Consider the following 56,761-nt stretch of genomic DNA (forward strand, 5'->3'; position numbering starts at 1 on the left):
CGCCAAGAAAAACACGAAACTCAATATTTACAATGGTTTACATGGAAACAAAGTCAGCAGACCTGACCCGAAATCCCGCAGAAAACCGCCAGACCACATCCACAGAAACCCCCATAAGCCACTTACCCACAGACTCACCAAACATATCCACACCCCAAAACACCCAAAACCCGTGAATCACACCTAACACCGTCAAACTCAGACGGTCAGATATCCTTCATCAGGCGCAGGGCGTCATAGATCGCCGCGTGGGTGTTGCGGGCCGAAACCGCATCGCCGATCCGAAACAGCTGAAAGCCCCCCTGCCCCGCTGCTTCGTCCGCGCGCCCGTGCGGCTGCGGCCTCCCGGCGATCAGGGCGTCGTAATCGACCTGCCCGCCATTCAGACTATGCGGCTTCAGGTCGAAATAGAGATCGTCCAGCGGCAGCGTGCCGTAGTTGAGCACAACCTGATCATAGAGCTTGCTGGAGCGATGGCCGCTGTAATCCGTCCCCAGCACCGCCAGAAGCCGGTTGCCTTCCTTGCGGACCTCCAGCAGGCGCCGCGCCACGGTGAAGGTCACATCCAGGTCCTGCAGGCTGCGCATATAAGGGACAAGGTTCATCGCCATCACATTGGGGGCAAAGACCCGGTCCGGTGTCATCACCTCAACCGTCGCGCCCGCCTGGGCCGCAACCTCGGCCGCCTGAAGCGCGGGGTGATCGCCGCTTTCGTCATATATCAGCACCGAGCCGCCCGGCTTAACATCCCCCGAAATGATATCCCAGGCCGAGACAACATGCGCCGCCTCCTCGCCCGCCTCGAACAGCTGCATATTCGGCAGCCCGCCGGTGGCCACGATCACCACATCCGGCGCAAGCCCGGTCACATCCTGCGCCTCGGCCCAGGTGTTGAATCGAAACTGCACATCCCGTGCGGCACATTGCGCCATGCGCCAGTCGATGATGCCCATCATCTCGCGGCGGCGCGGGTTCTGTGCGGTCAGGCGAATTTGACCGCCGGGATCGGAGGCAGCCTCAAATACGGTGACCGCATGGCCGCGCTCTGCCGCAACACGCGCGGCCTCCAGCCCGCCGGGGCCAGCGCCGACAATCACCACCTGTTTGGGCTCTGCCGCGCGGGTGATCACATGTGGCATCGTCAGCTCACGCCCGGTTGCGGCGTTGTGAATGCACAGCGCCTCTCCCGCCTGATAGATCCTGTCCAGACAATAGGTCGCGCCTACACAGGGGCGGATGTCCTCCTCGCGCCCCTTCCTGATCTTCTGCACGATATGGGGATCGGCCATATGGGCGCGGGTCATCCCCACCATATCAAGAAGCCCCCCGGCAATCGCATGGCGGGCGGTGGCCACATCGGGGATGCGGGCGGCATGAAAGGTGGGCAGGCCCGTCGCCTGCCGGACCGCACCGGCAAAATCCAGATGCGGCGCAGACGGCATCCCCTGCACCGGGATCACATCGGTCATTGCCGGATCCGTATGGATGCGGCCCCGGATCACATTCAGGAAATCCACCATGCCGCTGGCGGCCAAGCGTCTGGACATCTCCAGCCCCTCGTCGGGCGAGATGCCGCCTGCCGCCGCCTCATCCGCCGTATACCGCAGACCAACGATGAACTCATCCCCCACCCGCTCGCGGACCGCCCCCAGCACCGCCATCGGCAGCGCCATCCGACTGTCGAGCGTCTGGCCGCCATATGGCCCGTCCAGATCATTGGTCAGCGGCGACCAGAACTGATCCAGAAGATGGCCATAGACCTGTAGCTCGATCCCATCCATGCCCCCGGCCTGCATCCGCTCCGCAGCATCGGCGAAATCGGCGATGACGCGGGTGATGTCCCAATCCTCCGCCAGCTTCGGAAAGGCGCGGTGTGCAGGTTCGCGGTGGCGCGACGAGCTGATCGAGGGCAGCCAGTCGCCCTTGTCCCAACCGGTGCGGCGTCCAAGATGGGTCAGCTGGATCATCGCCGCGCAACCATGCTCATGCAGCTGGTCGGTCAGATTGCGGATCCAGGGCACCACCTCATCCTTATAGGCGAGGATATTGTTGAACACCGGCGGGCTGTCACGGGATACCGCCGCGGAGCCTGCCGTCATCGCCAATGCCACGCCCGCCTTGGCCCGTTCGGCGTGATAGGCCGCATAGCGCTCCTTTGGCATGCCGTCCTCGGGGTAAGCCGGTTCATGACTGGTGGTCATGATCCGATTGCGCAGTGTCAGATGTTTCAGCTGATAGGGCTGCAACAAGGGATCGTTGGACATGACAGGCTCCTGCAAATGGCGCGGACCACCAAAGCGAGGGCGCGCGGGATCCGCCGACAAGATCACAGCTCTGGACATATGTGTCAGGTCAATTTCCGACCCTGTCAAGAGCCCCGCACGACACGGCAGCGCCGATGGTGACCGGTCAGGGGTGACCGGCGGGTCTCGTGACCGAGAGAGAGCCGCCACCCGGCGCCTGCGCTAAAAGGCAGTGAACTCCCCGGCACGGCTGCGGAAGAAGCCTTTTAGCGCGGTCTTGAACGCGCGCACCTTGGCAGAGGTCAGCAGGTCCGGATGGCTCAGCACCCAGATCGGCGCATAATCCTGCGGCGCAACCCCCGGCAGCGGCTCCAGATCCGGATCACTGCGCGCCAGATAGATCGGCATCCTGACCGCGCCCAGCCCCGCCTTTGCCGCCGCGATCAGCGAAGTCATATCGTCAAACCGCGCCCGGATCCGATGGTTCGGATAATGTTGCAGCGCGGCCTTTGGCGGCGCGTCATAGCCGCTGTAGATCACCCAGTCCAAGGGCGCAGCGGGATCCGCCAAAGCCCGCGCCACCAGATCCCGCCGCGCGACGCAGGCGGTTTTCTGATCGGCCAGATGCAGCCCCACCAGGCTGTCGCCCGGCGCCCGGCTGATCCGGATCGCCAGATCCGCCTCGCGCCGGGTCAGGTCCAGCACATCATTGGTCGCGCGAACCGTCAGCTCGACCTCCGAGTGGTCCGCGCAGAACTGCGCCAGAAATGGCGCGAGATGGCTTTGGATCAGCAGCTGTGGCGCCGTCAGCACCAGCTCACCCGAAAGGCTCTGATCGCGGCCCGACAGGTTGCGCAGGGCCGATTGCTCGGCCTGCTCCATCCGCCGCGCTGCCGCGGCCAGCTCTTCCGCCTCGGCGGTGGCCAGATAGCCTTCGGGCCGACGCTCGAACAGCGGCCGCCCCAGCATGTCCTCGGCCCGCTGCACACGGCGCGCCACGGTGGTATAGCTGACGGACAGCGCCTGCGCGGCCCCGGCCAGGGATCCGGCCCGCACCAGCGCCAGAATGGTCCGCATGTCATCCCAGTTGATCTGCATACATGCGTTTTCGCATGGGCAGCACACAATTGCATGTGTTTTCTCGCGGCACGCTTCCCGGCATCAAGACGCCATCAACAGTGAAAGGACAACAGATGGCCTATGTCTACGTAAACCTCCTCCTGCACGACCCCGAGACTATGGCGGCATATCGTGAAAAAGCAGGCGCCGCCTTGCAGAAACACGGCGCCAAAGTGCTGGTCTCAACCCCGCAGCAGACCGTGATCGAAGGCACGCGCGATGCCACCGGCATCGGGGTGATCCTCCAGTTTGCCAGTCCAGAGGTCGCCAAGGACTGGATCAACGATCCCGAGCTGCAGGACGTCCACGCGCTGCGACAAGCCGCCGGCAAGAGCGCGATCACGCTTTTGGCCTGACCGCTACTCCTCTGTCACAAACGCTCCCGCCCGTCGGCTGGCGGCGGAGCCCCCACCGCCCGTTGGGTCAGGCGCCGCGCCCATTGGGCCCGGCGCAGGTCGCACCCGGCCGCATCTCATGCGCCCGACACGGTTCGTCTTTGTTTCCAACGCTGCAACGGGCCGCGCCCGCGCCGGGCGCCAGCGCAGCGCCACCGAAGACAACGGGCGCGGAACCCTTAGGTTCCGCGCCCGCTTTGATCTTCGCCAGACGACCTGCCGGATCACTCGGCTGCGATCTGTCCTTCGATCTTTTCGACCTTCACCGCCGAGAACTTGAACTCGGGGATTTTGCCATAGGGGTCCAGCGCCGGGTTGGTCAGGATATTGGCAGCCGCCTCCACATAGGCGAACGGCACAAACACCATATCCTCGGCAATCGCCCGGTCGGCCCGCGCCATGATCTCGATCGAACCGCGGCGGGTCGTGAGGCGGACCATCTCGCCCGGCTCGACGCCCATCAGCTTCAGCGTGCGCGGGTTGAGCGAGCAGTTCGCCTCCGGCTCCACCGCATCCAGCACCTTGGAACGACGGGTCATCGACCCGGTATGCCAATGCTCCAGCTGGCGGCCGGTGGTCATGATCATCGGGTACTCCGCATCCGGCGCCTCATCCGGCGGGATCACCGATGCCGGGGTAAAGCGGGCGCGGCCCTCGGGGCGCGGGAAGCCATCGCCGAACACAATCGCCTGACCGGGATCGGTCTCATGCAGCGACGGATAGGTGATGGTCTCGGTCTCCAGACGCTCCCAGGTGATGTTGTTGAGTGACTTCATGTTCAGCTTCATCTCGGCAAAGACTTCGCTGACATCCTTGTAGTCCCATGGCAGCCCGATGCGCTGCGCCAGCTCAACAGTGACCTGCCAGTCCTCACGCGCCTCACCCGGCGGCGGCACCGCAGGCCGCACACGCTGCACCTGGCGGTTGGTGTTCGACACGGTGCCGTTCTTCTCATAAAGCGCCGAGGCCGGCAGGATGATGTCAGCATAGTTCGCCGTCTCGGTCAGGAAGATATCCTGAACGATCATCAGCTCCAGCTTGGCAAAGGCCTCGCGCGCGTGATCGGCATCCGGGTCGGACATCGCCGGGTTTTCACCCTGGATGTACATGCCCTTGATATTTCCGGCATAGGCCTCGTCCACGATCTCGGTCACGGTCAGGCCCTTCTCGTTCGAGAAGTCGCCGCCGCCCCAGACATCGGTGAAGCTCTTGCGCACATCATCCGACGTCACGGTCTGATAGTCCGGCAGGAACATCGGGATCAGGCCCGCGTCCGACGCCCCCTGCACGTTGTTCTGGCCGCGCAGCGGGTGCAGACCTGCGCCCGGTTTGCCCACGTTGCCAGTCATCAGCGCCAGCGAGATCAGGCAGCGCGAGTTATCCGTCCCGTGGATGTGCTGGGAAATCCCCATACCCCAGAAAATCAGACCCGCATTCCCACCGGCAAAGATCCGGGCAACACGGCGCAGCTGATCGGGGCTGATGCCGCAGATCTCCGACATTTTCTCGGGCGTGAACTGCTTCAGATGCTCTTTCTCGGCCTCCCAGTTCTCCGTCCAGCGGTGGATGTACTGACTGTCGTAGAGCTCTTCCTCGACGATCACGTTCATGATCGCGTTCAGCATCGACACATCCGCGCCGGGGCGAAACTGCACCATTTCGGTTGCAAACCGGCGCAGGCCGACGCCGCGCGGATCCATCACGATCAGCTTGCCGCCGCGCTTGGTGAACTGCTTGAAGTAGGTCGCAGCAACCGGGTGGTTCTCGATCGGGTTGGAGCCGATCACAATGGCCACGTCGGCGTTCTCAATCTCGTTGAAGGTCGCGGTCACAGCACCGGAGCCGACGTTTTCGATCAGCGCCGCAACCGAGGATGCGTGGCACAGACGGGTGCAGTGGTCGACGTTGTTGTGCTTGAAGCCCTGACGGATGAACTTCTGGAAGAGATAGGCCTCTTCATTGGTGCATTTCGCCGAGCCGAAGCCCGCAACCGATTTCGGGTTCTCATCGCGCAGGCGCATCAGGCCCTTGGCGGCCAGATCCATCGCCTCTTCCCAGGAGGCTTCGCGGAAATGGGTCGAGAGATTGCCGGGATCGACGTTCAGGCCCTTGGCCGGCGCGTCGTCACGGCGGATCAGCGGCTTGGTCAGGCGGTGCGGGTGGTGGATGTAGTCGAAACCAAAGCGGCCCTTGACGCACAGGCGGCCTTCGTTTGCGGGGCCATTGATGCCATCGACATATTTGACCTTGCCGTCCTTGACCTTGAGCGAGACCTTGCAGCCGACACCGCAGAACGGGCAGACGCTTTCGGTCTCGGTATCATAATCCTTGCTATCGCCGACCTGCTGGTCATCCATCACGGTCGCGGGCATCAGCGCGCCGGTCGGGCAGGCCTGCACACATTCGCCGCAGGCCACGCAGGAGGACTGCCCCATCGGATCCGCCAGATCGAACACCGGGTAGGCGTCATGACCGCGGCCGGCCATGCCGATCACGTCATTGACCTGCACCTCGCGGCAGGCCCGCACACATAGGTTACAGGAAATACAGGCGTCCAGATTGACCTTCATCGCCACATGGCTGTCATCCAGCAGCGGGATGCGGTTCTTTTCCAGCTTGGGGAAACGCGACTCTGAAACCCCGTTCAGCTCTGCCATATCCCACAGATGCGAGGACTTATCGCGCGCCTCTTCCTGCTTCGGCTGGTCCGCGATCAGCAGTTCCATCACCATCTTGCGGGCGTTTTCAGCGCGCGCGTTGTTGGTGGTGACCACCATGCCCTCGGCAGGTTCGCGGATACAGGAGGCGGCCAGCGTGCGCTCGCCCTCGATCTCGACCATACAGGCACGGCAGTTGCCGTCCGGGCGGTAGCCGGGCTGCGGCTTGTGGCACAGATGCGGGATCTTCAGCCCGCGGCCGTTGGCGACTTCCCAGATGGTCAGGCCCTTCTCTGCCGTGACCTGCTCGCCATCGAGTGTGAAAGTGACTTTATCGCTCATGGCTCAAACCTCATCCATCTGAAGTGTCACGCGGAGGGCAGCGCCCGTCCCGGGGTGGGCGTGAAGCGCCCGCCCATGGGGGCGGGTCGGGCGCTGCCCGGCGGTACCCGCCGGGTGGAGGATCTCAATAGCGCCGTACATCTCAGACCTCATCCGGAAAATGTTTCATGGTCAGGCGGATCGGGTTGGGTGCGGCCTGACCCAGACCGCAGATCGAAGCATCGACCATTGCGGTGCTCAGCTCTTCCAAGAGGCCCTGATCCCATTTCTTCTCGCTCATCAGCTTGACGGCTTTCTCACAGCCCACCCGGCAGGGGGTGCACTGGCCGCAGCTTTCATCCTCGAAAAAGCGCAGCATGTTCAGCGCCGCGTCACGAGCCGAGTCCTGATCGGACAGCACCACCACAGCGGCGGAACCGATGAAGGTGCCATGCGGCTGCAACGTGTCGAAATCGAGCGGGATATCATTCATCGACGCAGGCAGCAGGCCCGAGGAGGGGCCGCCCGGCTGATACGCCTTGAAGACGTGGCCATCCAGCATGCCGCCGCAGGCCTCGATGATGTCGGTGATGGTGGAACCGGCAGGCAGCAGATGCACGCCCGGGCTCTTCACCCGGCCCGAGACCGAATAGCTGCGCAGCCCCTTGCGACCGTTCTTCTCAATTGAGTTCAGGCATTCCGGGCCTTCGCGGTTGATCTTGGCGACCCAGTAGAGGGTTTCCACGTTGTGCACGAGGGTCGGACGACCAAAGACACCCACCTGCGCCACAAACGGCGGACGGTGGCGCGGCTCGCCGCGCTTGCCTTCGATCGATTCAATCATCGCGCTTTCTTCGCCGCAGATATAGGCCCCTGCCCCGCGGCGCAGGTCGATGTAACCTGCCTCGACGATACCGGCCTCTTCCAGCGCGGCGATCTCACGACGCAGAATTTCCAGCACCGCCGGGTATTCGTCGCGCATGTAGATAAAGGCTTTCTCGGCCTCGACCGCCCAGGCGGCAATCAGCATCCCCTCAAGGAAGACATGCGGCGTGCGCTCTAGGTAGTAGCGGTCCTTGAAGGTGCCCGGCTCGCCCTCATCGCCGTTCACGGCCAGATAGCGCGGACCTTCGTTGGCGCGCACGAAACCCCATTTGGTGCCGGACGGGAAACCAGCGCCGCCCAGACCGCGCAGGCCGGCTTCTTTGACCTTGGCCTGAACCGCTTCCCAGTCGCCATTTGCGCGCAGGTCTTTCAACGTGGCATAGCCGCCATCCGCCTCATAAGCGGCAAAGGTTTCATACGCGGGGATATGCGCGTGGGTATCATCTGCCGCAATCGCCGCTTCTACCTTCTCAACCGTAGCGTGGTCGATGTGGTTGTGGCCGATTTCCAGCACCGGCGCCGTATCGCAGCGGCCCATGCAGGGTGCGCGCAGCACGCGGACCTGAGAGGCATCCAGCCCATCTTCCAGCGCCTTCTTCAGCGCTTCGGCCCCGGCCAGCTCGCAGGACAGCGAGTCACAGACCCGGATGGTCAGCGCCGGCGGCGGGGTCTCGCCTTCCTTCACCACATCGAAATGGGCGTAGAAAGTGGCGACCTCATAGATCTCGGCCTGACCGGTGCGCATCTCCTCGGCCAGCGCCCGGATATGCGCCGCGCTGAGGCAGCCGTATTTGTCCTGAATGAGATGCAGGAACTCGATCAGGAGATCCCGGTTGCGGGGCCGATCGCCAAGCAGGTCCAGAACCTCGCTATGCGCCTGATCATCCAGCTGCCGGCCCTTGGGCGTTTTGCGCCCCTTGCCTTTGCCAGATTTCCAAACGCCCTTGCTATTGTCCAAAGGTGCCACGATGACCTCCACTTCGCGATGCCAGATAAGGCGGCATTCCATTGAAGAAGCCTATCGTCAAATCGGAAAATTCAAAGGTACGATAACGAACGCTTATTGCTTGAAATCGTCAACCACGCCCTTCATCGCCTTCACCGTCGTCAGTTCGGGCTGGCGGTCCAATGTGACCATACAAATAGGTCTGCTCGGCGTCGGATCGACCAGCCGCAGCACCCTGGCGCCGGACAGCGGCCCCAGCGCATCCATCAGGGCTTCCGGTAGGATCGTGGCAACCGAGCCCGCCCGCGCCATCACAATCGCCGACATGAACCCGCTGGAATCCGAACGCACCTGCGGCCGCAGCCCCTGATCGGCGAAGATCCGGTCCAGAATCCGGCGATTCTGCATCTGCGGCTCCAGCAGGCTGAGTGGCAGCTCTGCTGCCTCGGCCCAGGAAATACTGTCCGCGCCATGTCCGCGATCCACCACCATCGCCTCGGGGGCGACCAGCACATAAGTCTCCTCATATAGCGGCTGGATGGTCACCTGATCGGGACCCAGGCTGTCGTGATAGGTGACGCCTGCATCAATTGTCCCGTCAAACAGGCGCTGCTGGATCACCAGCGAGCTCAGCACCTCGATCCGGGCCAGAACCCGTGGGTGGGTGAGATGCAGCCGGTCCACCATCTGCGCGGCATAGGCTGTTGCGGTGGGCACCACCCCCAGCACCAGCGTGCCGGTGACCTCGCCACGTGCGGCGGCCACCTCCTGCTCCAGCGCCTTGGCCTCATCCAGGATCGAGCGGGCCCGGCGCACGATCATCAGACCCTCTTCGGTCAGCCCCTGAAACCGATTGCCCCGGCGCACGATGGACACGCCCAGGCGCTCTTCCAGATTGCGGATCCGCATTGAAAACGCCGGCTGCGACATGCCGCAGTCCTGCGCGGCCTTGGCAAAATGGCGGTGACGCGCCAAAGCGCTCAGCAACCTGAGATCCTTGAGTTCGATCACCGCTCGTTTTCCTTGCTACTGCCGGGGCGCCGCTGTCGGTCATACACCATTCACAGCGGGTCGCGCCATCGGTTGCCAGCACGAGAGCGGCAGTTTTGGCGCAGGCCAGCAGGCTGGGCAGCCTGCACCATATATATTAGGGGGCGATGGAGGCCGCACTCATGCGCCCCGCTACCGCCCCCGATCAGAGCAGGCCTCAGGCCTGCCGCTGTGCCGTCGCCGACCGGGCAATGCCATCATAGATCCCGGTCAGAATATTCAGCACCCGCGTTGCCTCACCGATACGGTTTTCCACGCCCGGCACCTGCGACAGCGCCTGAAGCAACAGGTTGCGACGCTGCACATCATAGGCTGCGGTGATCCCCAGCCCCTCCTCCGTTGCGGAATAGGTCACCCCGCCACGCCCCGATCCGGTCTTGCGGATCAACCCGGCCGAAGCCAGCTTGCGCAGTGAATACTGGATATTCGGAATGTCATCCCGATTGGTGACCCGCGCAAGCTCCTTGATCGTCTTGGGCCTGTCGTTCATGCGGATAACGTTCATCAGAGTGATTTCGGGACCCGAGGCGGACAGATCCGACACAAGTCCAAGACATTCGGATTGCCAACGCGCAAACCCCTCGAATGTTCTCATCAGTGCAAACTCGAAATCGCTCAGATCATCTTCGGCACCATTATCAAAAGTCTGATCCACCGCATTCGCGGTCTCAGTCTTGGGTGATCCGGAATAGATATCCAACAAATAGTCTCCTTGGTTCAGCGGCATAAATAAGCCTCCGGTGGCGGCGAAACCTGCTGTCAAGGTGTTTCACGCGCATTCGTTCCCCAAACCCGTCACCACGCTCCTTAGTAAGTATCTGGCGTTAGGTTTCAACCCGTCCGTGCAGCAGAAAATGGGGCCAAACTCGGCGAATTTATCCAAGGGGTTGGAGAATCAGCGGAATTTAAAAAGCAAGATAAACTTTAGTTACGCATTATTTTTAAGAATATAGATAAAATTTCACGCCAAGGGCGCCCTGAATCATATTATTTCCGTGAAAACGCGCCCACAGGCCAGACTCATGCGGGGGCGCAGCCCGCCCGGCAGGCCACCCGCCTGTTCGCAATAAAATGGCAGCTTAATCATCACTTTGCGCAGCGGGCGCGGGCCCGCCTGCCCACCGATCGCGCCTGAAATTCGCCCGCCTCAGCCTGCGCTCATTGCGGATGTGCCTATTAATTCACCGGTAAGTCCTCAGGGCTATGCTACCCGCCGACGATGTGCACAGGCACATGTTGTGAGAAGGAGCAGAGCTTGGAACGACGGGCGGACCTCATGTTGGTTGTCGCGCAGGCATTGGCCGTGATGGTGACCATCACCGGTTGCGCTGCCGCACGCCTGATCGTTGCGTGGCGACCGGAGATTTCGACAGGGGCCAACTGCCGGCGCCCATATCGGTCGAAGACTCATGTCGCGGTACGCCCGCTGTTGCGGCACCCGCAGGCAATCAGACCTGCTCTTTCAGCTCGGTATCAAGATTGGGGCAGCGCAATCGCGCGCCTGCTGATGACCGGCGTCCGCCAATCTTTGGTCCGACGCCACAGTATGTTCACCATGTCACCGCCCCCAATCGGGCATGGTTCTCTCGGTTTGCCCGTTCCGGTCAACCAATTCGCGAAACGACGCAGCCGAAGCTTGCGGCTGTGTCCAGGGGGCTGTCGGTACTGAATCCGACACAAATTCCGCCAGCGCGTCCGTTCCGCGCAATGGCAATTGAAAGGTGCTGAAATGAAATTCCGAAATCCTGCGCGTTCCGTCATGAACAGGCTGTCTGTCTTTGCCAAATGCAGCCTTCTCATCGCGGCGTCCACCCTCGTGGTGACCTTGTTTCTGACTTGGGAAAACCAGAAAATCCTCGGTGAAGCTGTAGATAGTGGCGTACAGACACTGGCTGAAGGCGTGACCGTAACCGTGGCCGCGCGCAGCGGCGGTGCAATCCGCTTTGGTGATACCGAACGTCTTGAAAGCGACCTGCAATCCCTGATCGAGCTGTCGAACGGCCGGTCCAGCCACGGGATCGCCATCAATGGCAAAGGCAAGACGGTTGCCTCCACCGGCACCGCAACCGAGGCTGAAATTGCCGAACTGACCCTCGTCGCCCAAAAAGCGATGGAAAACAACCAGATGGAGTATAGCGAAAACGGCTATCTCGTCGCCGCACCCGCCACCGCCGGTGCCGAGGGGACGGTGGTCGTCGGCGCGGTCGGGATGGTCTGGAGCCCGGATGTCGCCTTTGCCGAGGTGGCGCCGAACCAGCTGCTGTCCTTCATTCTCGCCGGTGGCGCCTTTGTGGTGATGCTGGGCCTGTCGATGTTTGCCCTGCGCTCCATGATGTCGCGCCCGTTGGGCGATGTTGCCACCGCAATCAACCGCTTGGCCGAGGGCGATTATGATCACGACACCGAACATCAGGCACGGGGCGACGAAATCGGCCTGATCGCCCGCCATATCGAGGCGCTGAAATCGCAGCTGTCCGCCGCCAGAACCGTGGAAGATCAGCGCCGTGCCGACCAGGCGGCGCAACGGGTTGTGGTGGATCGCCTGAATGACGGGCTGCACGCGCTCTCGGAGGGGGATCTGTCGCAGACCATCGACGATGAATTCTCCGCCGATTACGAAAGCCTGCGCCAGAACTTCAACAAGACCGTCGACAAGATGGTCGGCATTATCGACGCGGTGATCGACAACTCATCGCGCATCCGTGCCAGCGCCGAAGAGATCAGCCAATCCTCCAGCGATCTCTCCCAGCGCACCGAGAGCCAGGCGGCCACGCTTGAGGAGACCGCCGCCGCCATGGAGCAGCTTACCGTCAGCGTGAAATCCGCAGCCGATGGCGCCCGCGAGGTGGAGGGCATCGTATCGGAGGCCAAGGAGACCGCCGTCAACAGCGGCCAGGTCGTCACCCGCGCCGTCGACGCCATGTCCAAGATCGAGCAATCATCGGAAAAGATCTCCCAGATCATCTCGGTCATCGACGATATCTCGTTCCAGACCAATCTGCTGGCGCTGAACGCAGGGGTCGAGGCCGCCCGTGCAGGCGAAGCCGGCCGTGGTTTTGCGGTTGTCGCCTCCGAAGTGCGCGCCCTGGCCCAGCGCTCCTCCGATGCCGCGCAGGAGATCAAGGCGCTGATCAGCGAAAGCACCGGCCACGTCGGCGAAGGTGTCGATCTGGTTGGCCGCGCGGGCGAGGAGCTGAAACAGATCATCGAACGCGTCGCCACCATCTCGGGCCATGTCAGCGGCATTGCAACTGGCGCGCAGGAGCAATCGACCACGCTGGGCGAAATCAACACCGGCGTGACACAGCTCGATCAGGTGACCCAGCACAATGCCGCCATGGTTGAGGAATCAACCGCCGCCAGCCAGATCCTGCGCAATGATGCCAATGAGCTGGCCCGCCAGGTCTCGGTGTTCAAGACCCGCAAAACGGACAATAACGTTGTCTCTGTGGCGCCCAGCGCACCAGCCCCGGCCCCGGCCCGGCCAGCCGCCGCGCCGAAACCCGCGGCTGAGCACAACCCGGCCCCATCGGCGCATGGCGATGATGACTTCTTCGATGCCAGCCCGACAAAGGCCGCCGTCGGCTGGGAAGATTTCTGATCTCCCCCGGCCACACCCAATAGCGAAAAGGCGCGCCAGATCCGGCGCGCCTTTTTCATATCTGCTTGCCCCCCCTGATACATGGCCCAGTCCCCTCCCCTGCGCGTCCCCGCCCCCGGATGACAGAACCCTGTCGCGAGTATCCGGGCAGCACCATCGCCACTCAGTTCTCTGGCAGGTCCAAGGCTCTGGCAGACCTGAGGCTCTGGCAGCTGATATCACCGCAGCCAAACCGGAGCCGAGCGGGGCGCGAAATCGACGACAATACAGGGAATCTCAAATCGGCCGCGAAACAGCGAGGCCACCGCGCTTTTACCGCCGCAGCAGATCCTGTGCGGTCGCCAGCCTTGGTGGCTGGCGACCGCACAGGATGGATGCGGCCCCGGCAGGCGCTGCCTGCTAGCCAAGTGCAGGGGCTGGTGCCGCAGGGGCGGCGGTCTGCACCGGTGCCCAGACCGGGTAGCCCTGCGGCAGCGCGGCCGCCTCACCCGCCCCGTGTTCATAACCCGCGCGCCAGCCCGGCTGTAGCCAGACCCGCGCGTGATCCGCGCTCGCCTCCATGTCGTGAACCGCGAGGCTCAGCGCCGCCGCATCATGCTGCGCCGTCAGTTGCAGATGATCGCCCGGAGAGACCGACCGTGGCCGATCCAGCAAAAAGGCCGTCCGCCCCCAATGCCCCTCGGAACCAAGATCATTGGTCAGCTGAATCCCCGGCGCCAGCTCCATCTCAAAGCTGACAAAAACCGCATGGACGATACCCGGATGGCTACAGATCAGCGTCTCGGTGGTCCGCCCCGGCCTGACATCCGGGCGCGTAAAATCGAACGCAAACAGCTCTGTACCGGCGCCCAGCGGTCGCAGCCCACAGGATCTGAAATCACTCGGCGTGATCTGCGCAACCCGCGCCAGATGGTGAAAGGCGCCCAGATCGAACCCCTCTGCCATCTGCGGCCGCCACTGCTCCAGAAGCGGCGCACTTTCGACAGGTTGCGCGACCAGCCTGCCGGTTTCGGGAACCGCACGGGCGCCCGGCTTGGCCAGCGCCGACATCGCATGTGACAGCGTATCCAGCGCGCCCTCCCCCAATAGAACGGTATCGACAATCTCCGAAATCACCACATCGGCCTGCTCCGGCATGTCGACACCGAGGATAATCTCATGCGACCACTTGGAAATGACGGTGATCCGGTCGCTCAGACCATTGTCGGCAATCACCCGCGTCGCCGCCTCCGCGATCAGCGGCTGCTGCTCACAGGTATAGACATGTTTCGCCCCGGCCCGCGCCGCCAGCATCGCCGTCAGACCGGCACCGCAGCCGATATCCAGCACGATATCCCCCGGTCTGACCTTCATCGCGATGGCCTCGGCATAGGCACGGTTGCGCGCCCGATCCGCCAGCATCGGAAAATGCCAGCGTGGCACAAACGTCTGGTGCAGCCGCTCCTGCAACACCTGCGCCTCATGGTGATGAGGATCCAGCCGCAGCGCTTCCGACAACAGCTGCGCGCTGCGCATACCGCCATCACCAAGGGGGGTGGATTTGGCAAGCTCCACCAGATGCCCGGCCTCCGCGCGCCCCGCTAGAAAGGGCATGGAGGCGGGTCTAGACGTTTGTGTTTTAAGCAATTTTTAGTTTTCCCTATTTGAGGCAAATGCAACTGATTGCGACTATTCACCACCCGGATCTAAGAATTGGTAAAGCTCACAGCCTATCGCGCACCGAATGTCGGCAGGCCATGCCCCGCCCCCTTGCCAAGGGTGCAAAAGTTTCTTAGCCTGATTTGAAACTCACATCGCACAACGGGAGGACAGCAGCTGAACATGCGTATCATCCGCCGACTTCAGCACGGTCCCCGTCTGGCCCTGTAAATCCGTTTGCAGGGCTGGCCAGAGGAAAATCTCGTCACTGGTCCGCCGATTGCCGCTTTTGCGGCCAAATCTCTTTGACCCGAGTTTTCCATGTCTATCATCAATCTCAATGCGTTGGGCGTCACCCTTGGCGACCCGCTGTTCCGCGACCTCTCCCTGACCCTTTCGAAACCCGACCGGCTCGGTCTCATCGCCGCCAACGGGCGGGGCAAATCGACCCTGCTTGCCTGTCTCGCCGATGAGCTGACGCCGACAACCGGCGAGATCACCCGCGCCCGTGGCCTGCGGATTGGCCACGTGAAACAGAGCCTGCCCGCCGAGGCGCTTGCCGTCACGCTCTATGACTGGGTGCTTGCCGCCCTGCCGGGCGAGCAGGCCGACTATGAAAGCTGGCGCGTCGATGTGGTTCTGGACGACCTTCAGGTGCCTTATGAGTTTCAGCACCAGCCGCTTGGCGCGCTCAGCGGGGGCTGGCAGCGCGCCGCGATGCTGGCGGCCGCCTGGATCACCACGCCGGACCTGCTGCTACTGGATGAGCCGACCAACCACTTGGATCTCAACCGAATAGCCTTTCTCGAAAACTGGCTGTCAGAGCGGCCGCGCGATCTGCCGATGGTGATCACCTCCCACGACCGCGCCTTTCTGGATGCCACGACCAACCGCACGCTGTTCCTGCGCGCCGAAGGCTCGCGGGTGTTCCAGCTGCCATTCTCCGCCGCCCGCGCCGCATTGGATGAGGTCGACGCCGCCGATGCGCGACGCCATGCCAATGATCTGAAAAAAGCCCAGCAGCTGCGCCAGCAGGCCGCAAAGCTGAAGAATGTCGGGATCAACTCCGGCTCCGATCTCTTGCTGACCAAGACCAAGCAGCTGGCCGAACGCGCCGACCGGCTGGAGGCCGCCGCCAAACCGGCCCACCGCGAGCATTCGGCCGGCGACATCAGGCTGACCAACAGCGGCACCCATGCCAAGGCCCTGATTACATTGGATGATCTGACCGTTCAGACGCCGGACGGGCAGCGGCTATACAGTACCGGCCAGAAATGGATCACCCCCGGGGACCGCATTGTCCTGCTGGGCGCAAATGGCACCGGCAAGACGCAGCTGGTCAGGATGATCCAGCAGGCACTGACCGGCGGGGCGGAGCAGATCAGATGTGCGTCCTCTGTCGTTCCGGCCTATTCGGACCAGCACCTCAGCCAGCTGGCCGATAATGACACGCCGCTGGCGCTGGTGACGGCGGCCTCCGACATCGGCGATCAGCCCGCGCGCAACCTTCTGGCGGGGGCAGGCATCAAATTCGCCTTGCAGGACACGGCGGTGAAAGCCCTGTCAGGCGGGCAGAAGGCACGGCTGGCAATGCTGCTCCTGCGGCTTCGCAACCCCAATTTCTATCTGCTGGACGAACCCACCAATCATCTCGACATCGAAGGTCAGGAAGCCCTTGAAGCAGAGCTGATCGGCCAGGATGCCGCCTGTCTGCTGGTGAGCCATGACCGCAGCTTTCTCAGGGCCGTCGGCAATCGCTTCTGGTGGATCCGTGGCCGTCGCCTGGAAGAGGTCGCCAGCGCCGATGCCTTCCTTAGCTCTGAAATGGGCGCGGGCTGAGGGCTATGGCGGCGGCCACCTGTGACCGCCGCCCCGCCAGACACGCCAGTTGCCGAAATATTGAGCAACACATCATCCGGGCCTCTGGCTGCGCCGGTGGCTGCGGCAGAACCGCTTGCGCCGCCACGTGGTTTTCGCAACTCTGCGACACAGAAACGGATACAGACACAACCCCCGGAACAGACCCCGCCCTGCCCAGCGACCGGGGATATACGACCCAAGGATCCAGCCGATGACGACCGATATTGCCATCACCCGCGCCAGCGCCTCCGAGCCCGAGGCTCAGGCGCTGATCAAACGCCATCTGGCACAGATGGCCGCGCAATCCCCCGCAGAAAGCTGCCACGCACTGGATGGCAGCGGCCTTGATGCCGCCGATGTCGCCTTCTTCCTGCTCCGCCGCGACGGGCGGGCCATCGCCATGGGCGCCCTGAAGTCCCTGCGAGACGGCGGCTGCGAACTGAAATCCATGCACACCCTCGCCGAGGCCCGCGGCAGCGGCGCCGGACGCCAGATGCTGGAGTTCCTGCTGGACCGCGCCCGATCCGACGGGGCCTCTGCGGTCTATCTCGAAACCGGCTCGACCGAGGATTTCACCCCAGCCAAACGGCTCTATGAAAGCTACGGCTTTGTCGAATGCCCACCCTTTGGCGACTACAGCAAGGACCCCTGGTCGCTGTTTATGCGCCTTGACCTGCGCGCCGCGGCTTGACCCTTCCCCGCGTCCTGTCATAACTGGCGCCAGCGGTCCCTTAGCTCAACTGGATAGAGCAGCTGACTTCTAATCAGCAGGTTGAGGGTTCGAGTCCTTCAGGGATCGCCAGCATTCCATCCATCAGGATCTGCCCGATAGCGGCGGCGTTTCCGGCGCGCAGACCGGGAGCTTGCCAGAAGGTTGCCAGAAGGTTGCCGGGGCGCTCTGGCGACAGACGCCGTTGCGGCAGCCTTTGCGCTTAACTTGACAAAAGAACTAGGGTTAAATAACTGACCCCGGGCGCAGCGGATGATGCGCCATCCAGCAAGACTCTGCACCTCAGCGGTGCAGGGCTCCAGCCATTCTCGATCACGACACCGATCAAAACGGCGGCACCCTGTGCCAATGGCTGGAGAGACATGTGACACAGGGCAATCCCCCACCCTCAAATGACAGCGCCCGCCGCCGCCCGCAGCGGATGCTGAACCGGCGAGCCTTGCGCCAGGTCGCCGCCCTTATGCGCTGCGCAAAGGATATGGCAGCGATCTCTCCCATGTCCGGTCATAGCGGCATAGCGCGCTGGAGCCTGACCGGATTGCCGCCCAGCCGACATGTGATCCCTGAATGGGAGAGGCCAATCATGACCGCTAACCCGTTGTTCCCCCTGCAAACCATGGCCAGCCCCCCGGCATCGTTCTTTGCCACGGTGCGCGCCGCCCCCGGACAAAGCTATATCGCCGCCAATTGGAGCCTATCATGACCACTCGCAGACCAGCGGCCCTTGCCGCGCTGTTGCTGATCCCCGCCTTCGTCGCCGCGCAGGAGGCGCCGGTGTCGCCAACCCCTCCCGCCCCGCCGGTGCCGCAGGTCGCAGCCGATGCCCCGGCATCGGTGATGCCGCAGATCCCCGCGACCACAGGCTCCGCCGCGCAAGCCCCAGCAGCAGCACCGGCACCGCAACCGGATGCGCCGCAGACCGCGGATGCCGCCGCCCCGGCGCAACAGCAGCGCCTTGCGCAGACCGCCAGCGATGCCACCGCGCAGGCCATGGCGCTCCTGCGTGATGGCGGCCCCTCGATCTGGGTGATTGCCGCTCTTTCGGTGATCACGCTGACGCTGATCCTGTGGAAGATCTGGCGGCTCGCGCTGATCGGCGCCTGGTCCCGGGGCAAGGCCGGCCGCGCTGTCGCCGCCTTTGAACGCGGCGAACCGGACATCGCCCGCGATATCGTCCGGGGCCGTCGCGGCATCCGCTCCAAAGTGGTCGCAACCGCGCTGGCCTCCGTCCACACCCTGCCCGAAGACCGCGCCCGCGAAGAAACCGCCCGCGTCGCCAAGCTGCATCTGGCCTCCGCCGGCTCTGGCCTTGGCGCGCTGGAGTTGATCGCCACCATCGCCCCGCTGCTTGGCCTTCTGGGTACGGTTCTGGGCATGATCGCGGCCTTTCAGGCCTTGCAGGCCGCCGGGTCCAAGGCCGATCCCGCCTTGCTGGCCGGCGGCATCTGGGAGGCGCTCCTGACCACTGCGGCCGGCATGGGTGTGGCCATTCCCGCCTCCGCCGCCCTCACCTGGTTCGAATCCGTGATCAGCCGCATTCGCCGAGACCTTGAGGACAGCGCCACCCGCATCTTTGTCGCCCACCAGCCGCCATCACTGAAACTGGCCGCCGAGTAAGCCGATGCACCTCACCCAAGCTCAGCGCCCCCGACGCAAACCCAGCCTGACGCCGATGATCGACGTGGTGTTCCTGCTCTTGGTGTTTTTCATGCTGGCCTCCCGCTTTGGCACCGATGCGGTGCTCGACCTGCCGCTTGCGGGTCAGGGCGGCAGCTACAACGGCCCGCCCCGGCTGATCGGCATCGGTGCCGGCAATCTCGATCTCAACGGCCAGCCGGTGGCCGAGAGCAACCTGCCAGCGGCGCTCGCCCTGCTGATGGACAGCCCCGGTGACATGCTGGTGCTGCGCGGGCGCGATCAGGCCGATGTGCAGCGGATCACCGATGTGACCACCCTGCTGCGGCAGGCCGGGTTCAGCAATTTTGTGCTGGTGGACTGAGGAGACCCCGTGGACCTGACCGATCCCCCCCGCCGGATGCGCGCGGAATCCATCGTGCCGATGATCAACGTCGTATTTCTGCTGCTGATCTTCTTCCTCATGACCTCGCGGCTCGCCCAGCCTGACCCGTTCGAGGTGACCCCGCCCGCCGCCGCGCTGGAGGGTGAGCCAACATCCGATGCCGTGCTTTTTATCGACGCTACAGGGCGGCTGAACTTCGACGGCCACGAAGGCACCGCCGCGCTCAGCCGACTTGCCGACGCCAGCGGCAAAACCATTCAGCTGCGCGCCGATGCCCGGTTGCCCGCAACCGAACTGGCGCGGATCCTGCGTCAGCTGGCCGCCGCCGGGCTTAGCCGCGCCGAACTGGTGGTGCGCCCGCAATGAAACGCGCCGCCGAACTCACTGTCTTTGCCGGGATCGCCACGGTGATTCACGTTGCCCTGTTTGCCAGCGCCCCCAGATCCGGCGCCCAGTCCAGCGGCGCCGACGGCGATGCTCTCGTCTCGGTTCAGGCCGCCAGCGCCACCGTGGTCGAGATGGTCGAAACCTGGGAGCGCCCGCCGCAGACCCAGCCCCGGATCGACACCGATCTGACCCCGCCACAGACCGCCCCTTCGGCCCCCGTGATACCGCAGTTCGACCTGGCGCAGGCGCCCAGCGCCGCACGGCAGCTCGCGATCAGCCCTCCGCCCCCCGCTGACAGGCTCGACGTCGACAGCGCACCACCGCCGCCGCCAGCGCCACCGCAGACCGTGCCGCGACCACAGCCCGATCCCGATCTGCGCCCCCGTGCAAAACCACGCGCCAAGCCGGAGCCGCAACCGCAAAACGCCCGCAAAGCCGAGCAGAGATCATCGGGGCGCGATGCCCAGCGCGCTGCCGGATCGGGCGGCGGCGCCGAGGCGGGTCAGGCGGGCAGCTCCGCAGCCGCCACCGCAGAGGCCGGTCGACAGGCCAAGCTTCAGGCGATCTGGGGGGCCAAGATCCGCGCCCGTATCGAACGGCGCAAACGCTACCCGTCAGGCGCGCGCGGCAACGGGCGGGTGGTGGTGCGTCTCACCGTTGCCCGCAGCGGTCAGCTGACCAGCCACCGGATCGCCAGATCCTCCGGCAATGCCGCGCTGGATCAGGCCGCGCTTCAGGCCGTCGCCCGCGCCGCAAATTTCCCCGCCGCCCCCCGGCAGCTGACGCTTAGCCAGATGACCTTCAGCCTGCCGATGGATTTTTCGAAGTAACGGCGCGACCGGCCAAGCGCGCCCTTGTGCAGGCGTGAAACCCTGTCCGCGCCCCGTCGCAGGATCACCGCGCCACCGATGCGCCCGCAGGCCGGCGCCAGTGTCGGTGTCGGCGCCTGTTCGCCTAATCTGTTCGCCTAATCTGGTTGCCCAGTCTGGTTGCCCAGTCTGGTCGCCCAGTCTTTTAACCTCACAGAAATATCCGTTGCGGTCTTACCAGATATCCGCGCCCGCACGCTCTGCAACGCGCAGAAAAAGTATCAGCCTGCCTGTCCGAATGTTTCGCGCGCGAAACAATTAGACAGGGACGCTGACCTTTTCCACAGTGCGAGCTGACAACCGGGCTGCCCCAGACACGGACCATGCCGCGCCACCTCGCACCCAAGGTTTACGCGGCAGGCCGCTGTGCCTCAGCCACCGCAAGCTCCGCCATCTCAAGGATCGCCGCGCGGGTGTCGGCCACCGCGATGAACCGGGCGTTGTGGCAGAATTTGGCCCCCTTGACCCCGCAGGCCGCCTCAAGCGCGGCATCGGTCAGCCCGGCCCAGGCCGCAGGCAGATCGGCGCGGCTTTCAAAGCTGTCGCCGCTCTTGCGGATGGTGGTCAGCGTCCAGTCGCTGCTGCGCGGATGGACCACGAACAAGAGATGGTCAGCCCCGGCCGCCTCGACCGCCGCGCGAAAGGGCATTCCCATCGGCAGCTCCAGCACCCGCGCCGCACCTGCGGCCTCGATCGCGCTCAGCACCATGACCTCGGCGCGCCGTTTCGCCGCCCTCCCCCGGACCGCCGCCTCGACAAAGGCGCGCGCCACCGGCAGTGCTGCCAGAAACGCCTGATCATCCGCGCCCTCGCGGCTGTCGTCAAACGCCGGCTTCAGCGTCTCCAGCAGCACCGGCAGCGTCATTCCCGCCAGCGGCCCCGCAACCGAAGGTTCAATCGCGCCATTGTCCAGCAGATCCACCGGCAGCACGAACCCCTGGTCAAAACTGTGGTGGATCGCCTCGATATCCGCCTCCGGCACCGCCAGACTGCGCAGGTAATCGCGGCCATAATGCCGCCAGATCAGCCCAAAGGAGCTATAGGGCTGGCCATCGTCGCGCAGCGGATTGGGGCGCTGGTGATGATCGAAAACCTGCGCCTCGGCATCATAGGCCCGGCCCACGTCATAGATGATCCGCCCCGCCTGCGGCGTGATCCAGGCCTCCTCCCGCGAGCGCAGCAGCGTGGCATCGGGAAACAGCCGCGTCAGAATGACCGAGGACAGCAGTTCATCGGCGTGAAACCCGCCGGAATGGGTCACAAGATGGGTGATGGTCATCAAAGGCGCTCCGCAAGGGCTAACAGGCGTCGGGCACCCGCAAGGCCACCCATCGGTATCAAAGGCGGCGTCGCCATGCGCGCATCATCACGCCCCCGGCGCCGCGCCAGGCTCTTCCCCCGGATAGCGCATCGTGCTGGCAAATTACAGGGGCGAAAAACACCCGCAGATCATTGGCTTGATACACCCAGTGGCAGGTCGGCTAGGCGGCGGGTTTGCGGACCTGAATGCGGGTCCATTTCTCGCCGCTCCACAGATCATGCAGCGCGCCGATCTGGCCCAGCAGCGCGCGCTGGGGGGCGGCCTCGGCATCGCGCAGGTCGAGGATGATCGCCCCATCGGGTTTGACGCTGTTCTTCCAGAAGGTCTCATAGGTGCTGACCGGATAGTGAAAACCGCAGCTGAGCAGCGACAGCGCCAGATCGACATCTCCGATCCGGTTCGGATCCTCGCGGCCCGGATTCACCGTCGTCACATCCGCCACGCCATTGGCGGTCAGAAACGCCCGCGCGGTGCTGAGACTACTATAGGCGGCCCCTTCGGCATCGAAGCCGAAATGGGTTGCCTCATTGTCTTCCAGGTCGATCAGGGTGATCGCGCAGGCAAACTCCCGCGCCAGAAACAGATCAATGAAACCATAGCCACATCCGATATCCGCGACATGTTTCGGCGCAAGTGTCTCCAGCGTGGGCTTCAGCGCCAGATACTCAAGGTAGAGCACGGAAATCGCGCGTTTCAGCAGCAGATCGCCGCGGCGCGCCACTTCGTCCTGCAACTCCTCCGGCTTGCCCTTGGACCAGCGCCGGATCGGTCGGCCGGGACGGTCCAGATCAAAGAGCACCTCGGACCGCTGAAGCACGGTGTTCAGAATATCGGCCTCGCTGAACATGGACAGATCCAGCGTTTCGACCACGCTGGACTGGGCAACCTCTGTGACACGATCTGCGTTGAACATCCTCGCGCTCCTTGCGTCTTCTGTGGCTCTGCGCTGCTGCCGGGCAGCACATCGGTCTGATACCATGAGACCGCAGATAGCGGTAGGAAAACATCCTTCGCAGGCTTGGACTTATCGCAGGTTCGGCATGCGGTCAGTACATCACCGTGTTGAGCGTGACCTCGGGCCGCTGGCCTGCGGCGAGCTTGGCGCTGCCACGGGCGATCAGCCAGCCATCTTCCCGTTCCAGCCGCGCCACAAGCCGCCGGGCGGTATGGTTCTGCGGCAGCTCTGTCTGCGGCAGGCTGAATGCGATCTGCCGGCTGGCGCCATCGCTGATGAGATCGACCCGCGCCGCAGTGTCATCGGGCGCATCTGCCTGCGACGGATCCGACAGGAAGACGGTGATCCGCCCCTTCGGGATCTTGCCCTCGCCGGCAAAGGTGACAATCCCCTGCACTGCTCCCGGCTGTGCCCGGCCGCGATCAGCGGTGACCACCAGCGCGGTTGCAGCCAGCCCGAGGATCAGCTGACGCCGGTGCAGCGGCCGGATATGGGACCGAGGTTGGGACTGTCTGATAGACTGCGGGGCAAGATAGCGGGGCATGGTGTTTCCTCTCCCGAAACATAGCTGACACAGGGGGCGCAAACGGCCCCCTGTGCCTGTTCGTATCAGATCAGATGATCACAAAATCATCTGATGTCAGCTGTAGCCCGGACTGCAACTGGGCGAACTGGATCGCATCGTCACCACCCCGACCGTCCGCGTCATAGGTCAGCGCACCGCTGGAGGTGTTGTAGACAATCCGGTCCGCCGCATCTAGCGCGGTACCCGAAGCGCTGCTGTGGAAGGCGCCAAAGTCCAGCACACCCTCTGCGCCCACTTCGGTGAAGATCGCGCTGTCCAGCAGGATGGTGTCACTGGCCACATCGAAGTCGCGGATCTCGTCGATATTGTCCGCACCCAGCTCGGTCGAGAATCGGAAGTAATCGTCTCCCTGACCACCAAAGAGCGTATCCGCCATCAGACCGCCATCCAGCATGTCATTGCCACGTCCGCCCCTGAGCACATCCTCGCCCGCCTCGCCCGGCTGCGCCGGTGCCGGTGGGAACTCGACCGAGACATTCAGCTCATAGGTGGAACCTTCAGGCACGCTCTCGGACCAGCCATCGGCGGTATCCGGCGACCAGCTGCCCTCAAGGATGTAGTAGGTACCGGTTTCCTCGACCACAAAGACAGTGCTGGAGTCGCGGTTGCTGGTGGAGCCGGGATCGCCGCCGCCATCATCGTTCTGGGTGACGATATTGCCCTCGCTGTCCAGCAGCCGAACCCAGCTGTCGTGAACATTGGGATCGGCAATCCCGTCGATGTCGATGGTCAGCACGGTGCCCGCCGCCAGATCAATGCGGTAGTAACCACCCGCCCCGTTGCCGGTGGCATTCACTGTGGTGTGCAGCACGCTGGTCGAGTCAAAGATATCCGGGTCCTCGGTCAGCGAGAAGTTATCCGAGATATCAAAGGCGGTTTCGATCGAGTTATTGGTCGCATCCGGACCCAGCGTGGCGTAGCCGGTGCCAAGACCGGGCTGCGGTATCGCATCCGCGGCATCGGCAAAATCCCCCAGCAGGGTGTCATCCCCGTTGCCGCCTTTCAGGGTGTCATTGCCCCCCTGCCCGGTCAGCACATTGTCGGAGCCGTCACCCTTGATCCGGTCATTGAAACCGGAGCCGGAGATATTCTCGATGGAAACATAGGTGTCGCCCGCGGTCTTGCCATTGGCCATGTTCAGCTTCACGCCACGGGTCGCATTGGCGTAGTCGGCCGTATCGCTGCCCGCGCCGCCATCAAGCAGGTCCGCCCCGCCACCGCCGGTCAGAACATCGTCGCCGGCACCGCCGCTCAGGGTGTTTTCGCCATCCGAGCCGATCAGGTGATCGTCATGGAGCGAGCCAACCGCGTTTTCCACATCCACGATGATGTCATGACGGATCGTGGTGCCGCGTCCGACGATCTGCACCGGTCCGTCAGCGTCGCCGCCACGGGCTGTGCCGTTTTCCAGATCGACAGTCACCCCGACCGAGCTGGTGGTATAAACCACGGTATCCACGCCTGCGCCGCCGTCGAGATAGTCCTGACCGCTGCCGCCGATCAGAACGTCATCGCCGTCCTCACCATAGAGCATGTCACCGTCGTTGCCGCCATCCAGCGTGTCGTCACCGCCGCCGCCATTGAAGACGTCGCCGCCGCCCTGACCCCAGAAATGGTTGTTGTCGGAGGTGCCGATAAACCGGTCGATCCGGTCATCCGAGCCGATCAGGTTTTCAATGCTGTAGAAGGTATCGCCCGAAGCGGTGCCCCCGCTGGCCACATTGGTTTCCAGGTTGACCAGCAGCTGGAACGGGCTTTCCTGGCTGAAATCAACGGTGTCGATCCCTGCCCCGCCGCGGAACACATCGGCCCCCGCCTGACCGCGCAGCAGGTCGTTGCCATCGCCGCCGTCCAGCAGGTCGTCGCCCGCTCCGCCGTTGATGGTATCATTGCCATCGCCGCCATAAAGCGCGTCATTGCCATCGTCGGTTTCGGTCTGATCCTCAAGGTCAGCAATATCAATGGTGTTGTTGATGTCGCGGCTGGCCAGCGTATCGCGCCCGCCAATGATCAGATCATCGCCACCAAGGCCAAAGATGGTGTTGCCACCAGCACCGCCATCCAGCGTCTCATTGCTGTCATCCCCGATGATCAGACTGTCCAGCGCGTCGGTTGGCCCTTCGTTCGGCGCATCCGGCGCGTCGCTGCCCGGTGTTCCCGGCGTGCCGCCCGCGTAGATGATGGTCTCCACATTGGCGATGTCGCCCAGATCCAGCCCATCAGCCACCACGATCACGGTGTCATTGCCGCCGTTTTCTTCCTCGCGAACGATATCATCAATGGAATCAACGAAATAGACGTCATCTCCGCCATTGCCGGCCATGCGGTCATTGCCCGCGCGCCCGTCCAGAACATTGTCGCCGTCATTGCCGATCAAGATATCGTCGTAGCTGCTGCCGATCCCTGTCTCGATGTAGTATTCAGTCTGATCCGCGTTGTGCCCGGCAAAGATCGACACATTGTTGTTGTGCCCGTTGACGCTGGAGAACTCACCGGCACGCAGGTCCAGAATGGTGCTGGCGGTGGAGCCGGAGAAGTCGATGGTGTCATCGCCGCCGGTGTCATGGATCACAAAACCGATATCGTGCTGCGGCCCGTCCTCGGTCAACAGGTAGCCGTATTCGCTGCTGTTGAAGCCATAGGTATTGTCATCGGTATTGAGGTTGATGGTCTGATAGGTCCGCACGCCCTCATCATCGACGGTGGAGAAATAGCGGCGAATGATCGCCTCGATATCACCCATAAGCGGGGTCACCGCTGACCAGCGCGTATCCTCGCCCACGTCGATGCCATCGAAATAGGACATGACGCTGTATTGCTGACGGTCATAGGTCCAGGTCGCATTGTTCAGATAGTTGATCTGCACGCCGCCGGGGCCGCTGTAGTTATACAGACCGGGGTGGTTCAGGCCGAATTCATGGCCGAACTCATGCACGAAGGTATCAAAGACATAGCCGCCAAGGTCGGTGATATTCGGCTCGGTATCGTGGAAGCGCTGGCCGACGCTGACATAGCGGTCGCTGGAAAAGGCGCTGCCGTCACTTTGTTCGCCGATTTCCGGGCTGACAACCTCCATCCAGTGCACATCGGCATCAAAGGGGGCGTCATCGACGATCTCAAATTGCAAAGGCGTGACTGCGGACCACATCTCCAGCGCTCCGATGGCCGCCTCTTTGTAGCTGGGGTGATCATTCAGCCCGGTCAGGTTGATCACCAGCGGTTCAGCGGCGATTTCCGGCGTCAGGCTGCGTCCCAGCGCACCCAGATAATCGAGAAACCCCTCGTAATCCTCGCTTTTGCCAAAGGGGTTCTCCGGCGTTTGATCATTGGTCCACCAGTCTGTGCTGGTCTCGGTTGATGTTGGCATGTTGGCCTCCCTGTCATTCAACCCAATCGTTCAACCCCGAGTAGTCAGATCTGATGGGCAAAATTCACCCGTAGCCCTCCGCAGGCATGTCGGAGCGCCCGGGCCGCCATCGGCTGACCTCGGAGATTATAGATATATTGGTTTCGTGCCCTGATCGTTTCCGAATTGAATGATCGTTCAACTCACTATTTTTGGTGAGTTTTTCGACACTCCTTGGTTTCGGCAAAAGCTGGCCCATTGACGTCGGGGCATGAGCGAAGTTGTGCGGACAGTTGCAAGGGCCGCAGAACCGCGCAGAACGGCGAATTGACAGGTGACCGCCGTTCCGCTGATCGAATCAATCAAAGGTTGCACAACTGACGCCCACAGCATGGCCCCGCCCCAGCCCTGCCGCGCCACGACCGGGCCGGCACGCCGGTAACCGGGCAGCAGGCCTCCTCTGCCATCGGGGGGGCTGATTTGGGCCGCCGGATAAGCTCTGTTGCACAAATCGTGTGAAGGGGGCGCTTCCCCTTTCCCCGGACGGACTTACCCTACGGGCACTGTGACGGGTATGCCAAGGGCGGTGTAGCTGTTTAGAACCGCGATCCGGATTTGGTGTCCAGCCACCTGTCGGTCGAAGTCTCGTGAGGCGATGCGTTCGCCGAAGGATTTCAGACATCGCATCTTTGCCTCGATCCGACTGCGGGCATGATAGCCGGTCCATCGCTTCCAGATGGCCCGCCCGAGGTGCCGGGTGGCCGGCAGGATCTCGTTGCGGGCCGTTGCGGTCGGACAGTCTTCCTTCCAAAGACGCTCGTTCTTGCGGATAGGGATGACGGCGGCGCCTCGATCCAGGATGGCCGTATGGCAGCGGCGCGTGTCGTAGGCACCATCCCTTGCCCGGCAGTGCATGTCTACATGCACGAGAAGGCGGTCACGGTGCAGATCTGTTCCTCTGGCGGCACTGGCTCAGCAGTTCGGGCAGGGCCGGACTGTCGCCTTTGTCGCTGGAAGGGTTTTGTTGCACAAATCATCTGAGGGACCAACTGCTCTTGCCCGTCAGCTACCACTCTGGATTCAAACAGTGAACCCCTCAGATGATTTGTGCAACAAAGCCGTGACAACCTCAAATCAATGCCTATTAAATGAAGGCAAAGTGACCCTGTTTTTTCTACTTTTCACCCTCTTGCAGAATGATATAAAGTAAATACACTGGACCACCCAGAAGCATGCTATTCACACCCAACCTCAATCCAACAAGCACGTCCCTATCCGGTAACCAAAATTTCAAAACAATACAAATTAAATAAAGACCCAGAAAAGGTTTGAATTTTTCACTTTTCACAGGGCACCTCTCGCCAATCTAAATTTTAAATACATCAATTTCTGCATGCCAATATTCAGAATTTCCTCAAGAACTAATTATATTAGAAAAACGACCTCAACTTCACCTGAGGAATTTTCCCCTAACTAACCGCCTAACAGGCCGACCCTCGACGCCAAAAATTTGATATACTCCAAAAAACACCCACATTTGTTCAGCTATTATAAAAGTGGAACCTAGTAAATACGGAGATATAGGTATGACACATATCGCAATTACAATCCTCGCCACATCATTATTTACCGAAACATACCCCGCAATAATTGACTCCACCACCATCAACATTAAGATTACCAGAGATGATATTAAGTGTATAAGGCCGGCGCCGACTATAACGTTTCCGTCATCAATTTTTGAGATGCAAAAACTATACAGCTTTTTCACCCGAGATCTCCTAAAAATGAGTAGTAACAAACCCTCAGCGCCAAAGAAAATTCAAACAAAACGCGCATAACTCCCCCCGGTCAATTCATACCCCAATCTTACCGCCAGCTTATGCGCCCGTGGCAGATCAACACCGGACGTTATATGCAGCGATACTTCGCGTGCGTTCTGGGCTTTGGCCCAGCGATGGAGACCTTGAATCAGCGCAAGTGCGATACGGCCTCCGCCGAGGGAGCTGCGGACACGGCGCGACACCGCGATGGTGTTGATGGACGCAATTCGGACATCTGTTCCGATATGAAATTCCCCAACGGTGCAAGCCGCCAACCCGACAGGTACTTCCCCTTTCAGGGCTAGCAGTACGATCTGCGGCGCCCCATCCACCAAAGCCCGCTGTACCAGCTTTCGCACTTTATCCTCGCTGAAAGGAATGTCCCGGTAGCGGCTCTCTTCATGCGCCTCTTGCGCGATCCTAGCGATCGCGGGGATATCATCATCACTGCTTACGACACGATAAGTAAGTTCTCGGGAGAATTTATTCATATCCGCTCAACCATTATGCATAAGCTTTTGCCACGGCTACCTTCCGTTATTGCATCTTTCAAGTAACCATCACCCAACCGCGATAAAAAACTGGCTCACGCCCCATAGCTGAGAAATGACGAGTGCTGCGAAGGCGATGGCTGAGAGGAAGACCTTGGGACAGCGATCATAGCGTGTCGCCACGCGCTGCCAGTCCTTAAGCCTGCCGAACATGATCTCGATGCGGTTGCGTCGTTTGTATCGGTGCTTGTCGTATTTGACCGGGATCTGCTGCCGCTTCCGGCCAGGGATGCAGGCGCGTATCCCTTTGTCTTACTACGCTTCTCGGAACCAGTCAGCGTCATAGCCGCGGTCCCCGAGCAGCCATTTGACGTTCGGCAGGGCGCGGAGCAACGCCCGCGCGCCGATGTAGTCGCTGACCTGCCCAGCGGTGACGAACAGGCTGAGCGGTCGCCCGTGGCTGTCACAGATGGCATGCAGTTTGGTATCCATGCCGCCCTTGGTGCGACCGATCAGGCGCCCACGCCCCCTTTCGTCGGGGAATTGATCCACTGGATCAATTCCTGACCCTCCTTAATTCGCGGCCATGCTGGTCGCTGTGCGGTGGGCTTTGAGATAGGTAGCGTCAATCATCACGGTCTGTTCTTCGCTGTGCCCGGCGGCCTGGCTCGCCATCATCCGCGCGAAGAGCCTTTCTCGCTCCAGCGCTTCCAGCGGCTGTAGAGAGTCTTATGCGGGCCATAGGCTGCAGGGGCATCGCGCCCCCTTAACCCATTGCGGTTGATGAAGATAATCCCGCTCAAACCCGCTTGTCATCAACCCGAGGCTTACCATGCGACTTCGGAAAGAAGGGTTTAAGACGCGCCATCTGCGCATCGGTCAGCCAGTAAACGTCGCTCATGTCACCGCTCCGTTTTCCGAGCCGTGAATCACGCAGCGCGTTGAAAATCAATGCATCCTGACCCTAGTGCGTCCAGGGGGCGCGGCGGTTGGTGGCGAAGTTTTCGCCGTAGCCGCCCGCCCGGATGTTGGCCTTGCGGGTCTTTGGTTCGGTCACGATGGCGTCGATGCCATTGGCCTCGGCGTATTCCAGCGCCGCTTCCTTGGTGTCGAACCGCAGGCGGACCTGGCTTTGGGTGTCATGTGAGGAGGTCCAGCCCATCAGCGGATCCACTTCCCGCGCGCTGGAGGGCACGAAATCCAGGACCCATTTGCGGGTCTTGGCCATACCGGAGGTCATGGCATTCTTGGCTGGCCGATAAATCCGCGCTCGCATGGGATATCTCCTCTCAGATCTCTGCCCCCTATATGCGCTGAACCCTGATCACGGGCAAGGTGGCAAATGCCGCAGATTGCACGGGTTTGGCAGGAAAAACCGGGATTTCCGCCCTCAGCGACCGGCATTTTGCGCCGCTGCGAAGCCATCGCCGGGCGCGGGGTGGAAAAAGCCCCTTGAATAAGAACAAAAACAGACCAATCTCTGCCCCTAGCAGGAGAGAGCCATATGCCATACGCCCATTCCGACAAATCCATGCCCATGATGGCCGACCGCGCGCCGCAGCAGCGTCCCAAGCTGGAAGGCGGGCGGAAATTTGTCATGCACACCGAGTTCGATCCCGCGGGCGACCAGCCCACCGCCATCAAGGAACTCTCCGAAGGTGTGCTGGAGGGCGAGCGCAATCAGGTGCTGCTGGGCGCCACCGGCACCGGCAAGACCTTTACCATGGCGAAGGTGATCGAAGAGACCCAGCGCCCGGCCATTATCCTTGCCCCCAACAAGACGCTGGCGGCGCAATTATACGGCGAATTCAAAGGTTTCTTTCCCGAAAACTCGGTCGAATACTTCGTCTCCTTCTACGACTATTACCAGCCGGAGGCCTATGTCGCGCGCTCTGACACCTATATCGAGAAGGAAAGCCAGATCAACGAACAGATCGACCGGATGCGCCACTCAGCGACCCGTGCGCTGCTGGAACGGGACGATGTGATCATCATCGCGTCGGTCTCCTGCATCTACGGCATCGGTTCGGTCGAGACCTATTCGGCGATGACGCAGGACCTGAAGGTCGGCGACGAATATGACCAGCGGCAGGTGATGGCCGATCTGGTTGCCCAGCAGTACAAGCGCAACGATCAGGCGTTTCAGCGCGGCTCCTTCCGGGTGCGCGGCGATTCGCTGGAGATTTTCCCGGCCCACCTTGAGGATCGCGCCTGGCGGCTGTCCTTCTTTGGCGAGGAGCTGGAAGGCATCACCGAGTTCGACCCGCTCACCGGGGAAAAGACCGGCAGCTTCGACCAGATCCGGGTCTATGCGAATTCGCATTACGTGACGCCGAAGCCAACGCTGAAACAGGCGGTGATCTCGATCAAGGAAGAGCTGAAAATGCGGCTCGACCAGCTGGTTGGTGAGGGCAAGCTGCTGGAGGCGCAGCGGCTGGAACAGCGCACCAATTTTGACATTGAAATGCTGGAGGCCACCGGCCATTGCAACGGGATCGAGAATTATTCGCGCTATCTGACGGGCCGCGCGCCGGGCGAGCCGCCGCCGACCCTGTTTGAATTCATTCCCGACAATGCCATTGTTTTTGCGGATGAATCCCATGTCTCCGTGCCGCAGATCGGCGGCATGTACAAAGGCGACCATAGGCGCAAATTCACCCTCGCGGAACATGGTTTCCGCCTGCCATCGTGCATGGACAACCGTCCCCTCAAATTCGAGGAATGGGACGCGATGCGCCCGCAGTCGGTGTTTGTTTCCGCCACGCCCTCGGCCTGGGAAATCGAACAGTCCGGCGGCGTCTTTGCCGAGCAGGTGATCCGCCCCACCGGCCTTCTGGATCCGCAGGTGGAGATCCGCCCGGTCTCGATGCAGGTGGATGATCTGCTGGACGAGGTGCGCCGTGTCACCGCCGATGGGTTCCGCACCCTTGTGACCACGCTGACCAAACGCATGGCCGAGGACCTGACCGAATACCTGCACGAACAGGGCATCAAGGTGCGCTACATGCACTCCGACATCGACACGCTGGAGCGGATCGAGATCCTGCGCGACCTGCGGCTTGGCGCTTTTGACGTGCTCATTGGCATCAACCTGTTGCGCGAAGGTCTGGATATCCCCGAATGCGGATTGGTCGCGATTCTCGATGCCGACAAGGAGGGTTTCCTGCGCTCGGAGACCTCGCTGATCCAGACCATTGGCCGCGCCGCGCGGAACGCCGAGGGCCGCGTCATCATGTATGCCGATCGGATTACCGGCTCGATGGAGCGCGCGCTTGGTGAGACCAACCGCCGCCGTGACAAGCAGATCGCCTATAACCTTGAACATGGCATCACGCCTGCGACGGTGAAAAAGAACGTCGAGGATGTGCTGGCCGGTCTTTATGCGGGCGATGTGGATATGAACCGCGTGACCGCAACCCTCGACAAACCGATGCACGGCGCCAATCTGGAGGCCCATCTGGCCGGGCTGCGCGAACAGATGCGCAAGGCGGCGGAGAACCTGGAGTTCGAGGAGGCAGCCCGGCTGCGCGACGAGGTCAAACGGCTGGAAGCGGTGGATCTGGCGATTTCCGACGATCCGCTGGCGCGGCAGTCCGCCGTCGAAGCCGCATCGGAGGCGGCGGTCAAATCACGGGGCCGGTCCACTGCGGGCAAGGCCGGGACACGGGCCTATCGCGGCAAATCGCAGAAGAAATTTTCATAGGCGCCCACCGCTGCGGCGCGGCCTCGGCCCGGTCCGCAGCACCGGCGACCGGATAGGGGTCCAAAACGAAAATACCCCCCGCAAATGCGGGGGGCAGTGAATGCCGGGTCACAGGCGGACTGGCATTAGTTGGATTCGGCGGCAACTTCGTCAGCAGCGTCTTCCGGCGGGGTCACTTTCAGACCGGGCACCGAGATTTCGGCTTCTTCCATGGTCACATCAACGTCGGGAACCTTTACGGTGGCGGTTTCCTCGGTGATGGAGACGGAACCGACTTCGGCATCAAATTTCGGCAGGTTGCCACCTTCGACGCTGACATCCACGTCAGGCAGGCTTGCCTCTTCGGTCTGGTCGACGTCGACCATGTAGATGCCGACCGCAATGGCGATTACAGCAACAATACCCATAATAATTCCGGTAGCGGTTTTCATAGCGTGGTTCCTTTCAGATTGCGATACATCTCAGTGATGGTTCGAGAAGCAAACAATCCACCTCACAAAAAGGTTCCCAAAAATTTTAGCGGAACCTTTCTGGCGTCTGAAAGGTTGAGCAGACAGAACAAAATTGATGGAGAGAGAAAATGGGTTACAGTCTTCTTGGTCTGCTTATTCTTATCGCTGACCTCTACGCGATCTACCAGGTCCTGACATCCGGCGCATCGACCGCAGCCAAGGTGATCTGGACACTTGTCATCCTGGTCCTGCCGGTGATCGGCCTGATCGCATGGCTGATCGCAGGCCCACGCGGCAGCAAAGCACATATCTAACAGGGCGTTAGACAATGCCCCGGCAGCCAGATCATGGCGCTGGGGCATTTTTTTATCTGCACTAACTGGTGCGGCAGGCTGCCCGCGCATCTCACCAGACAGCTATGAATAAACCGCCCTTATTTGCAAAAGGCGGTTTTCTGCATTTTTTAGATCAGAAATCAAACAGGTCCTCAAGAAAGCCACCCCGTTTTTTCTTGTAGCGTTTTTCCGAATAATGCCGGTCTGAATCGCGTTTTTCAGGGCGATAGCTGTCCTGCTGCCGGGGCTGCGGCTGCGGCGCTGGCTGGCTGGACCGTTCGATGATTTTATCCAATTCACCGCGATCAAGCCAGACACCCCGGCATTGCGGACAATAGTCGATTTCCACACCGGCCCGGTCGGTCATTACCAGCTGGGCGCCGTCAATTGGACATTGCATCGTTTTCTCCTCGCTAAACCTGATTGCAATCCAAGTGGGGTCGGCTGCCGCGCGGGACAAGCCTGTCGGCGACGAATTGCTGGCCTCGCGTCAAAAAACCGCAAGTCTCAGCGCACGACATGCACCGCACAGGCCGCGTGGCGCACCACCTGCGTGGCGGTCGATCCCAGCAGCAGGTCCTGCATCCCCGGCCGGTGCGAGGCGATGATGATCAGGTCGGGTGCGTTCTGTTCGGCCCAGTCCAGAATCGAGCGACCGGAATGGCCATCAATCAGCAGCCCGGTCGCGTTGGGCAATGTCTGGGCCAGACCGTCCAGCTCAGCCTGAAGCGCCTTGCGGGTGCCCTCCAGATAATCGATCGGCATATAGGAAATCGCATAGGCCGGCACCTGTTCAACCACATGCAGAAGGGTGATCCGGGCCTCTGGCGTGGCCAGCAGCCCCGCCAGCTTTAGCGGGGCGCTCACATCGCGGTCGGGATCAAACGAAATCGGGACAAGAATATTATGATACATTTGCGGTCTCCTCTGTCTGCGGCACCCCCATCATGAGGCCGCGCCCACCGGCCTGCCTTGATCGAGATCAGCCGCGTACAACAGGGAAACGCACCAGAGATCAAAAGGTTGCGGCAACCTCATACATCACCGGTTCAAAACTGCGACAAAGCTCGTTGATCTTGCGATTGCGGTTGCGCATCTCGGTGCTGCGCAGCATGGCCATAAAATCCTCCCGCCGCCGCCACTGCGAATAATTGGCGATCCGCGTCTGGGCGTCATTCACATGCAGCCCGGCAGAGATAAAGCCCGGCTGATGCGAAATGAACTCCGCATAGGCTTCGGTCAGAGCATCCAGCAGATCCTGACAGGTGCCCGGCGTCATCTCAAAGGTGGTGATCACGGTTTGGGTTTCGGTATTGGTCGCTATCGTCGGCATGGCTTCCTCCGTTGTCCATCTCCAGCCTACGCCGGTTTGAGGAAATCCGGCAGAGGTTTTTGCCCGTTCCGGCAGGATCGCCGATCCTTGTCCAACAGACGCATAAAAAGAGTGGTCAAAAATAAAATCAACTTTAAAGTGTTTTTATGCCGCACGGGTTCCTACGCTTACTGGCTGTCCTTGCCCTCTGCCTGATGCCGCTGGCCTCGGTTTCCGCCGGGGCGTGGTTACAGCAGGAGGGTCAGGGGTTCAGCGCGACCAGCCTGACGCTGCGCCGCGACCTTGCCGCGCTGAAAGGGCTGAGCGAGGGGCAGCGCCTGCCGGCAGAGATCGGATTTTACGGGGAATTTGGCCTGCATCCGCGCTGGACGCTCGGCGCCGATCTGAATGTCAGCCGCGGCAGCTCCGCCCATGCGCTGCTGTTTCTGCGCCACCCCCTACCCCGTCTGGGACAGGCAAATACCGCGGTGGAGCTGGCGCTGGGGGCCAATCAGAGCAGCGGGGTCTGGGCGCCGATGCAGCGGATCACCCTGTCCTATGGGCGCGGGTTCGACATCGCGCTGAAAGGCAGGCCGCTGTCGGGTTGGATCGCTCTGGATCTGGGTCATGAATGGCGCAGCAAGGGGCGGCAGCAGACCTGGAAACTGGATGCCACGCTGGGGCTGAACCGCCCCGGCAAGCTGGCGCCGCTGCTGCAGGTGGAAACCAGCAGGACAGCGGGCGCGCCGCTGTCCTTTTCCATCACCTCCAGCCTGCGGCTGCCACTGGCAAAGCGGTTCGGAAAGAGCGCGCCGGAGCTGGTGATCGGTCTCCAGCACAAGCGCGCCGAAACACGCGCGCTGGGGATCAAACTGGCGATCTGGCACCGGTTCTGACCCCCAGCGCTGCGGATCACCTGTCCACACGCACCGTTACCTGCACCGTGCCGCGCACCGCCTCCGGCCAGACCAGCTGGACCTGATCGCGACGGCTGCCGACGCGCAGCTTGGCATAGGGCATGGCATGGCGATCGGCGCCGCCGCCGAGCTCTACCGGGCCAATGGCGACGACGCTGTCGATGCCCCGTGCCTGACCGCGAAATGGCAGAGCATCCTGGGTGTCGACGGTCCAGGTCGTGGCCGCGCTGCCCTGCACATGTTCAATCCTGAGCGGGTTGGCCACCGCGGTTGAGACGTTGTGATAGGTGTTGCCCTCGTAGAAGATATCCCTGGTGCGGCTGAAATCGAGGTCGGAGAAGCTGGTATCGACCCGCTCTGCCCGGTCGATGGTGCCGTTGATGGAGCGGAATTTATTCCCCGACACGGTCATCCCGTTCAAAAAATGGCCGCTGCCATAAGGCTTTACCACGATGTAGCTGAACCAGGGGGCGACATCGCCGGACAGGAACACATTGTCGGTGATCGACAGGGCGCTGAAGGAGAAGCCGCTGGTGAAATCGGGGCGGGCATCGCGTTCATTGGTCCATTCGACAAAACAATTGTCGATGTAATTGTCCGACACGGTCGAGGCGCAATTGGTGCTGGTCAGGATTAGACCGGCGGTGCGGCTGCCATCGGCAACGGTATCGCCCTGAAAGAAGTGGTTGCCGGTCACCGTCTGGTTCTGGCCACCCAGCAATGCGAAATGGCGGAACTTGGTGGCGCGATTGTTGCGCAGCTTGGCATCATTGGCGTTAACGTTCAGCGCGATGGATTGCCGGGCGCCGACATTCAGCGGCTCTTCATCGGACAGGAACTGGCAATTGTCGATCAGGATACCCTGACAGCCGGATCCGATGGAGGTGATGCCGCGGTTTCGTGGCCGCGAAATAAAGCAGTGGTCCAGGCTGAACACGGTGCCGGCCGGGGCCAGACGAATGCCGCTACAGCGCCCGTCGCACTGAATCTCGACCTCGGTCATGCCGAATTTACTGAGCGCGCTGAAGCCGCTGAAATCCAACATGTATTTGAAGTCGCGAAAGGTGTATTGCTGGGTGCCCACCGCATCATAAAGCGGCGCGGTCAGGGTCAGTTCGCCCGCGCCCACGTTCTTGTCCCGGACGTAGATTTCGCGCCCGACGCCGCTGCCTTCGACAAGCGCGCCAACGGGAATATTGGCGATATTGGCGACATTTGTCAGCTTGCGGGATGCGCTGGTGCTATAGGTTGCCTGAGCGGTGATGGAATCGGTGTCCCAGGCGGCATTGGCAGCAGCCTCCAGCTGGCCGTTGCGGATCACCCGGCGGGTCGCGTAGCTGGTCTTGTTGGGGACCGCCGCCTGCATATCGACGGGTCCGCGCAGGGTCACCTTGCGCCCGCACAGATCCAGCGATTCATGATCGGCATTGTTCAACAGCGCCTGAAACGCCTTCTTGAAGCCCAGTTCCTCATCCCCGAAAGCCGCGGCATAGCTGGGGAAATCGAAATTGCGGGTCAGCAGCAGCATCCGGCTGGTGGGCATGCGGACGGTGCCTTCAAACTGGACCTCATGGTTCATCGACACGGTGCTGCCGAGGTAGAATTCCCCCGCAGGGACCAGCACACGACGGCCGGCGGCCGCGGCATCAGCCGCCTCAAAGGCGGCGGTATTGTCGGTGCTGCCATCACCGATTGCGCCATAGTCGGTCACATCCACCAGGCTGATCATATTGCGCAGGAAGACCCCGGTGACATCGCGTACCTCGATATCATCGACCCGCACCACGCCGCCATTTGGCCCGATCAGATCCAGCCCCACATGGGCAAAGCGCCCCTCAAGCCCCCAGGCCATATCGACGCCATTGCGGCTGCCGGTGCCGATAATGGCCGATATCTCAACCACTTTTCCGTAGGTCGACAGGCTGGTGCCCGCCCCGGTCTCGACCACGCCGCCCAGATGACCGCCGCCCGACTGCCCGGCCCAGGCCGCGATGCGAACGGTTGGCAGGGCACCGCTGACCGCCTTTACCCGCGCGGTGACCTGCAAATAGCAGCCCGGCGTCAGCATGGTGCGGGTCATATTGCGCAGTTTCTGCACCGAAGCGGTCTTTTGCAGTTCAAGACAGCCGCCGAAATCGGCATCCGCCGCGACAAAGGCCGCATTGGCCGCGCCCTGATAGGTGTCCGACCCCGGTGTGCCATTGCCGCTGGACCAGTTGTTGAGCCCCTCGGCAAAGGCCGGGGGCATCAGCTCTACGCCGTCAGTGATCGCTATGTTCATCAGTCACCCTTTCTAATACCGCCGTTTCCGGCTGATCAGGCCGCAGCCCGGTTCACTCAGGGAAAGGGTTGTAAAGGACGGGGTTTAACGCGCCCTCAGAGGGGCGTTCGCAGGGTATGCACCGGGGGGAAAGTCAGGCGATGGATCAGGTCGCGGGCGCATCCTCCGTCAGCAGCTGAACGGCGTTGATCTTCCAGCCGGCCGGGGTCTCAACCATCTGATAATCCAGAAGATGTACCCGCCCCTCGGGATCGGTGATCATCACCCGCTGCCACAGGCCACCGGCCACGGTGCGCAGCCCCAGATAGCGCACCTCATCCGGTTGCCAGACCATCGGGTAGCCCGACTGCACCATCTGTGCAAATCGCTCAGAATTGCCGAACAGCCCCTGAATCATCGGCGACGCATGGGCAAAGGCGGCCTCGGAATCACGCCTGAGAAAGGCGGCGATCTGATCTGCGATCACCCCGGTTATCGCGCTATCGCGCCCCTCGGCGGCACCCGGAACCGGCAGCGACAACAGGGCGACAGAAACACTCATCAACAAAAACTTGCGCATGGCAGATCTCCTCTGATGCCCCTGTCAGCTAGCCCCGGCGCGGGCGCGGTCAATCACCGCTGCCTGTTTTGCCGCGCCGCTGCGCCCTGCGCGAAACAAAAAGGGCGCCCGTTACAGGCGCCCTTCCGTTGACATATGGCTGCGGGGTCAGACCAGCTCACCCGCCAGCGCCTGATCAATCAGCGTGATGGTGTCCTCGACCCCGTAAAGGGCGATGAACCCGCCGAAACGCGGCCCCTGCGTGGCGCCCAGCAGCACCTCGTAGATGGCCGAGAACCAGGCGCGCAGCGGCTCGAACCCGTGGATCTTGCCGATGGCAAAGACAACGGATTGCAGGAATTCCTCATCCGCGAAATCGGCCTCGGGCAGCGGGTCGGTGCTGCCTGCGATCTCGTTCTTCTTGGCAATCGCGGCCAGCGCGGCTTCGGGCGATTTCAGCGCATCCGCCAGATCCTGAAGCGCCGCACGCTCCTGATCGGTGGGCAGGCGATAGGTCTTTGCCGGTTTCACGAAATCGTTGAAATAGGCCACCGCAAAGCCCGCCGCCTGATCCATGGTCGGATTGCTCTCTGGCGTCGCGTCGGGGGCGTATTTGTTGATGAAGCCCCACATGGTTGCCTTGTCCTCGGCGCTGGAGGCCGAAGCGAGGTTCAACAGCATCGAGAATGGCACCACCATATCCGACTGCGGCACATCGCCTGCGTGGATGTGCCAGACCGGGTTGTTCAGCTGTCCCTTCAAATCCTGGGTGTGATAGGCGCGCAGCTGCTGGTGGTATTCGTCCACCGCCTTGGGGATCACATCGAAGTGCATCCGCTTCGCCGTCTTGGGCTTCAGATACATGAAATAGGCCAGGCTCTCGGTCGAGGCATAGGTCAGCCATTCATCAATGGAAATCCCGTTGCCCGAGGTCTTGGAGATCTTCTGACCGTTGGCATCGAGGAACAGCTCATAGGTGAAATGCTCCGGCGCCGGGACGCCCAGCACCCGGCAGATGCCATCATAGATCGGCGTATTGGTGGAGTGATCCTTGCCGTACATCTCAAAATCAACGCCAAGTGCCGCCCAGCGGGCGCCGAAGTCGGGCTTCCACTGAAGTTTCACGTTGCCGCCGGTCACCGGCAGGGTCCATTCCTTGCCGTCCTCGTCATCAAAGGTGATGGTATAGGTCTCGGCGCAGACCTTCTTCATCGGCACATAGAGCACGCGGCCGGTGTCCGGGTGGATCGGCAGGAAGATCGAATAGGTCTGACGGCGCTCTTCGCGCAGGGACTTCAGCATGATCGCCATGATGTCGTCGTATTTGTCGACGGCGCGCTTCAGGATCTCGTCGAACTGACCGGAGCCGTAGAATTCGGTGGCCGAATAGAACTCGTACTCAAAGCCGAAGGTATCAAGGAACCGGCGCAGCATGGCGTTGTTATGATGGCCAAAGCTCTCGTATTCGCCAAAGGGATCCGGCACCGAGGTCAGCGGCTTTTGCAGGTGGTCCTGCAGGCTGTCGGCATTTGGCACGTTGCCGGGGATCTTGCGCATCCCGTCGAGATCATCCGAAAAGCAGATCAGCTTCGTCGGAATATCCGAGATCACCTCGAAGGCTTTCTTGATCATCGTGGTGCGGGCCACCTCGCCAAAGGTGCCGATATGCGGCAGGCCGGAGGGGCCATAGCCGGTTTCGAACAGGACATAGCCCTTTTCCGGCGCGCCCTTGGCATAACGTTTGAGAACCCGGCGGGCTTCTTCAAACGGCCAGGCTTTGCTCTTCAGAGCTTCTTCGCGCAGATCAGACATCATGTTCTCCATCGGCAACCGGAGGTGGCTCCGGTCGGACTGCTAGCCCCCCGTCTGCGGCGCTGTCTCGGGCGCCGGTGACTGCGGGCGGCTCACCACTGCCGGGCGCCCCATGCACCCGGTCGGCCTCACCTATGGTGAGCGGCGATACGTGTCAAGAAACCGCAGTGTTTCAGCACCAGAATAGCGCCCCAACAGCGCCCAAACGGCCCCAATGTCGCGCGATTTGCGCGGTCCCGGCGGGCGATCCCGCAGCGGCCTGCATTCTGCTGGCCCCTCACCCCGCCCCCGCCTGCTGCGCGCCCCTAGCCGCACCGGTGAAGAGCGGGAGGCGGCAGCGGATTTCACCCGGTGACGCATTGACCCGTTGATTGGGCCGGGGGGGATGCCTATTCTTGTTCACGAACCCGTGCCAATTTACTGGAATCCCACAATGAACACCCAGACCGCCCACCCCTTTACCCCGCAGGATTGCCTCGTTGCGCTGATGGTGGCGGTCTCGGCCTCGGATGAGAATATCCGCACCGCCGAGCTGGTGAAAATCCAATCCGCCGTCAACATGCTGCCGGTCTTTGCCGATTACGACATCGACCGGATGAACCGCACCTCGCAGACGGTGTTTGACCTTTTTGAGCAGGAGGACGGGCTGGATGCGCTGTTCGGCCTGATCCGCGAGGATCTGCCCGAGCGGCTGTTTGAGACCGCCTATGCACTGGCCTGCGATGTGGCCGCGGCTGATGGCAGCCTTGCCGAGTCGGAGCTGCGGCTGCTGGAAGAAATCCGCTATGAGCTGAACATCGACCGGCTGCACGCCGCCGCCATCGAGCGCGGCGCCCGCGCCCGCCATATGGTCTGAGGCAGGCACCACGGCAGCACCGGGCGCGAACGCCACAAAATATCCGCTGCCGGGGCCAGAGAACGGCCGCGAACACTCACGCGCTCAAGGGGCCGCGAGGCGGGGGGCTTCCCCGACCTCAGCCACATGTCGCTAAATTGCCTGTTGTCTAGATGCCGGTGAATTCTGGGGCCATGACCTGGCTTATCAGACCACCGGTGTTCACCGCGTGATAGATGGACCGGGGCGGGCGGGCCGCACCATCCACGCTGCGGCACACCCAGCTTTTTGCTTCCATTGATTTCAATGACTGCGACAGGGCCCGATCCGTTATTGTCGGCAGGTTTCGCTTGATGTCGCTGAAATGACTTGGTCTGTGAAGCGTTGTCAGAACCGGCAATGTCCATGACCGGCGCAGCAGGGGCCGGTCGTCCTCGCACGCGACATCGTGGATCTTGCAGGCGATGGCTGCGGCTGCCGCGCCTGATTGAGTGAGCCGAAATTCGGGGCGTAGCGGATGACCGTAGCCCGGATTGCGCTCAATCAGGCCAAGGTCAATCAAATGATCCATACTTTGCGCAAAGGCGGTCCGGCTGGCACCGGTCGCAGCCAGCAACGGCGCCTGCCGCCCGGCGATACCGGAACTGAGGCTCGACAGAATGGGCATCGCCCAGGCCCTGGATGTGATGTTGACAAGCGTCATTATGTCCATAAAGTATAGTTAGTATATTTTAGCTCATAAGGAAAGCCCATGTCACTCGTTTCAGTAGATCAAACCATCACCATCGCAATGTCGGTCAAGGATCGCCACGCCAGCGCCAAATGGTACGAAACCATGTTGGGCTTTGAGTTGCTCTATCATGCTGACGAGGCAGGCTGGTCCGAGGTTCAAACCAACACGCCCGGAGTCGCAATCGGCCTTGGCGAGCACACGAAGCCCGCGCCGGGAAACTGCGTCCCTGTCTTTGGCTGCGCTGATCTGGAGTCGGCCCGGCAGAAACTGGAACAGGCCAACGTCAAATTTGATGGTGAAACGGATGTGGTCGAAGGCATGGTCAAAACCGCGACCTTCTACGACCCCGACGGCAACGCGCTGATGCTCGCACAGGACTTGACCGGCGGTTAAAGCTGATCGGCCGGAGCCGTGGCAGAGCCGCAAACCAGGTAACGGGCCACGCCTGATACGCCCACGCCCCATTTGCATCTCCACGGCTCAGCTGCCGTAGACGCGGCCCCAGCGTTCGATCAGGCTCTGTTGCAGCTTTTTGGCGCGGCGGTTCCAGCTTTGCGCGCCTTTGGGGCGCTCGCGTTCGGCGCGGGGTATGCGTGCGCGGGCCTGCTGGTCGGCGCTGAATATGGCAAAGGCCAGCACGGTGCCGTCGGTCGCGGTCATGAAGCCGCCCAGACCCGATACGAAATTGAGCGTACCGGTCTTGGCGGTGACCTTGATCGGATGCGCTTTCAGCACGCGCCCCTTGCTGTCGCGCATCGGGAAGGATTTGAGCAGCGGTTTCAGCCGCCCGTCCCGATAGGAGGCCACCAGCGCGCTGACCATGTCATCCGGTGTGATCCGCGATGCCTCGCCCAGACCGGAATGATCCACCAGCCGGGTATTGGTCATGCCATAGGTTGCCGCAGCCCAGCTGTTCATCGCCGCCGCCGAATCCTTCAGCGCGCGCGGCCGGCCACCACGCGCCTGCGTTGCCGCCAGGCCGATCATCTCGGCCATCAGATTGTTGGAATATTTCAGCGTCGCCTTCAGCATCAGATCAAGCGGTGGGCTGTTGTGATGGGCCACCACCTGCCCCGAGGGCGGCGCGTTGGCCGGTTTCGGCGCGCCCAGCTTGATCCCGTTGGCGCGCGCCATGGTGCGGAACACATCGGCGGCATAGGCGCCCGGATGACGCACCGGCAGCCAGCGCGCGCCGCCTTTGCCCAGAGCCTGGCTGGCGACGGTCCAGTGATCGGTGTCGTTGCGTTCGGAATAGCTGTATACCGGCAGGCTGCGCTGCGCGATCTTCATCGTGGCAACGGAGACTTCTGGGCGATATTTCCCGGTGCGGGCATCCATGGTCACCGCCCAGCCCTGCCCTGCGCGTTTCCATTCGAAATGCACCCGGTTGTAATTGAGCGCGAGGCCAGAAATGGCCGGGCTGTAGCCGACGTGATCGGGCTGACCCGGGTCGATCGAGGCGATCTGCGGCAGCGCCCCCTCCCAGATCCGGAAGGCACCACGCACCTCGCGGACGCCGGCCGCCTTCAGCGCCTGCGCCAGCCGCGCGAGATTGTCGGTGTTGAGCATCGGGTCGCCGCCGCCCACCAGCACCAGATCGCCGCCGACCACGCCGCCGCTGATCCCGCCGGTGGCCACAATCTGCGTGGTAAAGCGATGGTCCGGCCCCAGCGCATCGAGCGCATAAAGAGCGGTCAGCGCCTTGGCGACGCTGGCCGGCGGCAGGGCCGACGCGGCGCCCTCGGCTTCAAGCCGCAGTCCGCTTTTGACGTCCGCCACGGCGCAGGCAATCTGCCCAGAGAGGCCCGCGCGCGCCAGGAGCCCCTTCAGCCCGCCGCCGGCGCTGATCAGGCTGGCAGGATCCCGTGCCACCGGGCGCAGAGAAACAGCCGGCGCATTGGCCAGGGCTGTCTGCGCCGCCACCGAGGCAAGGCCGGAGGTCAGAAAAAATCGTCGCGAAATCATATCAGCAATAGTCTACTCAAAACCCCTACAATTCTGCAAACATGCGGCAGGTTATTATGCCGCAGCCCGACAGCCCCCGACCGCAAACTGGCGGCTTTTCTTTGACCGAGCCGCCTGCTACCGCTGACGCGATGGTACGGGCAGTGATGATCATGTTTGTCGCCATGTCAATGATCCCTGCCGGGGACCTTTGCGGGAAACTGCTCACATCGGGCGGTCTGGCGACACCGGGATTCGTGGCCTGGTCTCGATTTGCAATCGGCACAGCGATGGTGGCGCCGTTTGCCTTGCGCAGTGCCTATCCGCTGCTGGCCGACTGGCGGCTGTGGCTGCGCGCGGCGCTGCTGAGCGGCGGTATCCTGTCGATCCAGATCGCATTGAAGACCGAACCGCTGGCAAATGTGTTTGCCGCCTTTTTTGTCGGGCCGATGGTTAGCTATGTGCTCTCCGTCCTGCTGCTGCGCGAACCTGCGACGCTGGCGCGCAGCCTGCTGATGGCGCTGGGATTCTGCGGCGTGCTGCTGGTGGTGCGGCCCGGGCTGGGGGGCTCGGTCAATCTGATCTGGGCGGTTCTGGCGGGGGTATTCTACGGCGGATTTCTCACCACCTCGCGCTGGCTGTCGCATCTTGGCACGCCGCTGCAGCTGAGCCTGACCCAGCTGTCGATCAGCGCGCTGCTGACGCTGCCGCTGGGGCTGACCGCCCTGCCCGCGCCTGGACTGGCGACTGCGGCGCTGACCTTTGGCAGTGCGGGGTTTTCGATGCTGGGCAATCTGCTGCTGCTCTTTGCCTATGCGCAGGCACCCGCGTCACGGCTGGCACCGCTGGTCTATTTCCAGCTGATCGCCGCCGTCTCGCTCGGCTGGCTGGTCTTTGATCAATGGCCTGATGTGCTGACCTGGGCCGGTCTGTGTGTGGTCATCAGCGCCGGTCTGGTCTCAGCGCGGCTGCGTCGCTGACCAATCGCCACGCGCCCGGATCGCGCTTGAGCTGATATTGACCATCGGCACATTCACAAAACACCAGGCCGGGGCCTCGGCATGGGCCAGCAGACGGCTCTGCCCACCTTTCAGCCGATACGGTGCATAAAGCCGCGCGGCAGGCGACAGCCGCGCCGAGATCCGCTCACCCGGTCGCGCCAGCACTCCGACGGGTACGGTGTCCAGAATCTGCCGCCAGTCTTTCCAGCGGTGGAAATCGGCCAGATTATCCGCCCCCATCAACCAGACAAAGCGCACGCCGGGATGGCGCTGCCGCAGCAGGCGCAGCGTCTCGGCCGTGTAGCAGGTGCCGACATCGGCCTCGATCCCGCTGATCTGCACACGCGGATGGTCCATCAGCGCCCGCGCGGCGGCAATCCGGCGGTCAAGCGGCGCTGGCGGATGCGCCTTAAGCGGATTGCCGGGCGACACCAGCCAGACCAGCTGATCCAGCCCAAAGCGTTTGAGCGCTGCCAGCGAGATGGCACGATGCCCCTGATGCGGTGGATCAAAGGACCCGCCCAGAAGGCCAACAGTGGTACCGGGCGGAATATGGGGCAAGCGGTGCATCATGCCTGCCTTGATGCACATAGTTGAAAGAGAGATCAATCAGCTGTTGCAGGCTCTGGTTGCGAAACTGTGAAAGCCGCCCCGCCAGTCTTTGCGATCATGGCGGCAGGCGTGCACGCCCCGCGCCCCCGCCCCTGCATCCCGCATTGCCCCCGCCTTTCCCATCCGCTATCACACCAGCCAGCAAATTCCCCCCTTACACGGAGCTGTCTCATGGCTGCCTATCAATACGTCTACCACATGCAGGGGGTCTCCAAGACCTACCCCGGTGGCAAGAAATGCTTTGAAAACATCCACCTGTCCTTTCTCCCCGGTGTGAAAATCGGTGTTGTCGGCGTCAACGGCGCCGGTAAATCAACGCTGATGAAGATCATGGCCGGGCTCGATACCGATTTCACCGGTGAGGCCTGGGCCGCCGAGGGCGCCAAGGTTGGCTATCTACCGCAGGAGCCGAAGCTGGACGAAAGCCTGACCGTGCGTGAAAACGTCATGCTGGGCGTCGCCGGGAAAAAGGCCATTCTTGATCGCTACAATGAGCTGGCGATGAACTACTCGGACGAGACCGCCGAGGAAATGGCCGAGCTGCAGGACAAGATCGACGCCGAGAACCTCTGGGATCTGGACAGCCAGATCGACGTCTCGATGGAGGCGCTGCGCTGCCCGCCGGATGATGCCGAAATCGCCAACCTGTCTGGTGGTGAGCGCCGTCGCGTGGCCCTCTGCAAGCTGCTGCTTGAAGCCCCCGACATGCTGCTCCTTGACGAACCGACCAACCACCTTGATGCGGAAACCATCGCCTGGCTGCAACAGCATCTCATCGACTACAAGGGCACTATCCTCTGCGTCACCCACGACCGTTATTTCCTGGATGACATCACCGGCTGGATCCTCGAGCTGGACCGGGGCCGCGGCATCCCCTACGAGGGCAATTATTCCAGCTGGCTGGAACAGAAGGCCAAACGTCTGGAGCAGGAAGCGCGCGAAGACAAATCCAAGCAGAAGACGCTGGAGCGCGAATTGGAATGGATGCGTCAGGGCGCCAAGGCGCGTCAGGCCAAATCCAAGGCCCGGATCAACGCCTATAACGATCTGGCCAGCCAGTCCGAGCGCGAGAAACTGACCCGCGCCCAGATCGTCATCCCCAACGGCCCGCGTCTGGGGTCCAAGGTGATCGAGGTCTCGGGCATCTCCAAACATTACGGCGACAAGCAGCTGGTGGAGAACCTGTCCTTTGACCTGCCCCCCGGCGGCATCGTCGGCGTGATCGGCCCCAACGGTGCGGGTAAATCGACCCTGTTCCGGATGCTGACCGGCCAGGAACAGCCCGATGAGGGCAGCGTCAGCTATGGCGATACCGTGAAACTGTCCTATGTCGACCAGTCGCGCGACGATCTGAACGACAATGACACCGTCTGGGAAGCCATCTCCGGCGGCGCCGAGATCATCGAGCTGGGTGACGCGCAGGTCAACTCCCGCGCCTATTGCTCGTCGTTCAACTTCAAGGGCGGCGACCAGCAGAAGAAACTGTCGCTGCTGTCGGGCGGTGAGCGCAACCGGGTCCATATGGCGCGGCTGCTGAAAGAGGGCGGCAACGTGCTGCTGCTTGACGAACCGACCAACGATCTGGACGTCGAAACCCTGCGCGCGCTGGAAGACGCACTGGTCGATTTCGCCGGCTGCGCCGTGGTCATCTCGCACGACCGTTTCTTCCTCGACCGGATCTGTACGCATATTCTGGCCTTTGAGGGCGACGCCCATGTGGAGTGGTTCGAGGGCAACTTCGAGGACTACGAAGAAGACAAGAAACGCCGCCTGGGCCCCGACGCGCTGGAGCCCAAGCGTCTGAAGCACAAGAAGTTCGTGCGATAAGTGTGCTTCAGGGGGTGATGCGATACCAGCTCACCCCCTGAAGTCTTCAAATCACTCCTTCCCAAAAAGGCTTATTCGGCGTCGTCCTCTTAATAGAGGCCGGCGTCGCCTCTTATCCGGCTTCCCAGGTCGTCGTGTTCCCTTTGTCGGAACCAACCCGTTCCCACAGCCGCCATGACCCCGGCATAATTTGAACAAAATTAACCCTATTCTGAGATTTGCCGGGGCCTGTGCCCGTCGGCGAACCACAGAAGGGTGAGAGCATGGCAGGAATCGGGATCTTGGTAGGCGTCATTGGCGGGCTGAATGCGGCCGTATTGGGCTATACGCTGATCGGCCTGTCCTTCGGCATGAGCCTGCTGCTCTATCCGCTGTTCGGAGTGCCCTCGGCGATGCTGGCGATCCTGCTGCTGTGGACGCAGAAGGCCGCCCGCAATACGCTGGCGGACAAGGCCGGGGACAAGCGGGCGCACGGAGCACATCAGGGGCTGTCGGCGAAACCCGCGCGGGCCTGATTTCCGCCGCAGCCGACCACTCCACGGGTCAAATCCGTGCGATATGCGCACCAGAACAGCCCGTCGCGGCCATAATGCCAGAATAAGCTGCAACACATACCAATATACTCGCCATCTGACCGTAAGACATATTGATTGCATCGCCTGTTTCAGGGCAATTTCCCCTCAGTTGAGTGAGGGTGATATGGCTTGGTTGGCGATGTTGACGAGTACCGGTGTGACGATGATGGTCACGGTGATATACTATGTGGCGTACAACCTGCCCATCTGGGGGCTTCTTCTGCTCTATAGTGGCATCAGCAGCCTGCTTGGCGTCGGCCTCACCGTGGCGCTGGTTCTGAAAAACGGCGGCTTCCCGCGCAAACGCCCAGAGCAAAATTCGCAGGATACATCAATTTGACACCTTCCACACGCGCAGCGAAGATCGCGCATCCATCTGATATTTTCAATAGAAATCAGAGTATTACACATAATACAGCAGATCCCATCACCTGCGCCACCCCCGATGTTAACCAAATTTAAAGACAATTTGAGCTATCTTGCTCGAACACAGAGAGTTGCACTCTGCCTGAAAAATTGTAGATTAAATGCGACTCAACCTAAGAGGTATAAACATGGCATGGATCGGGATCATTGTCGGTACTTTTGCAGGGATTTTCTCTGCGGTCGCCGCCTATACCCTCTATGCGCTGCCACTTTGGTATAGTTTGCTGCTCTACCCCACCGTTGGCACAACCGCCGCCATTGTGACCATGCTTGCAATGCTGCATCTGCCGCCGGGTCTGCGCCCGATGATGCCGCCGGACGGGGATGAAACCCACCGCATGGCCTGAGCCGACCGCAGGACCTGAGCCAACCGCAGGGCCAAAGCCCCCTTATCCGCGTTTCGATATCAGCCGAGCCTCCGGCTCATCCCTTCGCCCAGCTCACGATCTGGCCTGCGCGCAGGGCGCCTGCCTGCCGTTTCTGTTCCTTGCCGCGCACAAAGCGGACAAGTGTCGGGATCCCCTTGATCCGGTAGCGTGCGCCGGTGGACTGATGGGTCTGGGTGTTCAGCTTGACCAGCCGCACCTGTCCATGCAGCGTTTTTGCCGCCTTGGCATAATCCGGGGCCATCATCTTGCAAGGACCACACCAGGGCGCCCAGAAATCCACCACCAGCGGCAGGTCATCCTGCGCGGCGGCCTTTTGCAGGGTCGCCGGGTCGACATCGACCGGCGTCGAGGGGATCAGCGCAGCCCCGCAGGTGCCGCATTTGGGGCCGGCGGCAAGACGGTCCTCGGGCACGCGGTTCAGCTGGGCACAGCTGAGGCAGGTCAGGGTCTTGGCACCCATGGGGCAATCTCTCCTTCGCATCACTGACCGCCGAGGCGGCGTGGAGCCTGTATTCAGGCCAGATATACTGGCCAGAGGCGGCAGGACAAGCCCTGCCCGCGCTGGTGCCCACCCGCTAGAAGGTGAGCTTGGCGCCCAGAATGACGCTATGCGAGCGCACGCTGGCATCGCCTGTGCGCCGGGGCAGGATCAGCGGCACAAAGCCATCGTTGAACAGGTATTCCGCCCCCAGCGTGACATTCGGGGCCAGCGCAACCTCCATCCCGAGGATGATCTGCGACATCGACTCCCATTCGGTGCCGGAGGCGCCTTGCCGCCCGTGGCTGGCGGAGAGTGAATAGACCGCCGGACGTCCCAGCACCTCCCCCCGGTAGCGCCCCTGCAGCGTCAGCGCGCTGACCTTGTGATCGGTGGCAGGCCAGCGGTCGGTGGTCTGGGTGAACTCGGCCATGACGTCGAAGCGCTCTGCGCTGAGGGTGGCGTGAATATCCCAAGCGCCGTTCCAGCCCCGGTCGATGCCGCTTCCGGGGGGATGATGGGCAATGGTGCTGTCGTAGATCGTGCCGCGCAGAAAACCGGCCCCCAGTTTCAGCCCCATACCATTGGCCAGCGGAATGCGATGGGAGGCGTTCAGCGCGTAATTGGTGTAGTGATCATCGTTCTTCGGGCTGCTGATCACCCGGTTGCCCCGGTGGTTGCGAATGATCGACAGCGCCAGTTCGGTACGCTCGGTGATATAACCGATCTCGATCAGCGGATCCTTGGTCTGGGCCCAGAAGTAATGGCTGTTATGGGTATGGGTGAAGGGCGCATAGCTGGCAAAATTGCCAAAATTCACCGTCTTGCGCCCAACCGCCAAATAAAAGGGCGAGCGGTCCAAATCACCAACCGCCAGCCAGGCCTTGCGCAGCTGGATGTCGTTCTGGCCGGGATATTCGACCTCGGTATATTCGCCCTGCACAACCGCTGTCAGCAGCGGGGTGGTGGCGGTCGCGATCAGCGAGATATCATTGATCACACCATAGGTATCGGTGGTGCCGCTGGTGTGGGTCGGCGGCAGCCGCGACAGGATCGGAAATTTGCCGGGCGTATTGGTGTTCTCATAGATCACCGTGCCTAAGAAGCGCCCGCCAAAGGTGATCCGATTGACCCCGAGCTGCCCCGATTGCCGCGCGCGCAGGGCAATGGCGACCTTGTTGGTCACATCTTCCTGACGGTCCAGCATCCGTTCTGAATAACGCAGTGAGGTGGCGAGAAACCCCGCATCTTCCTGAGCCTCAACCCGGTCCGCAGCCGCGAGGCCGACAGCCATAATCAGCGCGGTCACTGCCGCGCGCCCCCCAAATGAAACAGTCACAATGGTTACTCCAGTATACCCCCGACAAACCGCCAGACGGGCTGTAAACAGCCACCGGCCGGTTTCGGACGGGATCGCAGACCTGAAACGCAGAAGCCGAGAATAGCCCCTGTCCGGGCCTGAGACCTCCGGCAGAGCTGCCCCCGCAGCCGTGCCGACATGACGCCCTCAAACGAGAAACCCGCCGGAAATGACGGTGGATCAGAAACGCGATCCGATCACAGGATATCACAGCTTCGTGATATCACGAAGCCTGATTTGCCAATGTCCTATGGCCCATCAGGGCATCACGCTGTTGCACCAACGTCGCGCCGTCTGCCCGCATCTGTGGCCGTGTGGGCGCCGCTATTGACCGGATTGTTTGCGCACCGCAGACTGATGGCATCTGTTCCAAAACCGAAAGAGCCACGCATGTTGTCACGCCGCGCCTTTCTGGCCAGCTCCGCCGCCGCCTCTCTCTGGCCTCAGATCGGGTCAGCCGAAACGGCCTTTGACCCCACTCCGCAGGAGGTCCGCATCAAGAAGCAATTCGCCCCCGGGCAAATTCTGGTGCTGCCGCGATCCTATTACCTTTATTACGTGACAGAACCGCGCCGGGCGCGCCGCTATGGCGTTGGCGTCGGGCGAGCCGGTCTTGAATTCACCGGCACCGCCGTCATACAGGCCAAGAAAGAATGGCCAACCTGGCGCCCGACGGACGAGATGATCGAACGCGATCCGCGCAGCTATGCCCGCTTTGTCGATAATAAATACATCCAGCCCGGTGGCACTGATAACCCGCTGGGCGCGCGCGCGCTCTACCTGTTTCAGAACGGCATCGACACCTATTTCCGCATTCACGGCACCAATCAACCGCAAACGATTGGCCATTCCGTCTCCAACGGCTGCATCCGCATGACGAACGAGCATATCGTCGACCTCTACGAACGGGTGCCCTTGGGAACCGTGGTGACGGTGCTCTGATCAGGACCAGACCAAGGTGGCAGCGCGTGATTTGTTGGCGCATCGGCGCCAGCTTGCCTGTCCGGGTGCCAAGCCCCGCCGATGGCCATCCACAGCGCCTCTGGCAGCGCCAAACTGACAGGCACCCCCCGCTATAACACTTGCACCGAGAGGACATTGGCGACAAGATCGTTCCCGCAAGGTTACGCAGAACTCATCGCTGTCCTAGGAGGCTCGGTCATGAATACGCAATGACATTGCCGGGCTGTCGCATGTCGCGGACAGGGATTTAGAGTAAGACTGGGAGAAGAAGACGATGGCCACAGGCACCGTCAAATGGTTCAACACCACCAAAGGTTACGGTTTCATTGCACCCGATGCGGGTGGCAGCGATGTGTTCGTACATATTTCCGCCGTTGAGCGGTCGGGGCTGACCGGCCTCGCGGACAACCAGAAAGTGACCTATGAGCTGCAACCGGGCCGTGACGGCCGCGAGTCTGCGGTGAATATCGAGCTGGCCTAACCCGCCTACCCGAAGAAGATCAGCTGTCGGCCCCCTTTCGGGGCCGTCTTTTGTTGTGGCGCCCAGTCATCTGCCGCAGCACCTCTGCGGTCATCCCGTGGCGCCCCCGCGTCAGCGGTCCACCCTGGCCACCAGATCCAGCACCTTCGGGCCGATGGCCGCCACATTCAGCGCCACGCCTTTTGCGTTGGGGTGAATGCCGTCCTCCTGCAGATACGGCCCCGCCGCCTGCGGATCATTGCCGGTTGCCGCGCGGATCCCGGCAAGGCTGTCGTCATGCAGCAGCGCGCCATAGTCGCGCGCCAGCTCGGGGAAGATTGCGTCGAATTCTGCCTTGAAGTCGGCGCCATAGTTGCCCGGCGCCGCGATACCAACCAACAGCACCGGCACCGCATTGGCCTTGGCGACCTCCAGAATACGGACGAGATTGGCGCGGCTCTCAGCCGGGGCGATCCCGCGCAGCAGGTCATTGCCGCCCAATGCGACGATCAGCGCATCCGGCCCGTCGGCCAGCGTCCAGTCGATCCGCGCCGCGCCACCCGCCGTGGTATCGCCGGAGACACCGGCATTGATCAGGCGCACCTCAGCCCCCTGTTCCCCCAGCCAGCGCTGTAGCTGCGGCACCCAGCCCTGCCCCTGCGGCAGCCCGTAGCCCTGCACCAGGCTGTCCCCCAAAGCCGCCACCCGAACCGGATCGGCCTGCGCAACTGCGGCAGTTAATATAAAAATCAATCCGGCCATTATCTTGCGCATTGGTAGAAAGGCTCCATATCGAGAGTGATCCCAAAACAGGCGCGACGTCACATGCAGTCCAGCACGATCCCCCAGTCCGACCCTATCCTGAACCTCCAGCATGCGTCTTTGTCGCTGGTTGGCAATACCGGACCTGTCGAAATCCTGCATGACATCTCGCTCGCGGTCGAAAGCGGCGAGACGCTGGGCCTGATTGGTCCCTCCGGGTCGGGCAAATCCTCGCTGCTGATGGTGATGGGCGGTCTGGAACAGGCAACCGGCGGCACCGTCTCGGCGCTGGGGCAGGACCTGACCGCTATGGATGAGGATGCGCTGGCGCGGTTTCGCCGCGACAATATGGGTGTCGTGTTCCAGAGCTTTCACCTGATCCCCACCATGACGGCGCTCGAAAATGTCGCCACCCCGCTGGAGCTGGCCGGGCACAGGGATGCCTTTGACCGCGCGCAGGCCGAACTGGAGGCCGTGGGGCTCGGCCATCGTGCCGGTCACTTCCCGGCGCAGATGTCAGGTGGTGAACAACAGCGTGTGGCACTGGCACGCGCCCTGGTGACCCGCCCGCGGATCCTGCTGGCGGATGAGCCGACGGGCAATCTGGACGCCACCAACGGCGATGCGATCATGGACCTGCTGTTTGACCTGCGCGACCGCTATGGCGCGACGCTGATCATGGTCACCCATGCGCCGGAACTGGCGGCGCGCTGTGACCGGGTGATCCGGCTGCGCGATGGCCGTCTCGACCTTGCCGCCGCGCGCGAGGCCGCTGAATGAACAACTTGTCGCTGGCGACACGCTTTGCCATGCGGGAGCTGCGCGGCGGGCTGCATGGGTTTCGCGTTTTCCTGATCTGTCTGGCGCTGGGGGTGGCGGTGATTGCCGGGATCGGCTCGCTGCGCTCGGCGATTGAAACCGGGCTGAGCGAGGAAGGCGCGGTCTTGCTGGGCGGGGATGCCGAACTGGGCTTTACCTATCGGCGCGCCAGCCCAGAGGAACAGGCCTGGATGCAGGCCAATGCCCTGCGCCGCTCCGAGGTGATCGACTTCCGGTCGATGGCAGCTGTCGGTGAGGAACGCGCCCTGACGCAGGTGAAGGCGGTAGACAGCGCCTATCCACTGGTTGGCACGGTGCGGCTCTCGCCGGATCTGCCGCTGCCACAGGCGCTGGAGGGCGCCGGGGACCTGCCCGGCGGCGTGATGCAGCGTGTGCTTGCGGATCGGCTGGGCCTCTCTGTTGGTGACCGCTTTGCCCTTGGCACCCAAAGCTTTGTTCTGACCGCACTGCTGGAGAATGAACCGGATGCCGCCAGCGCGGGCTTCACGCTGGGGCCACGCACCATCGTTCGCAGCGCTGACCTGGCCCGATCCGGCCTGTTGCAACCCGGCACGCTGTTTTCCAGCAAATACCGGCTGACCCTGCCCGAAGGCACCGATCTGGAGCAGCTGAAATCCCGCGCCGAAGCCGAGCTGGACAACAGCGGTATGCGCTGGACCGACGCCCGTAACGGCGCACCGGGCATCGCCACCTTTGTCGAGCGGCTGGCCGGGTTTCTGGTGCTGGTTGGCCTCTCCGGGCTGGCTGTGGGCGGCATCGGCGTCTCAGCCGCCGTGCGCGCCTATCTGGCGGGCAAGACCGCGACCATCGCCACCCTGCGCACGCTGGGCGCCGACCGCCGGACGATCTTTCTGACCTATTTTCTGCAAATCGGGGCGCTGGCGCTGCTTGGTGTTGCGATTGGCCTCGTGATCGGCGGGCTGGCCCCGGTGCTGCTGGGGCCGCTGATTGCGGCGCAGCTGCCGTTTCCTGCGGTCTTTGGCATCTCGGTCCCGGCGTTAAGCGAAGCGGCGCTTTACGGGCTGCTGACGGCCTTTGTCTTTGCGCTCTGGCCGCTGGCCCGCGCCGAGCGGATCCGCGCTGCGGCGCTGTTTCGTGACGCGCTGGACAGCCGCAGCCGCTGGCCTGCCCCCCGCTATATCGTCGCCACGGCTGTCTCGGTGGCGGTGCTGATTGGTTCTGCCGCGCTGTTCAGCGGCGCGATTGAGCTGACGCTCTGGACCGCTGCGGGGCTGATCGGCGCGCTGGCGGTGCTGCTGCTGGCCGCGCTGGTGCTGGGCTGGATCGCCCGCCGCGCCGCGCCGCTGACCCGTGGATATCCGGCGCTTCGATGGGCGCTTTCGGCGATTGGCACCTCCCGCGATGGCGCCGTGCCGACCGTGCTGGCCCTGGGGCTGGGGCTGACCGTTCTGGCCGCGATTGGTCAGGTCGACGGCAATATGCGCCGCGCCATCGAAGGCAACCTGCCCGATGTGGCGCCCTCCTATTTCTTCGTTGATATCCAGCGCGATCAGATGCCGGATTTCCTCGCCCGCGTGGAGCAGGACCCGGCGGTTGAGCGCGTGCAGAGCGCACCGATGCTGCGCGGCATTCTCACCAACATCAACGGCCAGCCCGCAACCGAGGTGGCAGGCGATCACTGGGTCGTCCGGGGCGATCGCGGCATCACCTATGCCGCCAAACAGCCAGACACCACCCAGATCGTCGCGGGCGCGTGGTGGCCCGAAGAGTACACCGGCGCGCCGCAGGTCAGCTTTGCCCGCGAAGAGGCCGAGGAGCTGGGTCTCAACCTTGGCGACACGCTGACGCTCAACGTGCTGGGCCGCGACATTACCGCCACCATCACCAGCCTGCGCGAGGTCGATTTTTCCACGGCGGGCATGGGCTTTGTCATGGTGCTGAACGAAAGCGCGCTTGCAGGGGCCCCGCACAGCTATATCGCCACGGTCTATGCCGAACAGGAGGCCGAAGCCCAGATCCTGCGCGATCTCGCCAAGGCGATGCCGAACATCACCGCGATCCGGGTCCGCGATGCGCTGGACCGGGTGTCGGACCTGTTGCGGCAGCTCGCATCTGCCACCGCCTATGGTGCCGCGGCAACGCTGCTGACCGGTTTCATGGTGCTCATTGGCACCGCCGCCGCCGGCGAACCTGCCCGCCGCTACGAGGCGGCTGTGCTCAAGACGCTGGGCGCGCCGCGACGGCAGATCCTGATCAGCTTTGCGCTCAGATCGGTGTTTCTGGGCGCCGGGGCCGGCCTGGTCGCGCTGACGGCCGGAATGACCGGGGCCTGGGCCATCAACACCTATGTGTTCGAAAGCGATTATCAGGTGATCTGGAGCAATGCGCTGGCGATCATCAGCGGCGGCATCCTGACCACGCTGCTGGCCGGGCTGGCCTTTGCCTGGCGGCCCCTTCAGGTGCGCCCGGCCCGGATCCTGCGGGCCCGCGACTAGGCCACACCGCGGCCTCTGGGGCCGCGCTTGCGGGGCCGCAGCCACAACACCAGCCACGACGTCAGCCACGGCGGGCGGGCGCCAGAGCATCTCAGCTGGCGTAGCGCGCGCAGCCGGTCGAAACCGGCGATTGGAACAGGGCAAACAGCGCATCATTGTCGCAGACCAGCGCCTCCAGGGTGATCCCGTCCAGCGACCGGTAGAAGGCCTGCGCCGCATCGGTGAGGGCAATCCGCAGCCGACAGGCCGAAACCAGCGGGCAGGTATTGTCGGCATCGGCAAAACACTCAACCATCGGCACCGTGCCCTCGACCGCGCGAAAGACATCGCCAATGCCGATTTCCGTCGCGGGCCTGCCCAGCGACATGCCCCCGTTACGCCCGCGCTGCGTATGCAGATAGCCCAGCTGCGCCAACTGGTTGATCACCTGCGCCAAATGGTTCTCCGAGATATTGCAGCGCGCGGCAATTTCGGATTTGGTAACCAGGCGGTCCGCATGGGCTGCAC

49 protein-coding genes, 1 tRNA gene and 2 pseudogenes (1 of these 52 cut by a window edge) are annotated in these 56,761 nt (G+C 62.4%); 23 read left to right on the forward strand and 29 right to left on the reverse strand.

All coding sequences use genetic code 11. The features are described from left to right. Positions 1 to 206: 206 nt before the first annotated feature. Together VWY60_RS04875 and VWY60_RS04880 are read right to left on the reverse strand one after the other, a co-directional pair. Entirely contained in the window at positions 207 to 2,264 is a 2,058-nt protein-coding gene (locus VWY60_RS04875) for an FAD-dependent oxidoreductase (RefSeq protein ID WP_416539925.1), read from the reverse strand. A 201-nt stretch (positions 2,265 to 2,465) separates the two neighbouring features. Continuing rightward, on the reverse strand, positions 2,466 to 3,341 hold the full coding sequence (locus VWY60_RS04880) for a LysR family transcriptional regulator (RefSeq protein WP_416539926.1): 876 nt from the start codon (positions 3,339 to 3,341) through the stop codon (positions 2,466 to 2,468). A gap of 95 nt (positions 3,342 to 3,436) precedes the next feature. On the opposite strand from VWY60_RS04880, the gene VWY60_RS04885 reads away from it, so the two are divergent. Beyond that, positions 3,437 to 3,718: a DUF1330 domain-containing protein gene (locus tag VWY60_RS04885; protein WP_416539927.1), complete on the forward strand. Its 282-nt coding sequence runs from the start codon at positions 3,437 to 3,439 to the stop codon at positions 3,716 to 3,718. A gap of 263 nt (positions 3,719 to 3,981) precedes the next feature. On the opposite strand, the gene fdhF is transcribed toward VWY60_RS04885, so the two are convergent. From fdhF to VWY60_RS04905, 4 genes are all read right to left on the reverse strand, one after another. Then, positions 3,982 to 6,756, reverse strand: coding sequence for a formate dehydrogenase subunit alpha (fdhF, locus tag VWY60_RS04890; RefSeq protein ID WP_416539928.1), 2,775 nt, complete (start codon positions 6,754 to 6,756; stop codon positions 3,982 to 3,984). Positions 6,757 to 6,898: 142 nt separating this feature from the next. Then, entirely contained in the window at positions 6,899 to 8,629 is a 1,731-nt protein-coding gene (locus VWY60_RS04895; RefSeq protein WP_416539929.1) for an NAD(P)H-dependent oxidoreductase subunit E, read from the reverse strand. 51 nt (positions 8,630 to 8,680) lie between these two features. Next, positions 8,681 to 9,577 carry a LysR family transcriptional regulator gene (locus VWY60_RS04900; protein ID WP_340547263.1) on the reverse strand — a complete coding sequence of 299 codons (897 nt, stop codon included), beginning with the start codon at positions 9,575 to 9,577 and terminating at the stop codon, positions 8,681 to 8,683. Positions 9,578 to 9,773: 196 nt separating this feature from the next. Then, entirely contained in the window at positions 9,774 to 10,316 is a 543-nt protein-coding gene (locus VWY60_RS04905) for a winged helix DNA-binding protein (protein WP_340547264.1), read from the reverse strand. Positions 10,317 to 11,345: 1,029 nt separating this feature from the next. Between VWY60_RS04905 and VWY60_RS04910 the strand changes: the two genes are divergently transcribed. Beyond that, positions 11,346 to 13,217, forward strand: coding sequence for a methyl-accepting chemotaxis protein (locus tag VWY60_RS04910; protein ID WP_416537602.1), 1,872 nt, complete (start codon positions 11,346 to 11,348; stop codon positions 13,215 to 13,217). 399 nt (positions 13,218 to 13,616) lie between these two features. Here VWY60_RS04910 and VWY60_RS04915 read toward each other — a convergent pair whose 3' ends face one another. After that, the gene (locus tag VWY60_RS04915) at positions 13,617 to 14,810 is read right to left on the reverse strand and encodes a 50S ribosomal protein L11 methyltransferase (RefSeq protein ID WP_416539186.1); all 1,194 of its coding nucleotides are present in this window, start codon (positions 14,808 to 14,810) and stop codon (positions 13,617 to 13,619) included. A gap of 366 nt (positions 14,811 to 15,176) precedes the next feature. On the opposite strand from VWY60_RS04915, the gene VWY60_RS04920 reads away from it, so the two are divergent. From VWY60_RS04920 to VWY60_RS04950, 7 genes are all read left to right on the forward strand, one after another. Beyond that, a complete protein-coding gene (locus VWY60_RS04920; protein ID WP_416539930.1) occupies positions 15,177 to 16,694 on the forward strand; it encodes an ABC-F family ATP-binding cassette domain-containing protein in 1,518 nt (505 codons plus the stop codon). Positions 16,695 to 16,926: 232 nt separating this feature from the next. Continuing rightward, complete coding sequence (locus VWY60_RS04925) at positions 16,927 to 17,406, forward strand: GNAT family N-acetyltransferase (RefSeq protein ID WP_416539931.1); 480 nt, start codon at positions 16,927 to 16,929, stop codon at positions 17,404 to 17,406. A 34-nt stretch (positions 17,407 to 17,440) separates the two neighbouring features. Then, positions 17,441 to 17,517: transfer RNA gene (locus VWY60_RS04930), tRNA-Arg, on the forward strand. A 627-nt stretch (positions 17,518 to 18,144) separates the two neighbouring features. Beyond that, positions 18,145 to 19,062, forward strand: a complete 918-nt coding sequence (locus VWY60_RS04935) for a MotA/TolQ/ExbB proton channel family protein (protein WP_340547269.1) — start codon at positions 18,145 to 18,147, stop codon at positions 19,060 to 19,062. Positions 19,063 to 19,066: 4 nt separating this feature from the next. Then, on the forward strand, positions 19,067 to 19,444 hold the full coding sequence (locus VWY60_RS04940; protein WP_340547270.1) for an ExbD/TolR family protein: 378 nt from the start codon (positions 19,067 to 19,069) through the stop codon (positions 19,442 to 19,444). Between the two features lie 9 nt (positions 19,445 to 19,453). Then, complete coding sequence (locus VWY60_RS04945) at positions 19,454 to 19,831, forward strand: ExbD/TolR family protein (RefSeq protein WP_416539932.1); 378 nt, start codon at positions 19,454 to 19,456, stop codon at positions 19,829 to 19,831. After that, on the forward strand, positions 19,828 to 20,682 hold the full coding sequence (locus VWY60_RS04950; RefSeq protein WP_416539933.1) for a TonB family protein: 855 nt from the start codon (positions 19,828 to 19,830) through the stop codon (positions 20,680 to 20,682). The genes VWY60_RS04945 and VWY60_RS04950 overlap by 4 nt, the downstream gene beginning before the upstream one ends. A gap of 388 nt (positions 20,683 to 21,070) precedes the next feature. Here VWY60_RS04950 and VWY60_RS04955 read toward each other — a convergent pair whose 3' ends face one another. The 8 genes and pseudogenes from VWY60_RS04955 to VWY60_RS04990 form a co-directional block, all read right to left on the reverse strand. Then, positions 21,071 to 22,000: an MYG1 family protein gene (locus VWY60_RS04955; protein WP_416539934.1), complete on the reverse strand. Its 930-nt coding sequence runs from the start codon at positions 21,998 to 22,000 to the stop codon at positions 21,071 to 21,073. 202 nt (positions 22,001 to 22,202) lie between these two features. Beyond that, the gene (locus VWY60_RS04960; protein WP_416535151.1) at positions 22,203 to 22,955 is read right to left on the reverse strand and encodes a hypothetical protein; all 753 of its coding nucleotides are present in this window, start codon (positions 22,953 to 22,955) and stop codon (positions 22,203 to 22,205) included. A gap of 133 nt (positions 22,956 to 23,088) precedes the next feature. Then, complete coding sequence (locus VWY60_RS04965; RefSeq protein ID WP_416539935.1) at positions 23,089 to 23,541, reverse strand: hypothetical protein; 453 nt, start codon at positions 23,539 to 23,541, stop codon at positions 23,089 to 23,091. Between the two features lie 70 nt (positions 23,542 to 23,611). Further along, a complete protein-coding gene (locus tag VWY60_RS04970; RefSeq protein WP_416539936.1) occupies positions 23,612 to 26,950 on the reverse strand; it encodes a M10 family metallopeptidase C-terminal domain-containing protein in 3,339 nt (1,112 codons plus the stop codon). A gap of 528 nt (positions 26,951 to 27,478) precedes the next feature. Beyond that, positions 27,479 to 27,944: pseudogene (locus VWY60_RS04975) on the reverse strand (transposase); the annotation flags it as partial. A gap of 807 nt (positions 27,945 to 28,751) precedes the next feature. After that, complete coding sequence (locus tag VWY60_RS04980; RefSeq protein WP_416539937.1) at positions 28,752 to 29,243, reverse strand: GNAT family N-acetyltransferase; 492 nt, start codon at positions 29,241 to 29,243, stop codon at positions 28,752 to 28,754. A gap of 69 nt (positions 29,244 to 29,312) precedes the next feature. Further along, positions 29,313 to 30,144: pseudogene (locus VWY60_RS04985) on the reverse strand (IS5 family transposase). A gap of 63 nt (positions 30,145 to 30,207) precedes the next feature. Next, positions 30,208 to 30,519 (reverse strand): ETC complex I subunit, encoded by a 312-nt coding sequence (locus tag VWY60_RS04990; RefSeq protein WP_416536713.1) that lies wholly within the window; start codon positions 30,517 to 30,519, stop codon positions 30,208 to 30,210. Positions 30,520 to 30,747: 228 nt separating this feature from the next. Here VWY60_RS04990 and uvrB point away from each other — a divergent pair, with 228 nt between their 5' ends. Further along, entirely contained in the window at positions 30,748 to 32,946 is a 2,199-nt protein-coding gene (gene uvrB / locus VWY60_RS04995) for an excinuclease ABC subunit UvrB (RefSeq protein ID WP_340547280.1), read from the forward strand. 125 nt (positions 32,947 to 33,071) lie between these two features. Here uvrB and VWY60_RS05000 read toward each other — a convergent pair whose 3' ends face one another. Beyond that, positions 33,072 to 33,377 carry a hypothetical protein gene (locus tag VWY60_RS05000; protein WP_340547281.1) on the reverse strand — a complete coding sequence of 102 codons (306 nt, stop codon included), beginning with the start codon at positions 33,375 to 33,377 and terminating at the stop codon, positions 33,072 to 33,074. Positions 33,378 to 33,526: 149 nt separating this feature from the next. Here VWY60_RS05000 and VWY60_RS05005 point away from each other — a divergent pair, with 149 nt between their 5' ends. Beyond that, the gene (locus VWY60_RS05005) at positions 33,527 to 33,712 is read left to right on the forward strand and encodes a PLD nuclease N-terminal domain-containing protein (RefSeq protein ID WP_340547282.1); all 186 of its coding nucleotides are present in this window, start codon (positions 33,527 to 33,529) and stop codon (positions 33,710 to 33,712) included. A gap of 154 nt (positions 33,713 to 33,866) precedes the next feature. Here the strand turns inward: VWY60_RS05005 and VWY60_RS05010 are convergent, their stop codons facing one another. From VWY60_RS05010 to VWY60_RS05020, 3 genes are all read right to left on the reverse strand, one after another. Beyond that, complete coding sequence (locus VWY60_RS05010; RefSeq protein WP_340547283.1) at positions 33,867 to 34,133, reverse strand: zf-TFIIB domain-containing protein; 267 nt, start codon at positions 34,131 to 34,133, stop codon at positions 33,867 to 33,869. A 107-nt stretch (positions 34,134 to 34,240) separates the two neighbouring features. Continuing rightward, positions 34,241 to 34,648 carry a universal stress protein gene (locus tag VWY60_RS05015; RefSeq protein ID WP_416537438.1) on the reverse strand — a complete coding sequence of 136 codons (408 nt, stop codon included), beginning with the start codon at positions 34,646 to 34,648 and terminating at the stop codon, positions 34,241 to 34,243. Positions 34,649 to 34,748: 100 nt separating this feature from the next. Beyond that, positions 34,749 to 35,066: an antibiotic biosynthesis monooxygenase family protein gene (locus VWY60_RS05020; protein ID WP_061049879.1), complete on the reverse strand. Its 318-nt coding sequence runs from the start codon at positions 35,064 to 35,066 to the stop codon at positions 34,749 to 34,751. Positions 35,067 to 35,212: 146 nt separating this feature from the next. On the opposite strand from VWY60_RS05020, the gene VWY60_RS05025 reads away from it, so the two are divergent. Beyond that, on the forward strand, positions 35,213 to 35,941 hold the full coding sequence (locus VWY60_RS05025) for a hypothetical protein (protein ID WP_416539938.1): 729 nt from the start codon (positions 35,213 to 35,215) through the stop codon (positions 35,939 to 35,941). Positions 35,942 to 35,957: 16 nt separating this feature from the next. Here VWY60_RS05025 and VWY60_RS05030 read toward each other — a convergent pair whose 3' ends face one another. The 3 genes from VWY60_RS05030 to VWY60_RS05040 form a co-directional block, all read right to left on the reverse strand. Continuing rightward, positions 35,958 to 38,243: a glycosyl hydrolase family 28-related protein gene (locus tag VWY60_RS05030; RefSeq protein WP_416539939.1), complete on the reverse strand. Its 2,286-nt coding sequence runs from the start codon at positions 38,241 to 38,243 to the stop codon at positions 35,958 to 35,960. A 145-nt stretch (positions 38,244 to 38,388) separates the two neighbouring features. Beyond that, a complete protein-coding gene (locus tag VWY60_RS05035) occupies positions 38,389 to 38,802 on the reverse strand; it encodes a DUF4864 domain-containing protein (protein ID WP_416536711.1) in 414 nt (137 codons plus the stop codon). 147 nt (positions 38,803 to 38,949) lie between these two features. Beyond that, entirely contained in the window at positions 38,950 to 40,593 is a 1,644-nt protein-coding gene (locus VWY60_RS05040) for a lysine--tRNA ligase (RefSeq protein WP_416536710.1), read from the reverse strand. Between the two features lie 433 nt (positions 40,594 to 41,026). Between VWY60_RS05040 and VWY60_RS05045 the strand changes: the two genes are divergently transcribed. Beyond that, positions 41,027 to 41,449 carry a tellurite resistance TerB family protein gene (locus tag VWY60_RS05045; RefSeq protein WP_416536709.1) on the forward strand — a complete coding sequence of 141 codons (423 nt, stop codon included), beginning with the start codon at positions 41,027 to 41,029 and terminating at the stop codon, positions 41,447 to 41,449. A gap of 148 nt (positions 41,450 to 41,597) precedes the next feature. Here the strand turns inward: VWY60_RS05045 and VWY60_RS05050 are convergent, their stop codons facing one another. Continuing rightward, positions 41,598 to 42,140, reverse strand: coding sequence for a winged helix-turn-helix transcriptional regulator (locus VWY60_RS05050; RefSeq protein ID WP_416537441.1), 543 nt, complete (start codon positions 42,138 to 42,140; stop codon positions 41,598 to 41,600). 39 nt (positions 42,141 to 42,179) lie between these two features. On the opposite strand from VWY60_RS05050, the gene VWY60_RS05055 reads away from it, so the two are divergent. Next, complete coding sequence (locus VWY60_RS05055; RefSeq protein ID WP_416536707.1) at positions 42,180 to 42,554, forward strand: VOC family protein; 375 nt, start codon at positions 42,180 to 42,182, stop codon at positions 42,552 to 42,554. 87 nt (positions 42,555 to 42,641) lie between these two features. Here the strand turns inward: VWY60_RS05055 and dacB are convergent, their stop codons facing one another. Then, on the reverse strand, positions 42,642 to 44,126 hold the full coding sequence (gene dacB / locus VWY60_RS05060) for a D-alanyl-D-alanine carboxypeptidase/D-alanyl-D-alanine-endopeptidase (protein ID WP_416539940.1): 1,485 nt from the start codon (positions 44,124 to 44,126) through the stop codon (positions 42,642 to 42,644). Between the two features lie 152 nt (positions 44,127 to 44,278). Here dacB and VWY60_RS05065 point away from each other — a divergent pair, with 152 nt between their 5' ends. Beyond that, positions 44,279 to 45,085 carry a DMT family transporter gene (locus VWY60_RS05065; protein WP_416536719.1) on the forward strand — a complete coding sequence of 269 codons (807 nt, stop codon included), beginning with the start codon at positions 44,279 to 44,281 and terminating at the stop codon, positions 45,083 to 45,085. Here VWY60_RS05065 and VWY60_RS05070 read toward each other — a convergent pair. Then, positions 45,065 to 45,679: a nicotinate-nucleotide adenylyltransferase gene (locus VWY60_RS05070; protein WP_416536705.1), complete on the reverse strand. Its 615-nt coding sequence runs from the start codon at positions 45,677 to 45,679 to the stop codon at positions 45,065 to 45,067. The genes VWY60_RS05065 and VWY60_RS05070 overlap by 21 nt on opposite strands. 210 nt (positions 45,680 to 45,889) lie before the next feature. Here VWY60_RS05070 and ettA point away from each other — a divergent pair, with 210 nt between their 5' ends. From ettA to VWY60_RS05090, 4 genes are all read left to right on the forward strand, one after another. Next, positions 45,890 to 47,545: an energy-dependent translational throttle protein EttA gene (ettA, locus tag VWY60_RS05075; protein WP_340547292.1), complete on the forward strand. Its 1,656-nt coding sequence runs from the start codon at positions 45,890 to 45,892 to the stop codon at positions 47,543 to 47,545. A gap of 263 nt (positions 47,546 to 47,808) precedes the next feature. Next, entirely contained in the window at positions 47,809 to 48,060 is a 252-nt protein-coding gene (locus VWY60_RS05080; RefSeq protein ID WP_416537444.1) for a hypothetical protein, read from the forward strand. 199 nt (positions 48,061 to 48,259) lie between these two features. Next, positions 48,260 to 48,460: a hypothetical protein gene (locus VWY60_RS05085; protein WP_416592468.1), complete on the forward strand. Its 201-nt coding sequence runs from the start codon at positions 48,260 to 48,262 to the stop codon at positions 48,458 to 48,460. A 214-nt stretch (positions 48,461 to 48,674) separates the two neighbouring features. Then, positions 48,675 to 48,893 carry a hypothetical protein gene (locus tag VWY60_RS05090; RefSeq protein WP_340547295.1) on the forward strand — a complete coding sequence of 73 codons (219 nt, stop codon included), beginning with the start codon at positions 48,675 to 48,677 and terminating at the stop codon, positions 48,891 to 48,893. Between the two features lie 76 nt (positions 48,894 to 48,969). Here the strand turns inward: VWY60_RS05090 and trxC are convergent, their stop codons facing one another. Further along, positions 48,970 to 49,395 carry a thioredoxin TrxC gene (gene trxC / locus VWY60_RS05095; RefSeq protein WP_416539942.1) on the reverse strand — a complete coding sequence of 142 codons (426 nt, stop codon included), beginning with the start codon at positions 49,393 to 49,395 and terminating at the stop codon, positions 48,970 to 48,972. 115 nt (positions 49,396 to 49,510) lie between these two features. Then, positions 49,511 to 50,722, reverse strand: a complete 1,212-nt coding sequence (locus VWY60_RS05100; RefSeq protein ID WP_416539943.1) for a hypothetical protein — start codon at positions 50,720 to 50,722, stop codon at positions 49,511 to 49,513. A 441-nt stretch (positions 50,723 to 51,163) separates the two neighbouring features. Here VWY60_RS05100 and VWY60_RS05105 point away from each other — a divergent pair, with 441 nt between their 5' ends. Together VWY60_RS05105 and VWY60_RS05110 are read left to right on the forward strand one after the other, a co-directional pair. After that, entirely contained in the window at positions 51,164 to 51,715 is a 552-nt protein-coding gene (locus tag VWY60_RS05105) for a L,D-transpeptidase (RefSeq protein ID WP_340547298.1), read from the forward strand. Between the two features lie 295 nt (positions 51,716 to 52,010). Continuing rightward, positions 52,011 to 52,217 carry a cold-shock protein gene (locus VWY60_RS05110; RefSeq protein WP_014875536.1) on the forward strand — a complete coding sequence of 69 codons (207 nt, stop codon included), beginning with the start codon at positions 52,011 to 52,013 and terminating at the stop codon, positions 52,215 to 52,217. A 111-nt stretch (positions 52,218 to 52,328) separates the two neighbouring features. On the opposite strand, the gene VWY60_RS05115 is transcribed toward VWY60_RS05110, so the two are convergent. Continuing rightward, entirely contained in the window at positions 52,329 to 52,970 is a 642-nt protein-coding gene (locus VWY60_RS05115; protein WP_416536700.1) for an arylesterase, read from the reverse strand. A 51-nt stretch (positions 52,971 to 53,021) separates the two neighbouring features. Here VWY60_RS05115 and VWY60_RS05120 point away from each other — a divergent pair, with 51 nt between their 5' ends. Further along, positions 53,022 to 53,738 (forward strand): ABC transporter ATP-binding protein, encoded by a 717-nt coding sequence (locus VWY60_RS05120; protein WP_340547300.1) that lies wholly within the window; start codon positions 53,022 to 53,024, stop codon positions 53,736 to 53,738. Beyond that, positions 53,735 to 56,254: an ABC transporter permease gene (locus VWY60_RS05125; RefSeq protein ID WP_416539944.1), complete on the forward strand. Its 2,520-nt coding sequence runs from the start codon at positions 53,735 to 53,737 to the stop codon at positions 56,252 to 56,254. Before VWY60_RS05120 ends, VWY60_RS05125 begins: the two co-directional genes overlap by 4 nt. 91 nt (positions 56,255 to 56,345) lie before the next feature. Here the strand turns inward: VWY60_RS05125 and VWY60_RS05130 are convergent, their stop codons facing one another. After that, positions 56,346 to 56,761 carry the 3' portion of an RrF2 family transcriptional regulator gene (locus VWY60_RS05130; protein ID WP_416539945.1) on the reverse strand. 49 nt of this gene lie beyond the right edge of the window, so the window shows 416 of its 465 coding nt (coding positions 50-465); its start codon lies off the right edge, out of view; it ends in the stop codon at positions 56,346 to 56,348.

The organism is Phaeobacter sp. JH20_26 (assembly GCF_048056275.1).
In the GTDB taxonomy this organism is placed as follows: Bacteria; Pseudomonadota; Alphaproteobacteria; order Rhodobacterales; family Rhodobacteraceae; genus Phaeobacter; species Phaeobacter bryozoorum.

Excerpts from the sequence above, each read along its gene's own strand:
- VWY60_RS04875 (WP_416539925.1), bottom strand. The coding sequence starts at position 2,264 with ATGTCCAACGATCCCTTGTTGCAGCCCTATCAGCTGAAACATCTGACA.
- VWY60_RS04880 (WP_416539926.1), bottom strand. The coding sequence starts at position 3,341 with ATGCAGATCAACTGGGATGACATGCGGACCATTCTGGCGCTGGTGCGG.
- VWY60_RS04885 (WP_416539927.1), top strand. The coding sequence starts at position 3,437 with ATGGCCTATGTCTACGTAAACCTCCTCCTGCACGACCCCGAGACTATG.
- fdhF (WP_416539928.1), bottom strand. The coding sequence starts at position 6,756 with ATGAGCGATAAAGTCACTTTCACACTCGATGGCGAGCAGGTCACGGCA.
- VWY60_RS04895 (WP_416539929.1), bottom strand. The coding sequence starts at position 8,629 with ATGGAATGCCGCCTTATCTGGCATCGCGAAGTGGAGGTCATCGTGGCA.
- VWY60_RS04910 (WP_416537602.1), top strand. The coding sequence starts at position 11,346 with ATGAAATTCCGAAATCCTGCGCGTTCCGTCATGAACAGGCTGTCTGTC.
- VWY60_RS04915 (WP_416539186.1), bottom strand. The coding sequence starts at position 14,810 with ATGCCCTTTCTAGCGGGGCGCGCGGAGGCCGGGCATCTGGTGGAGCTT.
- VWY60_RS04920 (WP_416539930.1), top strand. The coding sequence starts at position 15,177 with ATGTCTATCATCAATCTCAATGCGTTGGGCGTCACCCTTGGCGACCCG.
- VWY60_RS04925 (WP_416539931.1), top strand. The coding sequence starts at position 16,927 with ATGACGACCGATATTGCCATCACCCGCGCCAGCGCCTCCGAGCCCGAG.
- VWY60_RS04935 (WP_340547269.1), top strand. The coding sequence starts at position 18,145 with ATGACCACTCGCAGACCAGCGGCCCTTGCCGCGCTGTTGCTGATCCCC.
- VWY60_RS04940 (WP_340547270.1), top strand. The coding sequence starts at position 19,067 with ATGCACCTCACCCAAGCTCAGCGCCCCCGACGCAAACCCAGCCTGACG.
- VWY60_RS04950 (WP_416539933.1), top strand. The coding sequence starts at position 19,828 with ATGAAACGCGCCGCCGAACTCACTGTCTTTGCCGGGATCGCCACGGTG.
- VWY60_RS04955 (WP_416539934.1), bottom strand. The coding sequence starts at position 22,000 with ATGACCATCACCCATCTTGTGACCCATTCCGGCGGGTTTCACGCCGAT.
- VWY60_RS04960 (WP_416535151.1), bottom strand. The coding sequence starts at position 22,955 with ATGTTCAACGCAGATCGTGTCACAGAGGTTGCCCAGTCCAGCGTGGTC.
- VWY60_RS04965 (WP_416539935.1), bottom strand. The coding sequence starts at position 23,541 with ATGCCCCGCTATCTTGCCCCGCAGTCTATCAGACAGTCCCAACCTCGG.
- VWY60_RS04970 (WP_416539936.1), bottom strand. The coding sequence starts at position 26,950 with ATGCCAACATCAACCGAGACCAGCACAGACTGGTGGACCAATGATCAA.
- VWY60_RS04980 (WP_416539937.1), bottom strand. The coding sequence starts at position 29,243 with ATGAATAAATTCTCCCGAGAACTTACTTATCGTGTCGTAAGCAGTGAT.
- VWY60_RS04990 (WP_416536713.1), bottom strand. The coding sequence starts at position 30,519 with ATGCGAGCGCGGATTTATCGGCCAGCCAAGAATGCCATGACCTCCGGT.
- uvrB (WP_340547280.1), top strand. The coding sequence starts at position 30,748 with ATGCCATACGCCCATTCCGACAAATCCATGCCCATGATGGCCGACCGC.
- VWY60_RS05000 (WP_340547281.1), bottom strand. The coding sequence starts at position 33,377 with ATGAAAACCGCTACCGGAATTATTATGGGTATTGTTGCTGTAATCGCC.
- VWY60_RS05005 (WP_340547282.1), top strand. The coding sequence starts at position 33,527 with ATGGGTTACAGTCTTCTTGGTCTGCTTATTCTTATCGCTGACCTCTAC.
- VWY60_RS05010 (WP_340547283.1), bottom strand. The coding sequence starts at position 34,133 with ATGCAATGTCCAATTGACGGCGCCCAGCTGGTAATGACCGACCGGGCC.
- VWY60_RS05015 (WP_416537438.1), bottom strand. The coding sequence starts at position 34,648 with ATGTATCATAATATTCTTGTCCCGATTTCGTTTGATCCCGACCGCGAT.
- VWY60_RS05020 (WP_061049879.1), bottom strand. The coding sequence starts at position 35,066 with ATGCCGACGATAGCGACCAATACCGAAACCCAAACCGTGATCACCACC.
- VWY60_RS05025 (WP_416539938.1), top strand. The coding sequence starts at position 35,213 with ATGCCGCACGGGTTCCTACGCTTACTGGCTGTCCTTGCCCTCTGCCTG.
- VWY60_RS05030 (WP_416539939.1), bottom strand. The coding sequence starts at position 38,243 with ATGAACATAGCGATCACTGACGGCGTAGAGCTGATGCCCCCGGCCTTT.
- VWY60_RS05035 (WP_416536711.1), bottom strand. The coding sequence starts at position 38,802 with ATGCGCAAGTTTTTGTTGATGAGTGTTTCTGTCGCCCTGTTGTCGCTG.
- VWY60_RS05040 (WP_416536710.1), bottom strand. The coding sequence starts at position 40,593 with ATGTCTGATCTGCGCGAAGAAGCTCTGAAGAGCAAAGCCTGGCCGTTT.
- VWY60_RS05045 (WP_416536709.1), top strand. The coding sequence starts at position 41,027 with ATGAACACCCAGACCGCCCACCCCTTTACCCCGCAGGATTGCCTCGTT.
- VWY60_RS05050 (WP_416537441.1), bottom strand. The coding sequence starts at position 42,140 with ATGGACATAATGACGCTTGTCAACATCACATCCAGGGCCTGGGCGATG.
- VWY60_RS05055 (WP_416536707.1), top strand. The coding sequence starts at position 42,180 with ATGTCACTCGTTTCAGTAGATCAAACCATCACCATCGCAATGTCGGTC.
- dacB (WP_416539940.1), bottom strand. The coding sequence starts at position 44,126 with ATGATTTCGCGACGATTTTTTCTGACCTCCGGCCTTGCCTCGGTGGCG.
- VWY60_RS05065 (WP_416536719.1), top strand. The coding sequence starts at position 44,279 with ATGTTTGTCGCCATGTCAATGATCCCTGCCGGGGACCTTTGCGGGAAA.
- VWY60_RS05070 (WP_416536705.1), bottom strand. The coding sequence starts at position 45,679 with ATGATGCACCGCTTGCCCCATATTCCGCCCGGTACCACTGTTGGCCTT.
- ettA (WP_340547292.1), top strand. The coding sequence starts at position 45,890 with ATGGCTGCCTATCAATACGTCTACCACATGCAGGGGGTCTCCAAGACC.
- VWY60_RS05080 (WP_416537444.1), top strand. The coding sequence starts at position 47,809 with ATGGCAGGAATCGGGATCTTGGTAGGCGTCATTGGCGGGCTGAATGCG.
- VWY60_RS05085 (WP_416592468.1), top strand. The coding sequence starts at position 48,260 with ATGTTGACGAGTACCGGTGTGACGATGATGGTCACGGTGATATACTAT.
- VWY60_RS05090 (WP_340547295.1), top strand. The coding sequence starts at position 48,675 with ATGGCATGGATCGGGATCATTGTCGGTACTTTTGCAGGGATTTTCTCT.
- trxC (WP_416539942.1), bottom strand. The coding sequence starts at position 49,395 with ATGGGTGCCAAGACCCTGACCTGCCTCAGCTGTGCCCAGCTGAACCGC.
- VWY60_RS05105 (WP_340547298.1), top strand. The coding sequence starts at position 51,164 with ATGTTGTCACGCCGCGCCTTTCTGGCCAGCTCCGCCGCCGCCTCTCTC.
- VWY60_RS05110 (WP_014875536.1), top strand. The coding sequence starts at position 52,011 with ATGGCCACAGGCACCGTCAAATGGTTCAACACCACCAAAGGTTACGGT.
- VWY60_RS05115 (WP_416536700.1), bottom strand. The coding sequence starts at position 52,970 with ATGCGCAAGATAATGGCCGGATTGATTTTTATATTAACTGCCGCAGTT.
- VWY60_RS05120 (WP_340547300.1), top strand. The coding sequence starts at position 53,022 with ATGCAGTCCAGCACGATCCCCCAGTCCGACCCTATCCTGAACCTCCAG.
- VWY60_RS05125 (WP_416539944.1), top strand. The coding sequence starts at position 53,735 with ATGAACAACTTGTCGCTGGCGACACGCTTTGCCATGCGGGAGCTGCGC.